Origin of the sequence: Streptomyces sp. NPDC057616, assembly GCF_042800575.1 — a bacterium.
Lineage (GTDB): Bacteria > Actinomycetota > Actinomycetes > Streptomycetales > Streptomycetaceae > Streptomyces.
Genome location: NZ_JBHVGU010000044.1, coordinates 27,058 through 79,455, shown reverse-complemented (window position 1 = coordinate 79,455; position 52,398 = coordinate 27,058). Strand labels below are relative to the sequence as shown.

Genomic DNA, 52,398 nt, shown 5'->3' with positions numbered 1-52,398 from the left:
CCGCACTGGCGGTCTACGGTCGTCGCCGGGATGGTCTCCGGGAAGCCCGCCGACAACACGGCGTAGCGGGTGGTGTTCATGGCCTGCTCGCCGACCTGGTCGACGGTGCCGCCGATGACGTCGTCGATCAGCGCCGGGTCGACGCCGGAGCGCTCCACCAGGGTGCGCAGGGTGTGGGCGAGGAGCTCGACGGGGTGGACGTGCGCGAGGGCGCCGCCTGGCTTGCCCTTGCCTATCGGGGTGCGTACGGCTTCGACGATGACTGCGTCACGCATGTGCGGGCCTCCATGACGAGCGGTGGGCGACTACTGGTGAGTAGGAAATCCGAACTCACCATAGCCCTGTGAGTTGGAAAATCAAACCCTCCCCTAGACTGGTCGCCATGGCCGCCCCGAAAGATCCGCGCCCCTGCTCCATCGCCGACACCCTGGCGCTCGTCGGCGAGAAGTACTCGCTGCTGGTGCTGCGCGAGGTGTGCCTGGGCAACGGCCGCTTCGACCAGCTGGTGCGCAACATCGGCGCCCCGCGCGACATCCTGGCCACCCGCCTGCGCCGCCTCGTCGACGCCGGCGTCCTGACCAAGCGCGTCTACAGCGAGCGGCCGCAGCGCTTCGAGTACCGGCCGACCCAGGCGGGGCTCGACCTGGAGCCGGTCCTGATGACGCTCATGGAGTGGGGGGACAAGCACCTTCGCGCGGAGGACGGCCGCCCCATGGTGATCGAGCACGTCTGCGGGCACGAACTCGTCCCCGTCGTCACCTGCCGCGCCTGCGGCGAGGCGGTGCGGCACGAGGACCTGACGGCGCATCCGCAGGCCGAGGGCTGGACGGTCGCGGGCCCGAGCGCGGCCTGAGCCGCCGAACCCCTGTGACGGGCGCGTCATTTGAGGACGTTACGCTGCCGGTGATCACCCCGCCCGGTGGTGCGGTGCGCCCGGCACCCTGCCACGCCCAGCACTTGGACTCCGAAACCTCATGTCTTGGTTTGAATCCCTCGTCCTCGGACTCGTCCAGGGGCTGACCGAGTTCCTTCCCGTCTCCTCCAGCGCGCATCTGCGGCTGACCGCCGCCTTCTCCGGCTGGAAGGACCCGGGTGCGGCCTTCACCGCGATCACCCAGATCGGCACCGAGTCGGCCGTGCTGATCTACTTCCGCAAGGACATCGGGCGGATCGTCTCGGCGTGGGCGCGCTCGCTGGCGAGCAAGGAGATGCGCAAGGACCACGACGCCCAGATGGGCTGGCTGGTGATCGTCGGCTCGATCCCGATCGGCGTGCTCGGGCTGCTGTTCAAGGACCAGATCGAGGGGCCGTTCCGCGATCTGCGGATCACCGCGACCATGCTGATCGTCGTCGGTCTGGTCATCGGTGTCGCCGACCGGCTGGCGGCCCGCGACGAGACGGGCGGCCGGCACCGTGCGCCCAAGCAGCGCAAGGCACTTGAGGACCTCGGCGTGAAGGACGGCCTGATCTACGGCCTGTGCCAGTCGGCCGCCCTGATCCCCGGCGTCTCCCGCTCCGGCGCGACCATCAGCGGCGGCCTGTTCATGGGCTACAGGCGGGAGTCCGCGGCCCGTTACTCCTTCCTGCTCGCCATTCCCGCGGTGCTGGCCTCCGGCCTGTTCGAGCTGAAGGACGCCATGGAGAGCGACCATGTCTCCTGGGGCCCGACGCTGTTCGCGACGGTGATCGCCTTCGCGTCCGGCTACGCCGTCATCGCCTGGTTCATGAAGTGGATCTCGACCAGGAGCTTCATGCCGTTCGTCTGGTACCGCGTCGCCCTCGGCGTCGTCATCATCGCGCTCGTCACGGCGGGCGTACTGAGCCCGCACGCGGCGGAGTCGGCGGACTGAGCGCTCAACACCCCTGCGGCGAGGGCTCGTTCAAGATCCCGGCCGCCGCACAGGGGGATTCCGTGACCCATCTAATACGGCCTCGGTAGCCGTCCGGTAGCGCACTGTCAGTCCTTCCCCCTAGGCTTGTGCACATGTCCCCCGACTCCAATACCCCTGGTTCCGTACGCTTACGGTCCGCCGCCGAGGTGAACGAGCAGATCCGCGCACTGTGGATGCGCGCGGGCGGCACGCTGTCGGAGCAGGAGCGCGCCGAGTACGAGCTGCTGGTGGTCGAGTGGGCGGCCGCGATCCGCGGAGACGTCATCGAGGCGGCATGACGGCGTACTCCCGCACGAGTTCGTACGAGCGCAGGCGGTCGGCCAGCGCGTAGACCGGCGTCGCCAGCATGAGTTCGTCCGCCGCGGTCGCAGCCGCGAGCTCCGCCAGACGCTCGGCCACGGTGCCGGGCGCACCGTAGGCCTGCTGGGCGCGGAAGGCCGCCAGCGCCTGCTTCTCCTCCGCCGTGAACGGATGGGTGGCCGCCTCCTCCGGAGTGGGGAAGGGAAGGTCGGCACGGCCCTTCAGCAGCCCGGACTTGACGACGTCCATCGGGCCCGCGAGCCAGTCCGCCTCCTTCTGCGTCTCGGCGCACACCGTCTCCACGCAGACCAGCACGCGCGGGCGCGCGCACCAGCGGGACGGCGCGAAGTGCTCGCGGTAATGCGCCAGCGCGGCCCGCGTGTTGTCGGGACGGATGTGATGCGCGAAGGCGATCGGCAGCCCGAGCTCGGCGGCGAGCGCCGCACCGGCCGTGCTCGACGCCAGCAGCCACGGCTCCGGCAGCGGCCGCAGGCCGACCTCGTCCACCAGCAGACGCAGCGTCTCGGCCACGTCGGCGCGGTACTCCTCGTCCGTCGCCGGCCCGGCACCCCGCCGCAGCGCCTGCGCCGTCGGCTCGTCGAAGGTGCCGGGGCCGCGGCCGATGCCCAGGTCGATCCGGCCGGAGTGCAGCGCGGCGAGCGTGCCGAACTGCTCGGCCAGCATGATCGGGGCGTGGTTGGGGGCGAGGACACCCCCGGAGCCGAGGCGGAGCGTGGACGTCACGGCCGCCGCGTGCGCCCCCAGGACCACCGGCGGGAACGCCCCGATGGCCGGGGAGTGGTGGTGCTCGGCGTACCACAGGCGCCGCAGGCCGAGCTCCTCGAGGCGCCGGGCGAAGGCGGTGGTGTCCCGGAGCGTGTCCTCGGGCCGGGCGCCCGACTGGACCATGGCCACTTCGAGCGCGCCGAGCGCAGCGGTGATCATCCGGTCAGTATAGGAAGCCGCACCCGGCGTCCGGGGCCGTGAACGGCCCGCTCGGACGCGGAACTTGTGTTGGTGGCGCGCAGCCCCTTGGCCCGGCCCGCCCCATGCCCAACACTGAGCCGATGACCCAGCGCGTGGAGCTCGCGACCGTGATGGACCGGCTGGCCGTCGACGAAGTCGTCACCGACTACGCGGCGGCCGTGGACGACGGCGACTGGGAGGCGTACCGGAGGCTGTTCACGCCCGAGGGGCGGGCCGACTACCGCTCGGCCGGCGGCATCGAGGGAAGCGCCGGGAACGTGGCCTCCTGGCTCGCCGAGAGCCTCCAGCTGTTCCCGATGCGGCAGCATCTGATCGTCAACCGCCGGGTGCGGTTCGACATCCTGGAGCAGGACACCGGCGACATCGCGCGCGTGCGGGCCGACTACGTCAACCCGATGCGGTTCACGGCGGACGGCGCCGGCCCGGCCACCCCCGACTTCGTGTGCGGCGGCCGCTACGCCTTCGCCCTGCTGCGCACCCACGACGGCTGGCGGCTGACCGAGGTCGTCGTGCAGGAGAAATGGCGCAGCCTCCCGGCCCCGCAGGGGGCGGGCGCGGCGGGCTGAGGCCGGGTCCTCTGTCCACGATCAGCGAAACCACGCACACTGGAGCCACCTGGCGGGTAGGGAGGCTCCGTATGAAGTCCTTCGGTCACTGGCTCGCCTCCCCGTGGCGCCGCTCCGCGGTCGCGGCGATGGCGGGCGCCCTGCCCGTGTTCGCCTTTCCCGCCCCGTCGCTGTGGTGGTTCGCCTACGTCGCCCTGGTCCCGCTGATCGTCCTGATCCGCTCGGCGCCGACCGGTAAACGGGCGGCCTACGACGGCTGGTGCGGCGGCTTCGGCTATCTGCTGGCGGTGCACCACTGGCTGCTGCCGAGCCTGCACGTGTTCATCTTCCTGATCGCGGTGCTGCTGGGCGCGCTGTGGGCCCCGTGGGGCTGGCTGGTGCGGCGCTTCCTGGGCGGGTCGCCGGGGCCGGGCCAGGGCCTGGCCGCCCTCGTCGTGCTGCCCTCGGGGTGGCTGGCGGTGGAGCTCGTCCGCTCCTGGCAGGGCCTGGGCGGCCCCTGGGGCATGCTCGGTTCCAGCCAGTGGCAGGTGGGGCCCGCGCTGCGGCTCGCCTCGGTCGGCGGGGTATGGCTGCTCAGCTTCCTGGTGGTGGCCGTCAACGTCTCCGTGGCCGTGCTGGTGTCGGTGCGCGAGGCGCGGATGCCGGCCGTGGCGGGCCTGGTCGCGACGGCCGCCGCGACCTCGGCGGCCTGGGTGTGGTCCCCGCGCCCGGACGTGAACGGCCGGGTGCGGATCGCCGTGGTGCAGCCCGGCATAGTGGACGGCTCCGCCAGCGGCGACAAGCGCTTCGCCCGCGAGGAGCAGCTGACCCGGCGGCTCGCCGGACGCGACCTCGACCTGATCGTCTGGGGCGAGAGCAGCGTCGGTTTCGACCTCGGCGACCGGCCCGACCTGGCCCGGCGGATCGCGGCGCTCTCCCGCGCGACGGGGGCCGACATCCTGGTCAACGTGGACGCGCGGCGCTCCGACAAGCCGGGCATCTACAAGAGCTCGGTGCTGGTCGGCCCGGACGGCCCGACCGGCGACCGCTACGACAAGATGCGGCTGGTGCCGTTCGGCGAGTACATCCCTCTCCGCTCGGTGCTGGGCTGGGCGACCTCGGTCGGCAAGGCGGCGGGCGAGGACCGCAGGCGCGGCACGGAACAGGTCGTGATGAACGTCGGGCACGGGCTGCGGGTCGGGCCGATGGTCTGCTTCGAGTCGGCGTTCCCCGACATGAGCCGGCATCTGGCCCAGGACGGCGCGGAGGTGCTGATAGCTCAGTCGGCCACCTCGACCTTCCAGCACAGCTGGGCCCCGGAGCAGCATGCGTCGATCGCCGCGCTGCGCGCCGCGGAGACCGGCCGCCCCATGGTGCACGCGACGCTGACCGGGGTCTCGGCGGTGTACGGGCCCGGCGGGCAGCGGATCGGCTCGTGGCTGGGCACGGACGCGAGCAGCGCGGAGGTGTTCGACATCCCGCTGGCCCACGGGGTCACGCCGTACGTCCGCTACGGTGACTGGCCGGTGGACGTCGCGCTGCTCGTGCTCGCCGTCTGGTGCGCGAGCGAGGGCGCTCGGGCCGTCCGGCTCAGGCGGCCCGGTCCTGAACCGCACGTACCACCCGCTCGCACAGTTCGTGAGTCGCCAGCGCGTCCCGGGCGCTGAGCACCTTGCCCGCGCGCACGGCGTCGAGGAAGGCCAGCACCGCCTGCTCGATGCCGCGCTGCCGGGCCACGGGCACCCAGTCGCCGCGCCGCCGCACCGTCGGCTGGCCCTTGTGGTCGACGACCTCGGCGAGGTTGAGCACCTGCCGCTTGGTGTCCTGCCCGGACACCTCCAGGATCTCCTCGGCCGAACCGCTGAGCCGGTTCATCACGCCCAGCGCGGTGAACCCGTCGCCGGAGAGCTGGAGCACCACGTGGTGCAGCAGCCCGTCCTCGACGCGGGCGCGCACGGTCACGTCGTCGACCGGCCCGGGCACCAGGAAGCGCAGCGTGTCCACGACGTGGATGAAGTCGTCGAGGATCATCGCGCGCGGCTCCTCCGGCAGCCCGATCCGGTTCTTCTGCATGAGGATCAGCTCGCGCGGGTGGTCGGCGCACTGCGCGTACCCGGGCGCGTGGCGCCGGTTGAAGCCGACGGCGAGTGAGACCCCGCGCTCCTCGGCGAGCCGCACCAGCCGCTCGGAGTCGGCGAGTTCGTAGGCGAGCGGCTTGTCGACGTAGGTCGGCACGCCCGCCTCCAGGAGCCGCGCCACGATCTCCGGGTGCACGGCGGTCGGGGCGTGCACGAACGCGGCGTCCAGGTTCTGGGCGAGCAGCGCGTCCAGGGTGGCGTGCCGGTGGTCCGCCGGCAGATGGAGGCCGTCGCCGACGCGGTCGAGCGTGGCCGGCGTCCGGGTCTGCAGATGCAGTTCGATGCCGGCCAGGGCGCCGAGCACCGGAAGGTAGGCCTTCTGCGCGATGTCACCGAGTCCGATGCAGCCGACCTTCACGGGGTGGTCTCCTCTGGCGCTTGCCTGCCGGTGTGCTGCCGGAAGCATACGGCTGCTGCGGCGGCCGCCAGCCGGCTACCGAGTCGAAGCCGTGCAGGAGGAGCCCGGGCACCGCCCGGGACAGGGCGGCGATCGCGGTGTCGCGCAGGGCGATCGCCGTGGGACTGGTCATCAGGTTGAGGCGGGCGGCCCTGACCGACTGCCGTACGACGGCGGTCGTACGGGGCAGCCGGTCCGCCGTGTAGGCGGCGAGGTCGCCGTCGTGGTGGGCGAGCACGATCGCGTCCTCGACGGCCTGGTTGCCGCCCTGTCCGAGCATGGGCGGCATGGCGTGCGCGGCGTCGCCGAGCAGGGCGACCCGGCCGCGGTGGAAGGCGGGCAGCGGCTCGGCGAGGTGGTGGACGTCGTGGCGCAGGACGCCCTCGGGGCGGGTGGCGGCGAGGACGGCGGGGATCGGGTCGTGCCAGTCGCCGAAGCGGCGCAGCAGTTCGGCCTTCTCGTCGTCCGGGGCGTGTGCTCCGGCCGGGACGAGGGCGGCCGCGTAGGCGTAGACCCGGCCGTCCTTGAGGGGCTGGGTGCCCCACAGGCGGCCCCTCCCCCAGGTCTCGTGCGGGGCGAACTCGGCGTCCGGCACCCGGACGACGACCCGCCAGGTGGTGAAGCCGGAGTACACGGGTCCGGGGTGCTTGGGGAAGAGCGTGCGGCGTACGGCGGAGTGGATGCCGTCCGCCGCCACCACGAGGTCGGCCTCCCACTCGCCGTCGGGCGTGCGCACGCGGGCCGGGCGGCCGGCGTCACCGGCGTCGACGAGGGTCGCTCCGGCCGCCGTGCGGACGGCGTCGTCCGGGAGGCGGGCGGCGAGGGCGGCCACGAGCGTGGCCCGGTGGAGCAGGACGAGCGGGCCCCCGAAGCGCTCGGCCGCCGCGTCCGCGCCGGAGCGGGAGAGCCAGCGTCCGCCCGGGGTGCGCAGTCCCCCGTCGCCCTGCCAGGCGGCGAGTTCGCGGATCTCGTCGCCGAGGCCGATCACGTCGAGGGCACGCAGGGCGTTGGGGGCCAGCGAGATGCCGGCGCCGACCGGTTCCAGCGAGTCGGCCCGCTCCAGCACGGTGACCCGCCGGCCGCGCCGGTGCAGCGCCACCGCCGCGGTCAGGCCGCCTATGCCGCCGCCGATCACGACGACCCGCCCGGACTGTGCCATGGCTCCTCCTCGTGTCCCGTCCCCGGGTTACTACAGCTGTAGTGTTCCGCCGCCTCGACCGTACTACAGACGTAGTGCGGCGGGTAGGTTGGCCTCCATGCCGACCTCCGCCCCCGCGGGCACCCCGGGTGCCTCCCGCGCCGACCTCGTCGCCGACGCCGCGCTCGCGCTGCTCGCCGAGCGCGGCATGCGGGGGCTCACCCACCGGGCGGTCGACGAGACGGCGGCGCTCCCGCAGGGCTCCACGTCGAACGTGGCCCGGACCCGGCAGGCGCTGCTGGAGCTCGCGGTGCGCCGGCTGGCCGAACGCGAGGCGCGGGTGCTGGCGCTGCACGAGATGCCGGACCCGGCGGCCGGGTCCGCCGGACTGGTGGACGCGCTGGCCCTGGCGACGCACCGCGCCCTGACCCGCAACCGCGACCTGACGCTGGCCCGCTACGAACTGGCCCTGGAGGCCACCCGCCGCCCCGAGCTGCGCACGTACTTCGACGCGGCCGGGGCCCGCTTCCGCGATCAGCTCACCGGCCTGGTCACCGCGATGGGCTCGGCCGATCCCGCCCGGCACGCCCTCTCCCTGGTGGCCTGGGCGGACGGGCTGATGTTCTCCTGTGTGGCCGGGTCGTTCAGCGCCGAGGCGCCGGGCCTCGCCGAGGTCCGGGCGGGCCTTCAGGAGCTGCTGGACGGGATGCTCGGCCGGTGAAAACCGCTGGTGCGTCAGGGGCGGGCGGGACAGGATGCGCTCATGACCACCGAGCGCCGTGAACCCGCCACCACCGCCGACGAACGCAGCATGCTGGAGGGCTGGCTGGACTACCACCGGCAGACCCTGGCCTGGAAGTGCCAGGGCCTGACCGACGAACAGCTGCGGACCGCGTCGGTGGAGCCCTCCACCCTGTCGCTGATGGGGCTGGTGCGGCACATGGCGGAGGTGGAGCGCAGCTGGTTCCGCCGCGTCCTGGCGAACGAGACGGACGAGCAGGCCGGGGCGATCTACTACAGCGACGCCGATCCCGACGGCGACTTCCGTCTCACCCCGGCCGACACCTGGGCGGAGGCGTCCGCCACCTGGCAGGCCGAGATCGAGGCCGCGCGGCGCCATGCCGCCCGCTTCGGCCTGGACGACCTGTCCGTGGGCCGGCACCGGCGCACCGGCGAGCAGTTCAACCTGCGCTGGATCTACACCCACATGATCGAGGAGTACGCGCGCCACAACGGCCATGCCGACCTGCTGCGCGAGCGCATCGACGGCGCCACCGGCGACTGACGAGCGGCACGGAAGACCGACGTCACCCGGGCCGCGCACACGGCCTCCGTACGGGGCCTGAGATCACCCGTGCGGGGCATCCTCCGGCCGTCCGGCGTCCTCCGGGGCGCCGGAACCGACATCCTTGCGCGGGTGCATCGATCGACGACCACAGCAACACTCCTGGTCACCGTGGCCGTCTCGGCCCTCACCGGCTGTGTGACCGTGCCCCGCGCGCCCGCGCCCGGTCCGACGCCGGGACCGCCCCGGCCGTCCGCCCCGCACCCGGACGGCGCGGCCGGGCCGCGGGTCGTGCAGGCGCCGGCCCGCGAGGCGCTGGAGATGGTCGGCCCGACCCGGTCCGCCGCACCGGCGGCACCCACGGCACCGGAGCGGCACGAACCGCCGCGGGCCACGGCACCGGCCCAGCCACCGGCGGTGCCCCGCCCGCACCGGCAGCCGTCCAGCCCGCGAGCGGCTCATCCGACGGCGGGCAGCGGCCGGCAGCCCCACGTCGACCTTCCGGACCTGCGGGGCGGCACGGACGTGTGCGCCCTCGGCAGGCAGTACGGCGGCTGGCGCGAGGACAGCCCCGAGTCGGTCATCTGCGAGCAGACGTACGGCAGTTGAGTTCTCAGGGGCGCTGGCGCGGCGGCCCCCAGCGTCCGGCCCCGTCCGGGTCCTCCTCCGCCAGCCGCAGTTCCAGCTGCGCGATGGCCGCCCGTACGCCCTTTCCGTAACCGTCGTCGCGCAGCGAGCCGGCCGCGCCGCGGGCTCGGCGCACATGGGTGCGGGCGGCGCCGTTGCGGCCCAGCTTGAGGTAGTCGGCCGCCAGGTTCACATGCAGCGAGGGGTAGAGCGCACGGGCCGCGGGCGCGCCCTCGTGCGCCGCGGCGCGGTCGCCGGTGAGCTCCTCGGCGGCCGTCAACGCCCGTAGGTCCCAGGCGAGTTCGTCGGCCGGGTCGTCCTGGGTGTCGGCCATGTAGTGGGCCAGGGTGCAGCGGTGCAGCGGGGCGCCGTCCGCGCCGATCTCCGCCCACAGCTGAAGGAACCGGTGGCGGGCCTCCTCGCGGTCGCCGGCGTGGTGCAGGATGACGACCTGCCCGATCCGTGTCATCACGGCATCCGGTGCCGTCTGCTCCTGTCCCTGGGCCACCGCGTCCTCCGCACCCTCGCCGGCTGGTCGGCTGTCGCGACCGACGCTAACCGCAGCCTGCGGCGATCCTGGTCAGGCGGCACCGGGCCGGTTCACGGGTGAACCGGCCGGCGGCGGTCGGCTTGCGGTCCGCGGGGATCTGGTGTCGCGGCCTCAGCCCAGGTTCGGGATCGTCCAGTCGATCGGCCGGTGGCCCTGGCGCGCCACCGCCTCGTTGATCTGCGTGAACGGGCGGGAGCCGAAGAACTTCTTCGCGGACAGCGGCGAGGGGTGCGCGCCCTTGACCACCACGTGCCGGGACTCGTCGATCAGCGGGAGCTTCTTCTGCGCGTAGTTGCCCCACAGCACGAAGACCGCCGGGTCGGGACGGTCGGCGACCGCGCGGATCACCGCGTCGGTGAACTTCTCCCAGCCGCGGCCCTTGTGCGAGTTGGCCTCGCCGCCGCGCACCGTGAGCACCGCGTTGAGCAGCAGCACGCCCTGCTGGGCCCACGGCATCAGATAGCCGTTGTCCGGGACGGGCAGGCCGAGCTCCTCCTTCATCTCCTTGTAGATGTTGCGCAGGGAGGGCGGCGTCTTCACGCCGGGACGGACCGAGAAGCACAGACCGTGCCCCTGTCCCTCGCCGTGGTACGGGTCCTGGCCGAGGATCAGGACCTTCACCTGCTCGTACGGAGTGGCGTCCAGCGCGGCGAAGACCTCCTCGCGCGGAGGGTGGACGGGACCTCGCGCCCGCTCCTCCTCGACGAACTCCGTCAGCTCCTTGAAGTAGGGCTGCTGCAGTTCGTCGCCCAGAACACCGCGCCAGGACTCGGGCAGCATGGCGATGTCGGTCACGTCAACGTCCTTATGTCGTGCGGTCGCTTCAGGTCTCAGAACCTACAGGCGGCCACTGACAACGGGCCCGGATGCGCGAACTGCGCCCACTACCAGCTGGTCTTGCGGTGCAGCTCCCACATCAGCATGATCGTCGACGGGTCAAGTGCCTGCTCCGAGCCGGAGATGTCGTCGCTGGCGGCCACGTACTGCTTGCCCTGCCACAACGGCAGCAGCCGGGCGTCGTTCACCAGGATCTGCTGGGCCTGTTCGAAGTCCGAGACCACGTTGGCGCGGTCGCTCTCGCTGCGGGAGCGCGGCAGCAGCACACCGGTGATCTCCGGCGCCGGGTACGGCGTGCCCAGCGCGTTCTGGTTGCCGACGAACGGCGCGATGAAGTTGTCGGGGTCCGGGAAGTCGGGGAACCAGCCGCGCCCGAACACCGGGTACTCGCCCTTCTGGTAGCCCGTCACATACGTCTTCCAGGGGCGGCTCTTGAGCGTGATCGTGAACAGCCCGGAGGCCTCCAGCTGGCGCTTGATCTCCGCGAACTCCAGCTTGGTGGAGGAGCCGTAGCGGTCGGTGGTGAACCAGAGGGTGAGCGGGACGCGCTCGGTGATGCCCGCCTCGGTGAGGATCTTGCGGGCCTTGGCGACGCTCGGGCTGCCGAAGTCGTCGAAGAAGTCGGTGGTGTGCGCGGTCAGGCCCTTCGGGACCATGGAGTACAGCGGCTCCACGGTGTCCTTGTAGACCTTGTGCGCGATCGCCCCGCGGTCGACGACCTGGGCGACCGCCTTGCGGACCGCGGGCTTGGCGGCCCAGGAGTCCTTCGGGTTGAACACCAGGTAGTTGATCTCGACGCCGGCGCCCTCGTTGATCTGCAGGCTGCCGTCGGAGTTGTGCTTCTGGAGGTTGACGATGTCGTCGGCGTTCAGCCCGCGGAAGGCGACGTCGATGCTCTTGTCCTTCAGCGCGGCGACCATGGTGGCCGAGTCCTGGTAGTAGCGGATGGTCACCGCGTTGTTCTCGCGCTGCGCGTAGCCCTTGTAGTTGCCGTTCTTGGTGAGCTCGGCCTTCTTGCCGTCCTCGTAGGCCTGGAGCGTGTACGGCCCGGAGCCGTAGACCTTGTCGTCCTTGCGCAGGGAGCCGGCCGGGTACTCCTCGGGGTCCACGATCGACATGGCCGGTGTCGCCAGCACGAACGGGAAGGTGGCGTCGGGCTTGTTGAGGTGGAAGACGACCTTCAGGTCACCGGTCACCTGCACCCGGTCGAGGCTGCCGAGCAGGCCGGCGGGGCCGCCGTTGACGTTGATCTTCCGTATGCGGTCGATCGAGTACTTGACCGCCCGTGCGTCGAGCGTGTGGCCGTCGGAGAAGCGCAGGCCCGCGCGCAGCTCGCACTCGTAGACGCGGTTCGAGCTGTCGGAGAAGCGGCAGCTCTCGGCCGCGTCCGGCTGGGGCGTGGTCGCCCCGGAGGGGTAGCTGAGGAGCGTCTGGTAGATGTTGCGGAACAGCTCCCAGGACTGGTCCCACGAAGCGGCGGGGTCCAGCGTGCTGGGTGCGCTGGTCGTCCCGACGACGATGGGGCCCTTGTCGCCGGAGGAGTCCGACGAGAGGATGCCGCATCCGGCCACCAGTGACGACATGGACGCGATGGCCGCCACGTTCCGCAGGCCTCGGTTCCGGTTGAACACGCGCTCGCTCCTCGATCTGCCGTACCAAGGGTCGGCAGACCATACCGCAGCGCAACGGTGGTTGAACCCGCTTTGTACAAGGCCCTTGATCAGGTTGTTTATGACGACGTTGTCATGGGGCTGTGCTCTCCATGTGCCATGACAAGGGCGCCGTTTCCGTCAAGGAAACGGCGCCCAAGGGTGCCTGATCGTTACGGTCGCAACGGGTTGCTCAGGCGACGCCGGCGTTCAGGAAGATGCCGCCGTCGACGACGAGCGTCTGGCCGGTGATCCAGTCGGACTGCCCGGAGGTGAGGAACGCGGCGGCGCCGCCGATGTCGGACGGCACGCCGAGCCGCGCGAGCGGGTAGGCGGCGGCCGCCTCCTCCTCGCGGCCCTCGTACAGGGCCTGCGCGAACTTGGTCTTCACGACGGCCGGGGCGATCGCGTTGACCCGCACCTTGGGCGCGAACTCGTGCGCCAGCTGCTGGGTGAGGTTGATCAGCGCGGCCTTGCTGACGCCGTAGGCGGCGATGAACGGCGAGGGCGCGAGACCGGCGACGGAGGCGATGTTGACGATGGAGCCGCCGTTGTCCTTCTGCCAGGCGTGCCAGGTCTTCTGGGCGAAGCCGAGCGCGGAGATCACGTTGGTCTCGAAGACCTTGCGGGCGACGTTCAGGTCGAGGTCCGCGATCGGGCCGAACACCGGGTTGGTCCCGGCGTTGTTGACGAGGTGGTCGACGCGGCCGAAGGCCTCCATCGTCCGCTCGACGGCCTCGGCCTGGTGGTCGAGGTCGTGCGCCTTGCCGGCGATGCCGATGACGCGCTCGGCGCCGAGCTTGTCGACGGCCTCCTTCAGCGCGTCCTCGTTGCGGCCGGTGATGGCGACACGGTCGCCGCGGGCGACGAGCGCCTCGGCTACGCCGTAGCCGATGCCGCGGCTGGCGCCCGTGACGAGGGCGACCTTGCCGGAGAGTGCGGGCAGTTCAGTCATGGCTGGGAGTTCTCCTAGTCGAGCGGTCCGCCGGCGACGTACAGCACCTGGCCGGAGACGAAGCCGGCCGCCTCGCCGGTGAAGAAGGCGATGGCGTTGGCGATGTCGTCCGGCTCGCCGACGCGGGCGACCGGGATCTGGGTGGCGGCGGCGGCCTTGAAGTCCTCGAAGCCCATGCCCACACGGTCGGCGGTGGCCTTGGTCATCTCGGTGGCGATGAAGCCGGGGGCGACGGCGTTGGCGGTGACGCCGAACTTGCCGAGCTCCTTGGCGAGGGTCTTGGTGAAGCCCTGCAGACCGGCCTTGGCGGCCGAGTAGTTGACCTGGCCGCGGTTGCCGAGCGCCGAGGACGAGGACAGGTTGACGATCCGGCCGAAGCCCGCGTCGACCATGTGCTTCTGGCAGGCCTTGGACATCAGGAAGGCGCCGCGCAGGTGCACGTTCATGACGGTGTCCCAGTCGGAGACGCTCATCTTGAACAGCAGGTTGTCGCGCAGCACGCCCGCGTTGTTGACCAGGATCGTCGGTGCGCCGAGCTCCTCGACGACGCGTGCGATGGCGGCCTCGACCTGCGCCTCGTCGGAGACGTCGGCGCCGACCGCGAGGGCCTTGCCGCCGGCCGCGGTGATCTTCTCCACGGTCTCCTTGCAGGCGGCCTCGTCGAGGTCGATCACGGCGACCGCGCGGCCCTCGGCGGCCAGCCGTACGGCGGTGGCCGCGCCGATGCCGCGCGCTCCGCCGGTGACTACCGCGACCCGCTGCTCAGTGGTGGACATTGCTGCTTCTCCTCGCCCTCGAGAAAGTACGCCCGCTTGAAAGTACGTCCCTGACGAACCGCGCCCGCTGGGTGAGCGACCGCTTAGTACCTTCGGCAGACGTGACGCTAGAAGGCCTGGCACTCGGTGTCAACGGCACACGGCTCGGGTGTGATCCATTACCTCACCAGCAGGTCGAGCAACCGCTCCGTCTCGGCCGCCGGATCGGCGGTGAGCCCAGTGTGCACCGGTCCGGGCTGCACCACCGTGGAGCGCGGCGCAATCAGCCAGCGGAAGCGCCGTCCGGCGTCCTCCCCGGCGGCCTGCCCGGCCGCCCCTCCTCCGCCGCAGACCCGCTCCACGGCACCGAGCGCGGCCCGGATGCCGGCCACGTCGGCGGCCGGGTCGAGGGCGAGCAGCCGTGCCTCGTCGAGGTGGGTGCGGGCCCCGACATAGGCCTGGGCGCGGCAGTAGACGAGCACACCGGCGTTGATGCACTCGCCGCGCTCCACGCGCGGGACGACCCGCAGCAGCGCGTACTCGAAGACGTCACGGTCGCCGCCCTGGCCGCCGCGGATGATGTGCCGCTCGACCACCGAGCCGGCCATGTGGATGTGGCGCTCGCTCACTTGCCCTCCTCGATTCCGGTGACGCGCTCGTGGACGGCGGCGGCCCGGGCGAGCAGCGGCCGCGCGTACGCCCGTCTGAGGTCGTCCGGTGTGTCGAAGCCGGGCTCGCCGGTCAGCCAGGCGTCCGGGACCTGCGCCGTGACCTCGGCCAGCAGCTCCTCGGTGACGCGGGGCGCGAGCTCGGCGGCGGCGCCCGCGAGATCGGGGCGGAAGCGGGCGAGGGCATGGTCGGAGGCGTCGTAGGAACGGGCCGCGGAGGCGTCGGCGCCGGGCCAGTTGTGGTGCCAGATCATGGTGGCGCCGTGGTCGATGAGCCACAGGTCGCCCCGCCGCATCAGCAGGTTGGGGTTGCGCCAGGACCGGTCGACGTTGTTCACCAGCGCGTCGAACCAGACGATCCGGCCGGCCTCCTCGGGGCTCACCCCGAAGGCGAGCGGGTCGAAGCCGAGGGCGCCGGAGAGGAAGTCCATGCCCAGGTTGGTGCCCCCGCTGGAGCGCAGCAGATCCTGCACCTGCTGCTCGGGCTCGCCCAGTCCCAGCACCGCGTCCAGGGCGACGGTCACCAGGCCCGGCACCCGCAGTCCGAGCCGGCGGGCGAGCTCGCCGCAGACCACCTCGGCGACCAGCGTCTTGCGGCCCTGTCCCGCGCCGGTGAACTTCAGGACGTAGGTCCCGAAGTCGTCGGCCTCGACGAGACCGGGCAGCGATCCGCCCTCCCGCAGAGGCGTGATGTAGCGGGTCGCGATGACTTCCTTGAGCATCGCCCCAGGTTACTGGGGCGGCGGCGGGCGCCGGACGAGCGGTGGGCCGACATCGACAGCAAAGCGACAGCTCGGCTTTACCCACCTCGGGACACGACCTTGCCAAGCTCGGCATCGGCTGAACAACCCACGGCGACCGGCCGTACCCCTGTACAGATCCACGACGCTTGCATGGAAGGGAACGTCAGCATGACCAGCGAATCAACTCCCCCCGCCCAGGCACCCGCCCGCCGGACCGTCATGGCGGCGGCAGGCGCGGCGGGACTCGCCGTCGCGCTGACCGCGTGCGGATCGTCCGACGACAGCTCCTCCGTCAGCTCGGACACCCAGGCCGGGGCGAACGCCTCGGGCGGCGACTCGGGCAACGGCTCCGGCGGATCGGCGCTGGCCAAGACCTCCGACATCCCCGAGGGCGGGGGCAAGATCTTCAAGGACCAGAGCGTGGTGGTCACGCAGCCCGCCGCCGGGACCTTCAAGGCGTTCTCCACCAAGTGCCCCCACCAGGGCTGTGCCGTGAGCAGCATCGCCAACGGCATCATCCACTGCCCCTGCCACGGCAGCGAGTTCTCGGTCGAGGACGGCAGCGTGAAGAAGGGCCCGGCGACGTCCGGACTCAGCGCCCAGAAGGTCACCGTCACCGGGGACTCGATCACGCTCTCCTGACGCGCGGCCTCCTGAGGCAGCCGAGCACCTCGTCCGTGGTCGCGACCGTGGCGACCAACGCGAGGGTGTTGCGGATCATCGCCGGGGTGTAGTCGGACGGCACCCCCGCGATGGCGTCGGACGGCACCACGGCGGTGTAGCCGCGGTTCACCGCGTCGAAGACGGCGTTCGGGATCGCCACGTTGGCCGAGACCCCGGCGACGACCAGGGTGCGGCAGCCGAGGTTGCGCAGCAGCGCGTCCACGTCGGTGCCCTGGATCGGGGACAGCCCGTGCAGCCGCCGTACGACGAAGTCCTCCTCGGCGACCTCGATCGGGGCGGCGACGCGTACCGCCGTGGTGCCGGACAGCTGCTGGACGGGCAGGCGTTCGGCGGCGCGGAAGAGCCGGGCGTTGCGGTTCGCGCCGCGGCCGTCCGGGCGGCGCTCGGCGATCGCGTGCACCACCTGGACCCCGCTCTCGTGCGCGGCCGCGACCAGCCGGGCGACGTTGGCGAGGGCACCGGACGAGCGTGCCTCGCGGGCGAGTTCGGGCAGGGCGCTCTCCGGACCCACGACGCCCTGCTGGCATTCGACGGTCAGCAGCACCGTGGAATCGGGTGCGAGGAGTGCGCGGAGCTGTTCCTGCGACGGCACGGTTCCCCCTCGTCGGCGGCGGTCCGGGGCGGGCGAGCGTAGCGGTCATTGCGCGGGGACGGAAGACGACCCATCCTTTTCTGACGTGATGTCAGAGGATCTCTCCTCTGACACGACGTGAGAGAAGAGGGGGCCGCATGACCGTCACTCAGCGCCGGGGCCGGAAGATCATGATGACGGCTGGTGAGCTGGACGAATTCCTGACCACCCAGCGCACCTGCCGGGTCGCCACCGTCTCGGCGAGCGGTGCGCCGCACGTGAGCACGCTGTGGTTCGCCTGGGACGGAACGTCGCTGTGGCTGTACTCCGTGGTGCGCAGCAAGCGCTGGACGGACCTGCGCCGCGACCAGCGGGTCGCGATCGTCATCGACACCGGTGAGGAGTACGACGAGCTGCGCGGCGTCGAGCTGTCCGGAACCGTCGAGTTCGTGGGCGAGGCGCCGCGCACCGGGGAGCTGTGCGCCGAACTCGACGTCCCGGAGACCCTGTTCGCGCGCAAGAACTTCAACCTGGAGGAGATGCCGCACGACGGCCGGCACGCCTGGGTGCGGCTGACCCCGGAGAAGACCGTGTCCTGGGACTTCCGCAAGCTGGGCGGCGCCTGAGTCAGCCCACCTTGCGGGCCGCGTCCTGCAGCGCCCGCACCGCCGCCCGGATCGAGGGGCGGCGGTCGGCGTCCGCGCGCCAGACGACGTAGACATGCCGGCGCACGCGCTGGCGGAGCGGGACGGTGACGACGCCCGCGGGCATCGGGTGGCGGCCGAGCAGCGGGGCGATGCACACCCCGAGTCCGGCCGCGACCAGGCCCATCTGGGTGTGGGTCTCGGCGGCGCGGTGGCCGACGATGGGCTCGACGCCGCGCGAGCGGAGCGTGAACATCAGCCACTCGTGGCAGAACTCGCCCTCGCCCCAGGTGATCCACTCGTCCTCGGCGAACTCCGCGAGGTCCACCTCGTCGCGCCCGGCGAGCCGGTGCCGGGCCGGCATCGCCACGTCCGCGGGGTCGTCCAGGAGCGGAGCCTTGACCAGGCCGTCGGGCAGCGGCATCGGCTTGTTGTACCAGTCGAGCACCACCGCGAGATCGAGGTCGCCGCGGACCACCCCGGCGATGCCGGCCTCCGGCTCCAGCTCGCTGGAGCGCACCCGCAGCGCGGGATGCTCGGTGCGCAGGGCGGCGAGCGCGGTGGGGAACAGGCCGCGCGCGGCCGTCGGGAACGCCGAGAGCCTGAGCTCGCCGACCACCTGACCGCGGTGCGCCTCCAGGTCGGACCGGGCGAGCTCGACCTGCGACAGGATGCGGGACGCGTGCTCGGCGAGCAGCCGGCCCGCGTCCGTCAGCCGCACGCCCCGGCCGTTCTTGGCCAGCATCTGCTGGCCGACCTCCCGCTCCAGCTTGGCCATCTGCTGGGAGACGGCCGACGTCGTGACGTGCAGGGCGTCGGCGGCACCGCTGACCGAGCCGTGCCGGGCGAGGGCGTCGAGGGTCCGGAGGCGCTCCAGATTCAACATGTAAGTGATGCTACGAGATACCTCGCGAGAAGTCTCGATTGTGCTACGAGATGCTGTGCTGCATCGTTGCGAGCATGACCATCGCCACCGCGCCGCGGACCCCCGTCCGCGCCCCCGCCCGCCGTCCCGCCCTCGACTGGCGTCTGCGCTTCGGCGCCCTGTCCCTGATCTGGGGCTTCAGCTTCCTGCTCATCAAGGTCGGCACGGAGGGGTACGCGCCCTTCCAGGTCACCCTGGGACGGCTGGCGTTCGGCACGGCCGTGCTCGCGGCGGCGATGGCGGTGAAGCGGGAGCGCCTGCCGCGGGGGCTGCGGACCTGGGGGCATCTCGCGGTCGCCGCGTTCCTGCTGAACGCACTGCCGTTCTCGCTGTTCGCGTACTCCGAGCTGACGATTCCGTCGACGCTGGCGGGGATCTGCAACGCGACGTCGCCGCTGTGGGGGATGGCGCTGTCCGTGGTCGCGCTGTCGGAGGACCGGCCCACGCGGGTGCGGGTCGCCGGGCTGGGGATCGGATTCCTCGGGGTGCTGACGGTGCTCGGCGCGTGGGAGGGTTTCAGCGGGCTGGACGCCGGGGGGACGGCGATGGCACTGCTGGCGTCGTTGAGTTATCCGGTGGGGTGGATCTACGTGCGGCGGACCCTGGCGGGTACCGGGAACTCCCATCTGTCCATGACGGGTGCGCAGTTGCTGCTGGCGACGGTGCAACTGGCCTTTGTGACGCCGTTGTTCACGTCCGTGCCGACGCGGTTCCCGCTCGTGCCGTTGCTTGCGGTCGCCGCGCTGGGGGCGCTGGGGACCGGGGTCGCCGTGCTTCTTCAGTACGGGCTGGTGGCCGAAGTCGGGCCTACGACGGCGCAGATGGTCACGTACTTCATTCCGGTCATCGCCACGGCGGCGGGGGTTGCGGTGCTCGGGGAGTCGTTGCGGTGGTCGACCCCGGTGGGGGCGGTGGTTGTTCTGGCCGGGGCCGCGCTCACCCAGGTTCGGCGGCGTGCCTGAACGCGTGCGGGGGCGGGTGCGGGCCCGTTGTGGCGTGTCGCGCAGTTCCCCGCGCCCCTGAGGGGGGTTGCAGGACGCCTACACGTATGTGCGGGTAGGGGTGCGGTCCAAGGCCCTGGCTGTCGCCTCGGCCAGGGGGGTTGCCTCCTGGGCGGTCAGGGTGGCGACGGTGATACGGATGCCGGGGGGTGAGGCGAGGCGGAAGCGGGCGCCCGGGGCCACCGCCCAGCCGGCGTGCAGGAGGCGGGACACGGCGGCCGTCTCGTCGGGGACCGGGATCCAGACGTTGAGGCCGGAGCGGCCGTGCGCCTCGATGCCGCGGTGTGCGAGGGCCTCGATCAGGAGGTCGCGGCGCCGGCCGTAGGCGGTCGCCACCGCCCGGGTGTCCAGGGCCTCGTCCGCCCAGAGGCGGACCACCGCCCGCTGGATGATGCGGCTGACCCAGCCGGGGCCCAGCCGGTGCCGGCCCGTGACGCGGTCGACCGTGGTCGCGTCGCCGGTGAGGACGGCGAGACGCAGGTCGGGGCCGTAGGCCTTGGCGACCGAGCGCACGAAGGCCCATTGCCGGGTGACGCCGGCCAGGGGGTGCACGGGGAGGTCGACGATGCCGTGGCCGTGGTCGTCCTCGATCAGGAGGGTCTCCGGATGCTCGCGCAGCACGGCGCGCAGGGCACGCGCGCGGGGGGCGGTGACGGCGGCGCCCGTGGGGTTCTGGGCGCGGTCGGTGACGATCAGGGCGCGGGCGCCGGACTCCAGGGCCCGTCGCACGCCCTCGGGGCGCGGGCCCTCGTCGTCCAGGCCCACCGGGGCCGTGCGCAGCCCGAGCGCCGGGACGAGGTCGAGCAGGCTGCCCCAGCCGGGGTCCTCCACGGCGACGGTGTCCCCCGGCTTCAGGTGGGTGGTGAGCACCCGCTCGATGGCGTCCAGCGAGCCGGAGGCGACGCTGAGCGGACCGTCGGGCACCCCGTCGGCGTCCAGGGCCGCACGTGCGATCCGCGCAAGGTCCGGTTCCACCAGGGCGTCGCCGTAGAGCACGGGCTCGCGGTCGCCCTGTTCGGCCGCCGCCGCGAACGCCCTCGCCAGGGACGGCAGCAGCGCCGGGTCGGGGTTGCCGTTGGCCACGTCGCGCGCGCCTTCCGGCACGTCCATGCGGGCGTACTCACGCCCTGTGGTGGCGGGCTTGGGGCGCACCCGGCTGCCCCGGCGTCCGGACGTCTCGATGACCCCGCGCTCGCGCAGGATCCGGTACGCGGACGCGACCGTGTTCGGGTTCACGCCCAGCTCGACCGCCAACTCCCGCATGGGCGGCAGCAGTTGGCCCGGCTCAAGCTCGCCGGACCCCACCGCGCGCTCGACGCTCGCCGCGATGTCCGCTGCGCGCCGTCCTTCGATCCGGTATTCTCCTAGCACAAAGCAGATTATGCACTAGTGCAATGCCTGGTGCAAGACGAGCAGCCAGCGCAGGACGAGCAGCCTTGGAGACAGTCATGCAGGGGACCGCCCAGCCGACGTCGCAGCCCACCGCCTACACGCCGACCGACCGCACCGTCCCCACCCGTTCCGCGGAGCGGGCGTCGTACGACAAGGAGCTGGTGCACGCGATACTCGACGAGGCCTATGTGTGCCACCTCGGCTTCGTCCGGGACGGGCGGCCGGTGGTGCTGCCCACGCTGTTCGCCCGGGTCGGCGAGCGGCTGTACGTGCACGGCTCGACCGGCTCGCGCCCGCTGCGGATGACCGGCAGGCAGGCCCCGGGGCTCCCGGTGTGCCTGACGGTCACGCACGTCGACGCGCTGATCCTGGCCCGCTCGGCCTTCCACCACTCGATCAACTACCGGTCCGTGGTGGTCCACGGCACCGCCCATGACGTGACGGACCCCGACGAGAAGCGGGCCGCCCTGGACGCGCTGGTCGACCACGTGGTGGCGGGCCGGTCGGCCGACTCCCGGCCCGCGAACAAGAAGGAGCTGGCCGCCACCGCCGTCATCCGTCTCGACCTCGACGAGGTCTCCGCGAAGCTCCGCACCGGCGGCGTCAACGACGACCCCGAGGACCTGGACCTGCCGCACTGGGCGGGTGTCGTCCCGCTGCGCAAGGGGTACGAACTCCCGGTCGCCGACGCCGACTTGACGCCCGGGATCGAGCTTCCCGACTACCTGGCCGCACGCTGATGCTGATCCACCCCTGGGACGCGCCGCGCGACGACGCCGAGTGGCAGCGGTGGCTCGGCACGCACGACTTCGGGCAGCTCGCCGTCAACGGCCTGCCCGGCGAGCCGCCCTACGTCCAGCCGCTCCACTTCGCCTACGACGCCGGACGCGCCGAGGCCGTCACGCACCTCGCGCGGCCCAACCCCCTGTGGCCCGCGCTGGAGGCCGACCCGGACGTGCTGCTGAGCGTGGTCGACGACTACGTGTACGTCCCGGGCCCCTGGCAGGCGCCGCCCGGCCTTCCGCCCGAGCACGGCACTCCTACGAGCTTCTACGCCGCGGTCCAACTCCGTTGCACGGCCCATGTCGTGGACGATCCGGCCGAGAAGGCCGAGCTGCTCAACCGCCAGGTCGGCCACTTCCAGCCGGAGGGCGGCTCCGCCCCGGCGGCGGTGGACGAGGAACCGTTCGGCAGGCTCCTGGCGGGCATTCGCGGGCTGCGGCTCGAAGTGGTCGGCGTCCGGGCCAAGTTCAAGTACGCGAGCCACAAGCCGCAGGAGGTGCAGGACCGCGTGGTGACGGGCCTCGCATCCCGCGAAGGCCCACGCGACACCGCGGCCCGGGAGCACCAGGTGCGCCGGCGCGGGGTGTGGTCGGCGGGGCGGTGAGCTGCGCCGCCCCGCCTCCCCGGGGTCCTACGCCGGTGCCGGTTCCGCGCCCGCTCCGCGGGCCTCCGCGAGGGCCAGGCCTGCTACCGAGGCGAGCATCAGCACCGTGCCCACCAGGGTCGCCGTGGTGAGGTGCTCGCCGAGGAGGGCGACCGCGAGCACCGCGGCGGCCACCGGTTCGAGGAGCATGATCACGGACACCGTGGCCGAGCGGACGACGGCCGCTCCCGCGAAGTAGAGGCCGTAGGCGAGGGCCGTGGGGACCGTGGCGATGTAGAGCAGCAGCCACAGCGTGCGGGCCGGGTGGTCGGCGTGCGGGACGATCCCCTCGATCAGGGCGAACGGCAGCAGGCAGAGGCCTGCGACCGCGAAGGCCCCCACGGAGGTGCTGGACGCGTCCGTCTCGCCGTACCGGCCCCACCAGCGGGTGAGCAGGGTCATCGCGCAGTATCCGGCCGCGGCCAGCAGCGCGAACAGCACCCCGGCCGGGCGGACGGTCGCGCCGCCCCCGCCGAGCACGAGCACCGCCAGGCCCGCGAGCGCCCCGGCGACGGCGGCCACGCCGCCGCGGCCGAGCCGCTCCCCCATGGTGAGCCGGGCGCCCAGCGCGATGAGCACGGGTCCGGCGCCCAGTGTGACGACGGTGCCGACCGCGAGCCCGGTGGCGGACACGGCGGCGAAGTAGGCCGTCTGGAACACGGCGAGCCCCACGCCGGTGGCGCCGGCCCGCAGCGCCCGGCGGCGCAGCGGCTCCCGCGCGGCGGTCCGGACGCGCGGCCGCAGCAGGCGGGCGGCGAGCAGCAGGACGAGACCGGCCGCGCAGCGCCAGAAGGAGAGGGCGGCGTAGCCCATGTCACTGGCCTGGTAGACCAGGGAGGCTGCCGCGCCCGCGGTGCCCCAGGCGACACCGGCGACGATCAGGAAGAACAGGCCACGCCCGACGGGCAGGCCGAAAGCAGGATGCGACACGAAGGGTCTCCGCAAGGTGCAGAAGGTCGGAAGGGGACCGGTCCGGGCCGGGTCCCATGGACTTCTTCTGCGGGCAGCACCGTTCGGCCCGACACCGTCGGGCGTGGATTCCGGAGGGCCCGCCTCAGGCGGCCGGGGGCGGAAGAACGCGTGCGTCCGTATGCATGATCCACACCTTAGGCCGCGGTTTCACGGGAGGGCAACGCCGTTTCCGGGCCGCCGCTCGCCACCGGCTCCGGGGAGCCCTTGGCGGGCGCCGACGACTGGGCGATGAACGCGCCGACCAGGACGACGGCACCGCCGACGATCTGCGGCGCCGACAGGTGCTCGCCGAGCAGCACCCACGCGAGGACCGTCGCGACGACCGCCTCCAGGCAGGCCACGACGCCCGCGACCTGCGGCGACAGCCGGCGCACCGACACGACGCCGGTGACGTAGGCGAGGACGGTGGCGACGAGCACGATCCAGGCCAGCAGGTAGAGGGCGGTGACGGGAGTGCCGTTCAGCTGCGCCGTGCCGGTCAGCACGGAGAAGTCCATGGTCCAGGGGCGGGCCACCACGGTGAGCACGACGGCGCCGATCAGCAGGCCGTACGCGATGACGCCGAGCGGGTCGGGCGCCTCGTCACCGGCGTCGCTGCCCTGGTCGGACAGGACGAAATAGCCGACCTGGCAGCAGGCGGCGCCGAGCGCGAGCAGCAGCCCGAGGGCGTCGAAGCTGAGCCCGGACCAGACCTCCACCACGCAGGCGAGGCCGCCGACCGCGAGGACGACGCCGAGCGCCGCGGCGCGCGTGACCGGCCGCCGCTGCACGAACCGGACCCAGCCCAGCACGAGGGCGGGCGCGAGGTACTCGACGAGCAGGGCGACCCCGACCGGGATGCGGGAGATCGCGGCGAAGTAGCAGGCCTGCACGCCGGCCACGGCGAGCAGGCCGAACCCGGTGAGCAGGGCCGGGCGGCGCACCAGCAGGGCGCGGTGGCGCACCGCGACCGGCAGCATCACCAGGGCGGCGCCCGCAACCCGCAGCCAGACCACGTGGAGCGGGTCGAGTCCCGCCTCGATCAGCGGCTTGGCCGCGACCCCGGATCCACCGAAGGCGAGCGCGGACCCGAGGGCGAGCCCGAGCCCCATGCCCTTGCCGCCGGCGTGACGGCTCCCAGACGTATGCACCGGCACATGATGACAGGCGACGACAGGAGCGTCACCCCCGATGACACCTGTCTCAGCGGCTGGACCACCGCGACCACGTCAGCCGGTCCTCGATGCCCTTGACCAGGGCCCCGGCGTCGACGCCCGCGCGGTGGAGCACCTCGACCGCGCGTGCCTCGGGATCGGCGGCGATCGCCGCCAGGAGGTCGATACCGCGGGCCGGTCCGGCCCCGCGGGCGGCGGCGCGCTCGCAGGCGTGCTCCATCGCGCCCGCGGCCAGCGGCGAGAAGCCGTCGGACTCCGCCACCACGGGCACGGCGCCGGAGTCCTCCACGGAGCCCTGCCAGCGCAGGCCGTATCCGATGCTGCGCTGCACGAGATAGCCGAGCAGCCGGGCGATCGCGGGCCCTTCGCCGAAGACGGCCCGCACCTCCGGATCGTGCTCCAGGAGCGAGTGCAGCAGGTGGGCCGAGTCGATCTGCCGGTCCCCGTCGCGCACCGCCCGGCGGCGGGCAGCGGAGACCACCGCTGCCAGCTCGTCGGTGAGCCTGGCATCGTTGTCCGCGCGAGGTGCCACGACCTGCTCGTCGGCCGACTGCCGGGGGATACGGGGTTGCACATCCCCTACCCCATCAGCCCCTTCGCCTGCGGTCATCCCCGAGGGGAAGCATCTTCGCGTCCCACACAGAGTGGACCCCGTGCGCCGGAATCTCCTCCTTACGGATGAGATCAGGCCGTTTTACCCGCAGGGGCGCGCGCCTCCTTGCCGTCCGCCACACGCGCAACCACGGCACTCCGTCGCACGTCCCACCAGGTGCATGGAGCGCAGGTACTGGCTGGTGTCCCTGCCGGCCGTCGACGGCAAGCAGTACGTGTACCGGGTGGAAGCCCCGGAGGACGCACTGCCCGCCGACCTGTTCTGGGACGCCTGGCACTGCCACGACGAGAGCACCTTCCCCCGGGCCTGGGACCTCTTCGACGCCGCGCTGATACGGCACGTGGGCTGAGCCCCGCCGGACGACGCCCACATTTTCTGACGGTTCATCAGTATTGAATGTTCCAGGCCGTGCGGCTACTTTCCGCGACACCGGAGCCCGACAGAAGAGGTGGTCGCATGGCCGAAGTCAGCGCGGAGGCCCGTATCGAGGCACCCGCCGAGAAGGTGTGGGCGCAGCTCACCGACTGGTCCGCGTACGGCGAGTGGAACGCGACCCACACCAGCTTCCCCAAGGGCGGTCCCCAGGCCCTCGAAGTGGGCGGGACCTACGAGGAGAACATGAAGCTGATGGGCTTCCCGGCCGAGGTCGAGTGGACCATCGACGAGCTGGAGCCGGCCCGGGTGTTCGCCACCCGCGGCAAGGGCCCGATGGCGGTGAGCCTGGTCAACCGCTACACGCTGGTCCCCGACGGCGACGCCACGACGGTCCGCATCGACAGCGAGTTCACCGGCGCGGCGGTCTCCCTGATGGCGGGCAAGCTCAAGGACTCGGCGACGGCGGCGCTGAACGAGTCGCTGCGGAAGCTGGCCGGACTGGTGACCTGAGGACGCGGGCACACGAAGGCGCCCCGTGGAGTTCCACGGGGCGCCTTGCCTACGGCGGGGAGGCCGTCGTCCGCGCCGAGCTCGGTCAGTCCTCGTCGGCGAGGATCAGGTACAGCTTCTTGCGGGCTTCGTTGATGACGGCCAGCGCCTTCTCGCGCTGCTCCTTGCTGCCGGTCTTCCAGACCTGACCGAAGGCCTCCATCAGACCGAAGCCGGCCTGCCGGATCTCACCGAGCGCCTCGAAGTCGATGCCGCGGGAGGCCTCCTCCCAGGGCGCGTCCGGGCCCTCGTCGGCCGCCGCGCGGCCCGTCCCGGTGAGGGAGAACAGCTTCTTGCCGCCCTCGCTCGCGCTGGTGATCAGGCCCTCGTCCTCCAGCAGCTGGAGGGTCGGGTACACCGAACCCGGGCTGGGCTTCCACGCCCCGCCACTGCGCTCGGCGATCTCCTGGATCATCTCGTAACCGTGCATGGGCCGGTCCTTGAGCAGGGCCAGGATCGACGCCCTCACGTCGCCCCTCCGTGCCCTGCCGCGAGGTCCGCCCCGCCCTCGTGGGCCCCAGGGGCCCGGGCCGAAGCCGGGGCCGCCGAAACCGAAGCCGGGGCCTGGGCCGCCGCCCGGGCCGCCCGGGCCGAAGGGACCGAAGGCGCCGCGCCGGCCCTCGAAACCACCCCGGCCGCGAGAGCCGGGTCCACCGTGTCCACGTTCGAATCCATGGGAACGCATCGCAATCACTTCCATTCCATCGTTGATCTGTCGCGATGCGTCAACGATATATCGGAACAGTTCGGCTGACAAGACCTGGCGGAAAAACGACAGCGGAAGGGCCCGGCCCCAGGTCAGGGCCGGGCCCGCAGGGCTCCAGGCGGCCTCAGTGGCCTCGGAACGCCTCCTCCAGCCACCAGGAGCCGTGGTCGCGGGTCACCTTGGCGTCGATCAGCAGCGGCGCCGAACGCGGTCCGGCGACCCAGTCCCCTACGGCCTTCAGGTCGGCCGGGGTGCGGACGGTCACGGCCTCGAAGCCGTAGCCGCGGGCGACGGCGGCGATGTCCGTCTCCGGGAACGTGACGGTGTCCAGCGCGAACCCGTCCGGGCCGAAGTGGTGGACCTCCGCGCCGTAGGCCTCGTCGTTGTAGACGACGACCACCATCGGCAGGCCGAGCCGGCGCACGGTGTCCAGCTCCACGGCGCTCATCAGCGCACCGCCGTCGCCGAGCGCGGCCACGGGGAGGCGGTCCGGCCGCGCGAGGGCCGCACCGATCGTGGTCGCGAGGCCCAGGCCGATCGACTGGAACGCCTGGGTGAAGCAGAACCCGTTGTGGTCCGGCACCGAGAGGTACGTGCTCGGGTAGCCCATGAAGTTGCCCGAGTCGACGCCGACCACCCGCTCGGCGGGCAGGATGTCGTCGAGCCCGATGCTGAGCGTGCGCGGGTCGATGCGCTCACGGGTGCCCTCGTCCTCGTACGGCACGTCGCGCCACCGGCCGCGTGCGGCGAGCGCGGCGGCGGTCTCCGGGGTCCGGTACCCCTCGCGGGGCCCGCCCTGCGCCGCCAGGGCCAGCCGTGCGGTGCGTTCCACGTCGCCGGTGACGCCGAGGTCGATCGCGCGGTGCGCGCCGAGTGCCTCCGGGTCGTCGTCGACCTGGACGACGGTCGCCCGGGGGCCGATGAGACGGCCGTGCCGCATGGTCCACATGTTCAGGGCGCAGCCCCAGCCGACGATCAGGTCGGCGCCCTGGAGGAGCTCGGCCACCAGCGGCGGGGCGAAGCCGCCGGAGACGTCGAGCGAGAAGGGGTCGTCGTGGAAGAGACCGCGGGCGACGGCCGAGGTGGCGAGCAGGGCGCCGTGCCGGGCGGCGAGGGCGGCGAGGGCGTCGCGGCCGCCGGCGGTGCGGGCGCCGCGCCCGGCCACGAAGACGGGACGCCGGGCGGCCTCCAGCGCCTCGGTCAGCTCCGCCACCGCAGTGCGGGACGGCTCGACCGGTTCCGGTTCGGGAATCCGGACGCCCTCGACGGACACGCCGTCGGGCACGTCGAGGGCCTGGACCTCCAGCGGGAGGTTGAGCAGGACGGTACGGCGCTCGTGCCGGGCCCGGCGCAGGGCGGCGAGGGCCTGCTCGACGGCGTCGTGCGCGGTCGTGACGCGCGCGGAGACGGCGCCCACGGCGTGCACCGCGAGTCCTTGGTCGATACGGAAGTTGGAGCGCTGGGCGGTCGCCTCGGCGGCCAGTACGAGCAGCGGCGTACGACTCTTGGCGGCCTCGGTGATGCCGGTGAGGGCGTTGGTCAGGCCGGGGCCCTGGTGGACGCTGAGCGCTGCCGGTGCCCCGCTGGTGCGGGCGTAGGCGTCCGCCATGGTCGCCGCGCCGCCCTCGTGGCGTGCGGCGACGAACCGGGCGCCCGCGGCCACCATGGCGTTGGTCAGATGGAAGTTGCCCGAGCCGACCCCGCCGAAGACGTGGTCGATCCCGGACGCCGTGAGGGCCCGCCCGACGGCTTCGGCGACCTTCACGACCGCTCCACCAGGGCGAGGACACGGGCGGGGGCGCCGGAGCCGGAGACGATGGGCAGCGGTCCCGCGACGACGACGGCGCCGGTCGGCGGCAGCGACCCCAGGTTCTGCAGCTGGGTGAGGCCGTACTTGCCGCTGCCGAGCAGGTACGAGTGGCAGGGGAAGGCCGGTTCGAAGGAGTGGGCGCGGCCCGCGTCCGTGCCGACCGTCTCCACGCCGAGCCCGATCACGGGGGCCTCCTCGGCGACCCAGCGGGCGCACTCCGGGGACAGGCCGGGGGTGTGCGGGCCGTTCTCGTCGGCGTTCAGGAACTCCTCCTGCGTCCGGGAGCGGGCGTCCCAGCCGGTGCGCAGCATCAGCCAGCCGTCTTCGGGCAGGGGCCCGTTGTCGGCCTCCCAGGCCTTGATGTGGTCGACCTCGACCAGGAAGTCGGGGTCCTTCGCGGCAGCCGCCGAGAAGTCCAGTACGGCCGCGGGTGCGATCAGCCGGCCGGCCGGCACCGACGCAACGTCGCCGAGGTCCTTGCCGGTGACCCAGTGCACCGGCGCGTCGAAGTGGGTGCCGGTGTGCTCACCGCTGCGGAAGTTGTTCCAGTACCAGGCCGGCCCCCGGTCGTCGTACCGGCTGATCTCCTCCAGCTCGAAGGTCCGCGTCTGCCCGAAGGGGGGCGGCAGCTGGATCACCGGTGTCGTCGACGACAGCGGCGACGTCAGGTCGACGACTTCGATCGACCCACCCCGCAACCCGGACAGCAGAGCGGCGAGCACGGACGGCTGGGACATGACGGCCTCCAGGGACGGTGCTGAACTGCCAACGCCTTTCTGTACAGCGTGTCAGCCTTCCCCGGATCGTCCAGACGCGCAGCACGAAACGGACGACGACGACTGCCGTGAGCATGTCTGGAGCGGGCTGCTCATGCGCAGCCCGGACCCCGCGCTCGTGCTGACCACGCCGGACTCCTCGGTCGCGATGGCAGCGCTGGTGGAGCTGCTGGGCGAGGAGAGGCAGCCGGCTTCGGCGCGGGGGGCAGGGAAAATCAGTCCAGCGACCGGGAATTGGCCTTGGTGGGTCGGTGCCGGGGCGGCCTAGCGTCGGGGTATGCGGATTCGGATTGTCGATGCCTTCACCGATCGTCCCTTCGGGGGAAACCCCGCCGGTGTGCTGCTGCTCGAGGAGTTTCCCGACGACGAGCGGCTGCAGCGGATCGCGCAGGAGGTGAACCACGCCGAGACGGCGTTCGCGCGTCGGCTGCCCGCGGGAGGGGAGGCCGACTGGGCGTTGCGGTGGTTCACGCCGGTGGCCGAGGTGCGGATGTGCGGCCATGCCACGCTGGCGACGGCGCACGTCCTGCGGACCGGCGGTGCGCACGAGGGGCCGGTGCGGTTCGCCACCCTCAGCGGCGTGCTCGTGGCGACGCCCGGGGACGACGGCTCGATCACGCTGGACTTCCCGACCGCGCCGCTCACCGAGGTCGACGTCCCCGCCGGGGTCGCCGAGGCACTCGGCGCCGAGCCGCGCTGCGCCTTCGACACCGGTCCGGACGTCGGCGACCTGGTCGTGGAGCTGGCCGACGAGAAGACGGTCCACGCGCTCGCCCCCGACCACCGCGCCCTCGGCACCTTCTCCGAGCGCGGCATCATCGCCACCGCCCGCGCCGAGGACCCGTCCCGGGGCTACGACTACGTCTCCCGCTGCTTCTTCCCGAACTACGGCATCGACGAGGACCCGGTCACCGGCAGCGCCCACACGGCCCTCGCCCCCTTCTGGTCCCCGCGCCTCGGCAGCGCCGTCCTCACCGGCCTCCAGGCCTCGCCCCGCTCCGGCCGCGTCCGCACCGAGCTGCGCGGCGACCGCACCCTGCTGAGCGGCCGCGCGGTCACCACGATCGAGGGCGAACTGCTGGTGTAGCCCGCCTCATGCCGTCGGCAGCCAGCCCACCTTGCCGGCCAGCAGCGCGTAGCCCACGAACGCCCCGATGTCGAGCAGGGAATGCGCCACCACCAGGGGGCCCACCCGCCCCCACCGGCGGTACAGGAACACGAACACCACGCCCATGACCATGTTGCCGAGGAACCCGCCGACGCCCTGGTAGAGGTGGTAGCTGCCGCGCAGTACGGAACTGGCCATCAGGGCGGACCCGGGCGTCCACCCCAACTGCCCCAGCCGCCGCAGCAGATACCCCACCACGACGACCTCTTCCAGGATCGCGTTCTGCATCGCCGACAGCACCAGCACCGGGTACTTCCACCACACGTCGGGCAGCGCCTCCGGCACCACCGTGAGGTTGAAGCCCAGCCCGCGCGCGGCCAGGTAGAAGGCGATCCCGGTGCTGCCGATCACCGCCGCGATCCCGGCACCGCGGCCGAGGTCCGGCCAGGGCCGGGTGCGGTCGAACCCGATCGTCCGCATGCTCCGGCCCTCGCGCATCAGCAGATGCGCGACGAGGGCGACCGGCACCAGCGCCGACGCGATCCCGAACAGCTGCCAGGCGAGATCGAGCCAGGGACGCCCCGGCGCCGCGGACGCGTTGAGGGTCGCCGCCTGATCCTTCAGGCCGCCCGGTTTCGTGACCGACCCGACAAAGCTGATCAGGGCGGACACACCGCTCGCACCGAGCGAAAGCCCCAGAACGAGCAGCGTCTCGTCACGGAGAATCCGCCGCGAGGGCCGTTCCGGCGGAACGGAATCGGCCACCGGCTCCGCCTCTGCCTGCACACCTGCCTCCAGTTGGGTAATCCCGCCCCATGCCCATCGTCGCCCCGCTAGTGTCTCGAAAGCACTGACGAAGACCGTGCGCGCCAGGCTGTCGGGGGGACAGGGAGGGGCACCACCGTCATGGGACGTCACAGCTTGCCCGATCAGTATGGGGCGGGCCGCAGCGACCCCCGCCCACGTGCACGCCGCCGTCCGGTGGCCGTCGCCACGGCACTCGTCCTCACCGTGGCCGGCGGCACGGCGGCCGCCGCGAGAAGCGGGCTGCTGTCGTTCGGCCCCTCATGCCGGGACGATCCGCTGCGCCTGACCCTCGCCGCCTCGCCGGACATCGCCCCGGCCCTCACGACCGCGGCGCAGCAGGCCCGCTCCGACGAGATCACCTCCGACGGCCGCTGCCTCGCGGTCACCGTGACGGCGCGCGACTCCTACAAGGTCGCGGACACGCTCGCCGCGGGCCGCCGGACCGACGCCCAGCTGTGGGTGCCGGACTCGGACGTCTGGGTCGACCGGATCACCGCCAACAACAGCGCGGTCGAGGCCACCCCGGCCGGGACCATCGCCTCGACGCCGATCGGCGTCGCCATGGTGCCGCGGGCCGCGAAGTCGCTGGGCTGGCCGCGGAAGACGTACAGCTGGACCGAGTTGGCCGGCGCCGCCATGCAGGGCGACTCGCTCAAGCTGGGCGCGGCCGACCCCGCGCGCAGCGCCACCGGACTGCTCGCCCTCACCCAGCTCAGCGCGGCCGCCGCGGGGACGAAGGACGGCGACACCCAGGCCGCGGCCATGATGAAGGCGCTGTCGCAGCGCACCTCGGACACCGACGGCCAGGTCGTGGACACGCTCCCCCGCGACTCCTCGGGCACCGAGCTGGGCAATCCGAAGCGGAACCAGGCGCTGGTGCTCTCGGAGCAGGCGGCGTACGCCCACAACTCCTCGGCCGACAGCGGCACCGGCCTCGACATGTTCTACCCGAAGGACGGCTCGCCGCGGCTCGACTACCCGTTCACGATGGTCGGCGAGCTCACCACCGACCAGAGCCGGGCCGCGCTGCGGTTCATGAACTACCTGCGGCAGCCCGCGCAGCTCCGGCTCCTGCACCAGCACGGCTTCCGCGCCTCCGAGGACGAGACGCCGACGGCGGTGGTCGCCAAGGCCGGCGGCAGCAGCCCGCAGCCGTACGCGGACGACCCGCCGAAGCCGGCGCCGGCCGTCGCGCTGCAGGAGGCCCTCGGCATGTGGACGATCACCGTGCAGAGCGCCCGGATCACCACGGTCGTGGACGCCTCCTCGTCCATGTCGGAGCAGGTGCCGGGGACCGGCCAGTCGCGCATGGACGTCACCAAGGGCTCGCTGCTGCAGGCTCTCGCCACGTTCACACCCGAGGACGAGATCGGCCTGTGGGAGTTCTCCACGAAGCTGGACGGTGACAAGGACTACCGCGTCCTCGTGCCGACCGAGCGGCTCGGCGACCGCACGGGCGGCGGCACCCAGCGCGACCGGCTCTCGACGGCGTTCGGCCGCCTCAAGCCGGTGCCGGACGGGGCCACCGGGCTCTACGACACCACGCTCGCGGCGTACCGGGCGGCGACCTCGTCCTACGCCAGGGGGAAGTTCAACGCGCTGGTCGTGCTGACCGACGGCGTCAACCAGGACCCGGGCAGCATTTCCCGTGCCGACCTCGTGAGCAGGCTGCAGAAACTCACCGACCCGGAGCGGCCGGTGCCGCTCATCATGATCGCCGTGGGCCCGGACGCCGACCGGGCGGAGGCTCAGGAGATCGCCAAGGCCACCGGCGGTACCGGCGAGTTGGTGAGCAGCCCCTCGCAGATCCAGTCGGTGATCCTGAAGGCGATCGTGACGGCGGGCTCGCAGGGCGACAACTGACGCCGCCCTGCCCCGGGCCGGCCGCCGCTCACCCCGTCGGCACCGGCTCCGGCAGCCCCACCGGCCAGGTGTGCACCGGGTCCCCCACGTGCATCAACTGGCTGTACCTGCGCGTCGTGGCGGCCAGCGCGGCATCCCGCGACAGCCCCGACTCCAGGGCCTTGTGGAAGGTCGCCGCCTGCCAGGAGGCGCCGTTGGCCCGGCGCCGGCAGCGCTCCTCGATGACCCCGAGGTACAGATCCCGGTCGGCGCGCTCGACGCCCCACGCGTCCAGGCCCGTCTCGGCGAGCGGCAGCAGTTCGTCGCGTACGAGGCTGACCGCGTCGACCTGGGTGAGGCCGCCGTACCGGCCGCGCCGCGGCCACTCGAGGCGGGCGGCGATCCCGTCCTTGCAGGCGGCGTCGAAGTTGGCCGCCGCGGCCTCGAAGGGCAGCCGCGTCCACACGGGCCGGGACTCCTCGGCGAGGGCGCGCACCAGGCCGTAGTAGAAGGCCGCGTTGGCGATGACGTCGGTGATGGTGGGTCCGGCGGGCAGCACGCGGTTCTCCACGCGCAGGTGCGGGACGCCGTCGGCGATGCCGTAGACCGGGCGGTTCCAGCGGTACACCGTGCCGTTGTGCAGGACGAGTTCGTGCAGCTTGGGTACGCCGCCCTCGTCGATGACCTGCAGCGGGTCCTCGTCGTCGCAGATCGGCAGAAGGGCGGGGAAGTAGCGCAGGTTCTCCTCGAAGAGGTCGTGGGCCGAGGAGATCCACCGCTCGCCGAACCAGGTGCGCGGGCGCACCCCTTGGGCCTGGAGCTCGGGCGGGCGGGTGTCCGTGGACTGCTGGAACAGCGGCGGCCTGGACTCGCGCCACAGCTCACGCCCGAACAGGAAGGGCGAGTTGGCGCCGACGGCGATCTGGGCGGCGGCCACGGCCTGCGCGGCGTTCCAGACGTCGGCGAAACGGTCCGGGGTGACCTGGAGGTGCAGCTGCACCGAGGTGCACGCGGCTTCCGGCGCGATCGACTTCGAGGTGCAGTTGAGGCGTTCCACGCCGTCGATGTCGAGGACGAAGTCCTCGCCGCGGGCCGCGACGATCTGCTCGTTCAGCAGCGCGTAGCGGTCGACGGCGGAAAGATTGGACGAGATCAGATCGTCCCGGTCGAGGGTCGGCAGAATGCCGATCATCACGATTCCCGCGTCGAGCTCACCCGCTTTTCGATCGGCATATGCCAGTGACGTCCGCAGTTCCTCCGCAAGCCGGTCGAATACCCTCCCACCCAATCGATGGGGGGCTATGTTGACTTCCAGATTGAACATGGCGAGTTCTGTTTGGAAATCACGGCTCGCGATCCGTTCCAGGACCTGAGCATTGAGCATTTTCGGCATGCCGTCGCCGCCGGTCAGATTCAGCTCGATCTCCAACCCCATGAGGTTCTGCGGACGGTCGAACCGCTTCTGGGCCAGGAGCCGCTCCAGTCCCGTCAGGCACGTGCGGAGCTTGTCGCGGTAGAGCTGCCGATCGGACAGGTCGAACCGCCCTGCCACGACCTTCTCCCCCATCGAAGCGTCCCTCCTCGGATGTGCGGCCCAAGATCCCGGCCGTCGGTGTCGGGGTCACGTGCAATGATGCCCAGCCTCGGCGATCGATAACGTCCCCACGTCCGCCCGTCGGGCGCTACGCTGATGGACGTGACCGGGGGCACATTCACCGGGCATGGACATGCCGCAGTTTCTGGGCCACCGCGAACTCGTGAAAAACGCCGACGAGAATTGGCCGACCCCTCCCAGGCCGTTTTCCGAGGTCATCGTCGCACGGTCGGAACAGAATCGGGAGGATCCCCGCGAATCGCCGACCGTATACAGCCTTGTCGAGTGCACCGGAAACGACTAGCCGAAACATTGTGTGAACACAGGTCGTATAAACTCCGCGAACAAGACAGAGTGTCGGGCACCAACGGTCATGGAAACCTGCCGTCGAGTACGTGCGGCAGGCCTCACCCACGTTCTCCGTGCCCGGGCCCGGCCACCCGGCCCTCTGCCTCCGTGAGCAGACAGCGCCGTCCGCCCCCGCCCCGCCCTCGCGCCACCGTGCCTGTCGAATGAGAGGCGACCCACCATGCCGCTGCATGTCCCCCCGGCTCCCGCGCCTGCCCTCCGCACCGTTCTCACCGCGCTCGGTTCCCCCACCGCGGTACGCGAGGCCCGAACCCCCTCACTGCTCCACGCCCAGGCCCCGGCCACGCCCGAACTGCCGCTGCCCGTCCATGTACTGGACCGGTTGACCCCCGCGGGCGCGACCGCCACCCGGCTGGCCGGGTGGCGCTTCCTGATCCGCTGCGGCGAACGCTCGGTGGCCGCGGCGGACACCATGCTGACCCCCGACGGCTGGGCGTTCTCACGCTTCTTCGAGGGCCCGTACATCACCTCCACCGAACGCGCGCTGCGCCAGGCGGAGTCGATGCCGCAGCCGTACCAGCCCCGCCTGCTGTCGGTACCCGGTCTCTACATGCTCACGCTGTGGCTGCACGGGGACTGCACCGCGGACGGAGCCACCGGCCACCCCGCCGCGACGGATCTGCTCGTCCCGCTGGCGCCGGCCCCGCCCGGCATCGCGGCCCATCGCCCGCACCGCGTCGCCGAACTGCTGCCGGTGCTGACCCATCGGGTGACTCCTGCCCCGTTGCTGGGCTCGCCCGCCTGATCCATCCCGCGCGGACGCCTCTCGTACCCCGCCCCGGAATTCCGGACGGCGGGGTACGTCCTTTTCCCGTCCACTTATGCGCTCGTACGAGCTTTCGGACGCTCGTACGAGCCGATAAGGCTCTCTGACCAGTACGGACTAGCCCCATCCGGCCAGCAAGAACCACCCGAAGTGACAGTGCAGTTGGACTGAACCGTCCGCGCGGGTGACGCGTCCTCAACCTGTGAGAAGCGGTGCGGCTAAATCCCTGCGGAACGACGCCCGTGGGGCAACACTGGGACTGGACCGAATTATCGCCACGGGGGGCGGCCATGAACGGAGCTTCAAGCCGCGGAACAGACAAGACAGCCATCTCACACATCACGCCAGAGCGAAAGATCCCATCAATGTGCCAGCACCAGCCACCGTGTCCGACAGCCGACTCAGCCGACCGGGAATCCGCCCGACTCGTGGCGCACCACCCGGAGCAGGGCTGGAGCCTGCTGTGCAACGGCGTTCTGCTCTTCGAGGACACCGGTGAGCTCCTGCCCGACGGCCAGATCATCGCGCCGCACCGCCCGCCGGGCGCCAGCCAGGTGATGACGGCCGCCTGAGTGCGGACGGGCGGTGCGCCTCGCCGCCCGGAGATCTGAGGGGCCGGTCGCAGAGACATCCTGCGAGCCGGCCCCGACGCATGTCCGGCGGCCATCACTCCGCGTAGTCCTCCGTGCGTGCCGCGGTCATCGCCGCTCCTCGTGCGTGATCTCCCTTCCCCTCCACGGCCGCTTCCCGCAGGACTTCCGCAAGGTCACGATCACGGAGATCGCCCGGCAGGCGGGAGTGCCGGCGCCGACCGTGTCCCGCGTGGTCAACGGCCGTTCCGACGTCTCGCCGAGCACCCGCGCCGCTGCTCGACCTCGTCTTCGACGACCTCGGCCGCCCCTGACCGGTGGAGATCATCCGCGGTGTCGAGGAGGTGGCGCACGCGGCCGGGGTCGGCACGGTGGTGCCGGCCGTCCACGGCCGCTCGGGCGCCGCCCGCGAGTGGATGCGCAACCTCGCGGCCCGCGCCTCGGACGGGGTGATCCTCGTGACCTCGGCTCTGGAGCCGCTCCTGCACGAGGAGTTGCGGGCCCTGGGCGTCCCGCTGGTCGTCGTCGGCCCGGCCGACTCCCCCCGGACGTCCCGACGATCGGTGCCGCCAACTGGTCGGGCGGTCTGGCGGCCACCGGGCACCTGCTGTCGCTCGGGCACCGCAGGATCGGCCTGATCGCGGGCCCGCCCCGGCTGCTGTGCTCCCGCGCCCGCCCCGACGGCCACCGCGCGGCCCTGGAGGGCGCCGGTGCGGCACCCGACGCGAGCCTCGTCGTCCCCGGCGACTTCCACCCCGAGTCCGGCTTCACCGGCTGCAACGCCCTGCCGGATCTGCCCGAACCGCCGACCGCCGTCTTCGCGGCCGGTGACCGGATGGCCCTCGGCGCGATCGAGGCGCTGCGCCGGCGGGGCCTGAGGGTGCCGCAGGACATGAGCGTGGTCGGCTTCGACGACCTTCCGGAGGTCCGCTGGTCGGCTCCCCCCGCTCACCAGCGTGCGCCGGCCGCTCGCGGACACGGGCAAGCCGGCGGTCCGTGCTGCGCTGGGCCCGGCCCGCGGCGAGCAGCCGGACTCCCCGCGCGTGGAGCTGGGCACGGGCTGGTGGTGCGGTCGAGTACGGCACCCCCGGCGCCCTGACCGGGGGTGCCGGGACCCCGGCGGTGCTCCCCACTGCACCCCCGGGGCGTTCCGGAATTCCGCCGCGTGATCCGCTACTTGCCTCCGAGTGCCTGGCGGATCGCGAAGTATGCGGGCTTCGGGCGGAATTGCTCGTCCCACGGCAGGGCCGCGCCCTCCCCGGGGAAGAACCCCGGGATCCACGAGTACTTGTCGGTGTAGTCCCACACCGTGATGCCGACGCACCGCCGTACCGCGAGACACGCCTTGGTCAGGTCCCCGTACCACTGGGCCTGCGTGGCCAGCTTCGCGCCGTCCGCGGGCAGCAGCATGCGCACGTCGACCTCGGTCAGCGCGGTGTCGAGGCCGAGCCGGGAGAAGCGGCGGAGGTTGTCCTCCAGGGTGGCGGGATAGCCGTACTGCAGGGCGAGATGGGCCTGCAGGCCGATGCCGTCGAGCGGGACGTGCCGGGCCTTGAGGTCCTGGGCCAGCCGGTAGTAGGCGTCGGACTTCGGGCCCACGGCCTCGATGTTGTAGTCGTTGAGGTACAGCTTGGCGTGCGGGTCGGCCTGGTGGGCCCAGCGCAGGGCGTCGGCGATGTAGCCGGGGCCGAGCGTCTTGTACCAGAGGGTCTCGCGGTAGGTGCCGTCCTCGTTGAACGCCTCGTTGACGACGTCCCAGGAGTAGACCTTGCCGCGGTAGTGCCGTACCTCCGTCCGGATGTGGTTCTTCAGCACGGCCCGCAGCTCGTCGGCGGTCCACTCGCGGCTCGTGAGCCAGTCCGGCAGCTGGCTGTGCCAGACGAGGGTGTGGGCGCGCACCCGCTGGTGGTTCCTGCGGGCGAGGTTCACGATCTCGTCGCCGTTGGTCCAGTCGAAGACACCCTGCTGGGGCTCGGTGGCGTACCACTTCATGCCGTTGCCGGGCGTGATCATGTCGAACTCGCGGCCCAGCAGGGAGGTGTAGGCGCCGTCGGTGAGTTCGGGATTGTCGGTGGCGCTGCCGAAGTAGCGGCCGTGGCGCTGGGCCAGCTCCGCGAGCGTGGGCTGCTTCGGACTCGCCTGGGCGGCGGGGCCCGCCGCGAGACCGGCCGCCATCACGGTGGCGGCGAGCGCGCCGGCGAGTCTGAGACGGGTGGTGGTGCGCATGGTGCGACTCCTCACGGTATGGGGCGCGGCGTCGTACGGCCGCCGGCGGACGTCATCCCTTGGTGGCGCCGGCGGTGAGGCCGCCGACGAGCTGGCGCTCGGCGACCGAGTAGAAGGCGAGGGCGGGGACCATCGCGAGCACGAGGTAGGCGAAGACCCGGGCGTAGTCCGCCGAGTACTGGCCCTGGAACTGCTGCACGCCGATGGGCAGCGTCCACCACTTGGCGTCGGTGAACACCAGCAGCGGCAGGAAGAAGTTGTTCCAGCTGGTGACCACCGCCAGCACGGAGACCGTGCCGAGCGCGGGCCGCGCCATGGGCAGCAGCACCCGCCAGAAGAATCCGAACGCCGTACAGCCGTCGAGGGTGGCCGCCTCCTCCAGCTCGCCGGGGATCTGCCGGAAGAACCCCCGCAGGATGATGATGGTCATCGGCAGCCCGAAGGCGGCCTGCGGGAGGATCACGCCCAGCGGGTTGTCCAGCAGGCCCAGCGAGCGCAGGAGCAGGAACAGCGGCAGGGCGGCCACCGCGAAGGGAAACATCAGGCCCATCGTGAAGAAGGTGAACAGCACCTCCCGCCCGCGGAAGGCGAAGCGCGCGAAGGAGAAGGCCGCGAGCGCGGACACGGCGACCACGAGCACGGTCGTCGCCACCGCGACCAGCGTGCTGTTGCCCAGCAGCCGCCAGAAGTCGCCCGAGCCGAGGATGCCGGTGTAGTTGCCGCTCAGCCAGTGCTCGGGCAGCCCGAAGGGGTTGCGGGAGAGCTCGTCGGTCGACTTGAAGCCGGACAGCGCGGCGTACAGCAGGGGTACGAGCATCACCGCGCCGACCACGACGAGCGCCGCGTGCAGGGGCAGTTTGCGCAGTGTCCTCATGTGCCGTTCCCCCTCATCGTCGTGGTGGCGCCCTCGAGGTCGCGGCGGAGCACGAACCGCTGGTAGGCGAGGGCGAAGACGAGGCAGATGCCGAACATGACCACGCTGATCGCGCTGGCGTAGCCGACCTGGTAGCGCTTGAAGCCGAACTGGAACATGGTCACCGCCATCGTCTCCGAGTGGTGGTCGGGCCCGCCCTGGGTGATCACCCACACCAGGTCGAACAGCTGGATCGACCCGATGACCGAGAGGAAGACGCTGATGCGCAGGGTGGGCGCGAGCAGCGGCAGGGTGACGTTGCGGAAGCGCTGCCAGGGGTTGGCGCCGTCGATCAGCGCCGCCTCCTTCAACTCGGCCGGGATGGACTGGAGTCCGGCCAGGTAGAGCATCATGTGGAAGCCGAAGTACTTCCAGGTCATGACGAGGAAGAGGCTCGCCATGACCCAGGAGGGGTCGGCGAACCACTCACCGCCGAGGCCGTCCAGGCCGATGGCGCCGAGGACGTGGTCGGCGAGGCCGTCGCCCGGGGCGAAGACCATGCTGAACAGCACGCCGGTGATGGCCTCGGACAGGACGTACGGTGCGAAGAACAGCATCCGGTAGACGGCCCGGCCGCGCAGCCGCTGGTTGAGGGCGACGGCCATGGCGAGCGCGAACGGCAGCTGCAGCGCGAGCGAGAGCAGCACCAGCAGCAGACAGCGCCACAGGTCGCCGAGGAAGACGTCGTCCTGGAAGAGGCGCGTGAAGTTGTCGCCGCCGATGTACTCGGAGGGCATGCCGAAGCCGCCCCAGCGGAAGAAGGCCGCGTAGAGGGCGAACAGCATCGGCAGCAGCACCAGCCCGATGAACAGCACCAGCGCGGGCACCTGGAAGCCCACCGCGGTCAGCCAGTTCACCAGGCGCCGGCGCGCCCGTCCCCGGGCCGACCCGGCGGCCGGGGACGGGACGGCGACACCGGGACCCGTCCGCTTGTCCGGAAGGAAGGTCGAGGTCATCGCAGGTGACTACGCTTCCTTCGCGGTCTTGGTGATCGACTGCGTGACCTGCTCGGGGGACTTGGACCCGGCGATGAGCGCGGCGACGCTGTCGTTGACCTCCTGGCCGACCGCGGGATCGTAGGCCTGGTCGAGGTAGAGCTGGAAGCCGGTGGCGCCCTTCAACTGCGCCTGTACGGCCTTGGTGTTGGGGTCGGACAGGGCCTTCTCCGCGCCGGGCACCACCGGGAGGGTGTTGGTCTTCTTGACCAGCTCCAGGTCGGTGGCCTCGGAGGCGAAGAACTTAAGGAAGTCGACGGCCGCCTGCGGGGCGCCCTTGCGCAGGGCGTGCCCGCCGCCACCACCGAACACCTCGGTGAGCGCGCCCTTTCCGCCCTCGACGGCCGGGAAGGGGAAGAAGCCGAGGTCGGAGCCGAGGCCCTTGCCCGAGTCGGCCTCGACGACCGGCGCCCACTGGCCCATGAGCTCCATGGCCGCCTTGCCGTTGCCCATCGTGGCGGCCTGTCCGGTGGGCGTGGAGTAGGCGGCCCCGAGGAACCCCTTCTGGAACGGCTGGAGTTTGACCAGGTCCTCGAGATGCTGTCCGGCCTGGACCAGGCCCGGGGCGGTGAAGTCCTTGTTGTCGTTGGCCTTCTTGAGCTCCTCGATGCCGGCGGTGCGCATGGCGAGGTACGCCCAGTAGTACATGCCCGGCCACTTCTCCTTTCCGGCCAGGGCGATGGGCGTGATGTTCTTCGCCTTCAGCTTCCTCACGGCGTCGAGGAAGCCGCTCCAGGTGGTGGGCGGCTCGCCGATGCCGGCCTGCGTGAAGAGCGCCTTGTTGTACCAGAACCCGATCATGCCGATGTCGAACGGGATGCCGTACGTCTTGTCGTCGATGAGATACGGCTGCTTCGCGACCGACAGCAGGCCGTCGGCCCACGGCTTGGTCCGGTCGGTCAGGTCTTCGACGAGCCCGGCGTCCACCTGCTGCTGCAGTACGCCGCCGCCCCAGGTGTGGAAGATGTCCGGGAGCTTCCCGGAGGCGGTCAGCGCCGTCATCTTCGACTTGTAGGCGTCGTTCTCCAGCTGGGTGATCTTCAGCTTCACCTTGGGGTTCTGCGCCTCGAACTTCTTGGCGAGGCCGGCCCATACGGTCTTGGTGGGTTCCGTGGTGGAGATGTTCCACCACTCGATCGTGGTCGTCCCGTTCGACGATCCTCCGTCCGAGTCGCCGCCGCAGCCGCTCAGTGCCGTCATGCCCAGGCCGGCCGCGGCGGAGGCCGCCAGAAAGCCGCGGCGGGACAGTGCTCGGTCGCCCATCTCGTACTCCTCGGGGTAGGGACGGCGCGTCCACGACCGCCCCGCGGGACCGAAAGTTTCGAAGGAGATCCAGAAAGATGCGTTGTTGCCGCACCCTAGAGATAGCTCCCAAACGGCGGCAACCCCCTGTGCACGGTAAATCTGGAGGGGCCGGACAGCAGTCCACCCCGACTCGGCAGAAGCACAGTCGGGGTGGACATCTTCGATGACGGTCCGTCGGACACCCTTCCGGAAGGTTCGCCGACGACTTCGAAATTTTTCGGGACTCCGCCCGAAGGCGCGGCTAGATCCCTACGTCACGGCTGCGGATGTCCTCCAGGGACTCGCGCCGTACCAGGAGCCGGGCCTGGCCCGCGTGCACGGCGGCGACCGGCGGCCGGCCGACGAGGTTGTACGTCGAGGCCATGGACAGGTGGTAGGCCCCGGCGACCGGGACCGCGATCAGGTCTCCGGGCCGGACGTCGGCGGGCAGTTCGCACTCGGCCAGGACGTCGCCGGCCTCGCAGTGCCGGCCGACCACGGTCACCGCCGCCAGGGGTGCCGTGCCGGGCCGGCCGATCAGCCGGGGCGCGTACCGCACGCCGTAGAGCGCGGGCCGCGGGTTGTCGCTCATGCCGCCGTCGACGGCTACGAACGTGCGCTCGCCGGTGCGCTTGACGGCGAGGACGTGGTAGACGGCGACGCCGGCCGGTCCCACGACGGCCCGGCCGGGTTCGATGATCAGGCGCGGCACGGGCAGCCCGGCCGAGGCGCAGGCTTCGGCGAGCTCGGTGCGGACCTTGCGGGCGAGGGTCGTCAGGTCCAGGGCCTCGTCGCCGGGGCGGTAGGCGATGCCGTGGCCGCCGCCGAGGTCGAGTTCGGGCAGCACCAGTCCGTGCTGCTCGTGCAGCCGCGCCATCAGGCCCACCATGCGCCGTACGGCGGCGAGATAGGGCTTGACCGTGCTGATCTGCGAGCCCAGGTGGCAGTGCAGACCGGTCAGTTCGAGCTGCGGCTGGTCCAGGATCCGGGCGATGGCGTGCTGGGCGTAGCCGTCGGAGATCGACAGGCCGAACTTCTGGTCCTCGGTGCCGGTGCGGATCTTCTCGTGGCCGCCGGCGCCGATGCCGGGCACCACCCGGACCATGACCTTCTGGTGGCCGCCTGGGCCGACCGCGGCCGCCAGACGCGCGATCTCGGAGGGGCTGTCGATGACGACCCGGCCCACGCCGAGGCGCAGCGCGGTCTCCAGGTCGCGCGGGGACTTGGCGTTGCCGTGCAGGACGACGCGCTCGGGCGGGAAGCCGGTGGCGACCGCGAGTTCGAGCTCGCCGGCCGAGCAGACGTCGAGCCCGAGGCCCTCCTCGTCCATCCAGTGGACCATGGCCCGGCACAGGAACGCCTTTGCCGCGTAAAGGACTTCGGCCTCGGGGAACGCCTGCCGGTAGGTGCGGCAGCGCTCGCGGACCTCGTCCTCGTCGAGGACGTAGACCGGCGTGCCGAAGCGGTCGGCGACCTCGGTGAGCGGCACACCGCCCACGGCCAGGGCGCCCGCGTGCGGCTCGGTGGTGGAGGCGGGCCACAGCGGCAGGGCGCCGGGGGCGGGAGTGCCGGCGGGGCTGACGGCGGGTTCGTGGAGGGTGGTCATCGTGTGCTCTCCCCTCAGCCGATCCGCAGTGCGAGCGCGGGTGCGGGTACTTTCGCGGGTGCGGTCTTCTTTACGGGTGCGGGTTCCCTTGCGGGTGCCGGTTCCGGTGCGGGTGCGTCCGGTGCGGGTGCCGGCGCCGAGAACTGGGGGTCCAGCGTGAGCCGGGTGACGCCTAGCGGCGCGGTCAGCGCACGCAGCGCGGGCTCGGCCAGCCTGATCCACCCCTGGTCGGGGCCGAGGATCGCGGTCAGATGGCGTACGGAGGTGAAGGCGACGGCCGTGCGCTCGCCGAGGGGCGTGCGGAAGAGCCGGGCCGTGCAGCCCGAGGGCCCCGGCCGGACCGGAACGAACAGCGGCCCGGCCGGGGTTCGTTCGGCGGGCTCGGGGTCTTCGCCGCACAGGATGTCTGTCATGGGTTCTCCCGGAGGATGCGGGTGAGGGGGGCTCGAACGCCCCGGCCGCGGGGAGGCGGGCCGGGGCTCGCCCTCGACGCTATGCCCGGTCACCGGGGGTTCCGGCCGTCCCATGACGCGATGCTGACGGCGATCGGGCGGACGCTGACGCGATGCTGACGCGGCGGCCGACCGAGGCGCAGACGTGCCGTCAGAAGGGTGCCAAGAAACGGCGCGGGGGGTGGCTGCGGGTCGTGGACCAGGAGTGGGATGGACGGCGGAGCCCGTGCGAGTCCGTCCGCGGGCGTGAGCCGAGGAACGTGCGGCGAACGTACGGAGAACGGTGGAGCCATGTCCGATTCCGGCCCCCTGCCCGCCCGGGTCGTGGTGGGTGTGAGCGGTTCCCTGGGCAGTCTCACCGCGCTGTGCCATGCCGCACGGGAGGCCCGGCACCGAGGCGCCTGGCTGTGGCCCGTACTGGCCTGGGAGCCGCCGGGCGGGGAACTCGCCGCACGCCGGTCGCCCGCCTCGGCGCTGATGACGAACGAGTGGCAACGCCTCGCCCGGGAGCGGCTGTTGACCGCGCTCGACGAGGTTTTCGGCGACGCCGGTCCAGGTGTTCCGATGAGCGCGCTCGTCGTCCGGGGCACCCCGGGCCGCGCCCTGGTCGAGACCGCGGACCGCGCGAGTGACCTGCTGGTCGTCGGCGCAGGGCGCCGCGGCCTGCTGCACCGCGCCTTCGCCCCGTCGGTGGTGCGCCACTGCCTGGCCCACGCCTGCTGCCCGGTCCTCGCGGTGCCGCCGTCCCCGCTGGAGTCCGCGTGGACGGCCGTGCACCGGCGCAACGCCTGGCGGCTGCGGCTGGACGTCCGGCACGTGCTCAGGGAGAAGGAGCCGCTGGGACCGGACGCGTGACCGTCCGGTGCCCGCGCCGCCGCGTGCCCTGTTCACCCTTCGAAGCGGTACCCCATGCCGGGTTCGGTGATGAGGTGGCGGGGGTGCGAGGGGTCCGTCTCCAACTTGCGGCGCAGCTGGGCCATGTAGACACGGAGATAGTTGGTCTTGTTGCTCTGGGAGACCCCCCAGACCTCCTGGAGCAGGTACTTCTGGGTGACGAGCCGGCCGGGGTTGGTGATCAGGATCTCCAGCAGGTGCCATTCCGTCGGGGTGAGCCGTACGTCGTGCCCGCCGCGCACCACCTTCTTGGCCGGCAGGTCGACGGTGAACTCCGCTGTCTCCACGAGCGTCACCTCGGGGGCGAGCGGCGTGTTCTCGACGCGGCGGACGGCGGCGCGCAGCCGGGCCATCAGCTCGTCCATGCTGAAGGGCTTGGTGATGTAGTCGTCGGCGCCCGCGTCGAGCGCCGCCACCTTCTCGTCGGAGGCCTGGCGTGCGGACAGCACCAGCACCGGGACCCGGCTCCAGCCGCGCAGGGCCCTGAGGACGTCGACGCCGTCCATGTCGGGCAGTCCGAGGTCGAGTATCACCACGTCCGGCCGGCGTGCGGCGGCCAGCCGGAGGGCCGTGGCTCCGTCGGGGGCGGCGTCCACCCCGTACCGGCGCACCTGCATGTTGATCACGAGGGCCCGCACCAGCTGCGGGTCGTCCTCCACCACCAGCACCCTCGTCATGGGTGAACGCCCTTCTTCACGGCTGCGTGAGCCGGCCGATCCGGACGGATCCGGTGGCCGGCTCACGCTCGGTTCACGTAACGCCATCAGCTCTTGGCCATGAGGGCCTTGAGCGCGATGTTGAGCTCCAGGACGTTGACCCGGGGTTCGCCGATGAAGCCGAGGGTGCGGCTGTCGGTATGGTCCCTGACAAGCCGCGCCACCTGGGCGACGGACAGGCCGTTGCGCTCGGCCACCCGGTGCACCTGCAGCTCGGCGTACTGGGGGGAGATGTCCGGGTCCAGGCCGGAGCCCGAGGAGGTGACCGCGTCGGCGGGGACCTGGGAGGCCTTGACCGTGTAGCCGGGCACGGAGTTGTCCTTGACGACCTTCGCCTTCGCCTCCTTCACCCACTTGAGAAGGTCCGGGTTGTCGCCGGAGCGGTTCGTGGCGCCGGAAAGGATCAGCTTGTACTGGGTGTTGACCGAGTTCTCACCGAGCCCGTTGGCCGGGCGCGGCTGGAAGTACCGGAGGCTGTAGCCCTGTTGGCCGATCAGCGAGGAGCCGACGACCTTGCCCTCGTACTTGATCTCGGAGCCGTTCGCCCTGCCGTGGAACAGCCCCTGCGCGATGCCGGTGACGACCAGCGGGTAGATGACGCCGGTCACCAGGGTCAGCACGAGGAGGGCGCGCAGGCCCGCCCCGAGCAACCGGGCGGTGTTGGTCACGGAGTTGTTCATGGCGATCAGCCGATTCCGGGGATGAGGGAGATGAGCAGGTCGATGAGCTTGATACCGAGGAACGGCGCGACCAGGCCGCCGATGCCGTAGATCGTGAGGTTGCGCCGCAGCATCTTGTCCGCGCTCACCGGCCGGTACTGCACGCCCTTCAGGGACAGCGGCACCAGTGCGATGATGATCAGCGCGTTGAAGACGACCGCCGAGAGGATCGCGGAGTCCGGCGAGGACAGGCCCATGATGTTGAGCTTGTCCAGACCCGGGTAGACCGCCGCGAACAGCGCCGGGATGATCGCGAAGTACTTCGCGACGTCGTTGGCGATGGAGAACGTCGTCAACGCGCCCCGGGTGATCAGGAGTTGCTTGCCGATCTCGACGATCTCGATGAGCTTGGTCGGGTTGGAGTCGAGGTCGACCATGTTGCCGGCCTCCTTGGCGGCCGACGTGCCGGTGTTCATCGCGACGCCGACGTCCGCCTGGGCCAGCGCGGGCGCGTCGTTGGTGCCGTCACCGGTCATCGCGACGAGCTTGCCGCCCGCCTGCTCCCGCTTGATCAGCGCCATCTTGTCCTCGGGAGTGGCCTCCGCGAGGAAGTCGTCGACGCCCGCCTCCTCGGCGATCGCCTTGGCCGTCAGCGGGTTGTCACCCGTGATCATGACGGTCTTGATGCCCATGCGGCGCAGCTCGTCGAACCGCTCGCGCATGCCGTCCTTGACGACGTCCTTGAGGTGGATGACACCCAGCACCCGGGCGCCCCGGTCGTCCTTGACGGCGACCAGGAGCGGCGTACCGCCCGCCTCGGAGATGCGGTTGGCTATGCCGTCCGCGTCCTCGGCGACCGTGCCGTCCTCCTCCTGGACCCAGGCGACGACCGAACCGGCCGCGCCCTTACGGATCCTGCGGCCGTCGACGTCCACGCCCGACATGCGGGTCTGGGCGGTGAAGGCGATCCACTCGGCGCCCCCGAGCTCGCCCTGGTGGCGCTCGCGCAGGCCGTACCTCTCCTTCGCCAGGACGACGACGGAGCGCCCCTCGGGCGTCTCGTCGGCGAGCGACGACAGCTGGGCGGCGTCCGCGACCTCGGCCTCGGTGGTGCCGCGCACCGGCAGGAACTCGGCGGCCTGACGGTTGCCGAGGGTGATGGTGCCCGTCTTGTCGAGCAGCAGGGTCGACACGTCACCGGCGGCTTCGACCGCCCTGCCGGACATGGCGAGGACGTTGCGCTGGACGAGACGGTCCATGCCCGCGATGCCGATGGCGGAGAGCAGCGCGCCGATCGTCGTCGGGATCAGGCAGACCAGCAGCGCCACCAGCACGACCATCGTCAGGTGCGTGCCCGCGTAGTCCGCGAAGGGCGGCAGGGTGGCCACCGCGAGCAGGAACACGATCGTCAGCGAGGCGAGCAGGATGTTCAGCGCGATCTCGTTGGGCGTCTTCTGCCGGGCCGCGCCCTCGACCAGGTTGATCATCCGGTCGATGAAGGTCTCGCCGGGCTTCGTCGTGATCTTGATGACGATGCGGTCGGAGAGGACCTTGGTACCGCCGGTGACGGCCGACCGGTCGCCGCCGGACTCCCGGATGACGGGGGCCGACTCGCCGGTGATCGCCGACTCGTCCACCGAGGCGACCCCCTCGACGACGTCGCCGTCCCCGGGGATGACGTCGCCGGCCTCGCAGACGACCAGGTCGCCGATCTTCAGGTCGGTGCCCGGCACCTGCTCCTCACGCTCACCGACGAGCCGCCGGGCCACCGTGTCGGTCTTGGCCTTGCGCAGCGTGTCGGCCTGCGCCTTGCCGCGGCCCTCGGCGACGGCCTCGGCGAGGTTGGCGAAGACCACCGTCAGCCACAGCCAGGCGCTGATCGTCCAGCCGAACCAGTCGCCCGGGTCCTTGAAGGAGAACACGGTGGTCAGCACCGAGCCGATCCACACCACGAACATCACGGGCGACTTGACCATCACCCGTGGGTCGAGCTTGCGGAAGGCGTCCGGCAGCGACCTGAGGAGCTGCTTGGGGTCGAACAGGCCCGCGCCGACGCGTCCTTCGGCGGGCTTGTGCCCGGTGGGTACGTCGCTGTGCGGCGCCCGGGTCGGAGTGGCAGTGGACATCGAGTCCTCTTGGTTTTCTGTACGAGTGGTCATGACGCCAGCCCCTCGGCCAGCGGGCCCAGCGCGAGCGCCGGGAAGTACGTCAGACCGGTGATGATCAGGATCGCGCCCACCAGCAGGCCGGTGAACAGCGGTTTCTCGGTGCGCAGCGTGCCCGCCGTGGCCGGGACCGGCTTCTGCTCGCCGAGCGAGCCGGCCAGCGCCAGCACGAACACCATGGGCAGGAAGCGGCCGAACAGCATCGCCAGACCGATCGTGCTGTTGAACCACTGCGTGTCGGCGTTCAGGCCGGCGAACGCCGAGCCGTTGTTGTTGGCGCCGGACGTGTAGGCGTAGAGGATCTCGGAGAAGCCGTGCGCCCCGGAGTTCGTCATCGAGTGGGCCGGAGTCGGCAGCGCCATGGCGAAGGCCGTGAAGACCAGGACCAGCGCCGGTGTGATCAGGATGTAGCAGGCCGCCAGCTTGATCTCGCGGGACCCGATCTTCTTGCCCAGGTACTCGGGCGTACGGCCGACCATCAGGCCGGCGATGAACACCGCGATGATCGCCATGATCAGCATGCCGTAGAGGCCGGAGCCGGTACCGCCGGGCGCGATCTCGCCCAGCATCATGCCGAGCATGGTGATGCCGCCGCCGAGGCCGGTGAACGAGGAGTGGAAGGAGTCCACCGCACCGGTGGAGGTGAGGGTGGTCGACACCGCGAAGATCGACGAGGAGCCGACGCCGAAACGGACCTCCTTGCCCTCCATCGCGCCACGGGCGAGCTCGAACGCCGGTCCGTGGTGGGCGAATTCGGTCCACATCATCAGGGAGACGAAGCCGACCCAGATGGTGGCCATGGTCGCGAGGATCGCGTAGCCCTGCTTGACCGAGCCCACCATGACGCCGAACGTGCGGGTCAGGGAGAACGGGACGACCAGCAGCAGGAAGATCTCGAAGAGGTTCGTGAACGGCGTGGGGTTCTCGAAGGGGTGGGCGCTGTTGGCGTTGAAGTAGCCGCCGCCGTTGGTGCCCAGCTCCTTGATGGCTTCCTGGGAGGCGACCGCGCCGCCGTTCCACTGCTGGGAGCCGCCCATGAACTGGCCGACCTCGTGGATGCCGGAGAAGTTCTGAATGGCGCCGCAGGCGACCAGGACGACCGCGGCGATCGCGGCGCCCGGGACCAGGATGCGGATCACACCGCGCACCAGGTCGGCCCAGAAGTTGCCCAGCTCACCGGTGCGCGAGCGCGCGAAGCCGCGCACCAGCGCCACCGCGACGGCGATGCCGACGGCCGCCGAGACGAAGTTCTGGACGGCCAGACCGGCGGTCTGCACGACGTGGCCCATGGCCTGCTCGCCGTAGTACGACTGCCAGTTGGTGTTGGTCACGAAGGACGCGGCGGTGTTGAACGCCTGGTCCGGGTCGATGGCCTTGAAGCCGAGCGAGAGGGGCAGCACGCCCTGGACGCGCTGCAGCAGGTAGAGGAAGAGGACGCTGACGGCCGAGAAGGCGAGGACGCCGCGCAGGTACGCGGGCCAGCGCATCTCGGTGTCGGGGTTGGCGCCGATGCCCTTGTAGACCCACTTCTCGACCCGCCAGTGCTTGTCGGAGGAGTAGACCCCGGCCATGTAGTTGCCGAGCGGAACGTGGACGAGAGCCAGCGCGCCCATGAGGGCGAGCAGCTGGAGGACGCCTGCGAGTACGGGACCCATGTCGTGACTCAGAACCTCTCCGGGAAGATCAGGGCGAGGACGAGATAGCCCAGCAGGGCGACGGCCACGACGAGGCCGACGATGTTCTCGGCGGTCACAGCTTGGTCACCCCCTTGGCGACGAGGGCCACCAGAACGAAACACACGATCGTGGTGACGACGAAGGCCAGATCGGCCATCGTGAACTCCTGGAGTGAGGTTCGGTTGGACGGGGACGGTTAGAGGAAACAGCCTTCGTGGCCGGAATCGAGCACCGTTGACGGGTCCCATACGGCGCACGGCGCGCCTTTGACGTAACTCTTACGGTGGCACGATCGCCGCAGGTCACAAGCGGTCCGGGTCAGGAGAGGCGGAACCGCAGCCGGCAGATCACCGCATCCGTCTCCTTGCGCACGGCGTGCGCGACGACGGCACCTGGCTCGATGCTCGGAACGGACTGCCGTCGCTGACCCGTCCTTGACGTGGTGGGACCCGGGTCCGGCCGCTGCGTCGGCGTCAAGAAGGGACGCGGGGCCGTATGGGGCGCGTCAAGGTCCGCGGCTCCCCGTCCCGCGGTCTCTAGCGTCTGCACGTATGGCACAACACGAGGGCTCCGCGGCGGACTTCGGGCGAACGGTTCAGGACCGCCACTGGGCGGGTGACCTGTTGAGCGCGATCCGCTGCGCGGCCGTTCTCCTCGGCCTGCTGCTCCTGATCGACTGGGGAGCGGGCACCCTGACCCTCGCGCGCGGCGCCCTGTGGTCGACACTCGCGCTGCTGCTCTTCCTCGTGCTCTGCCCCGAGCGCATCCGTGCCGGCGAGGGCTGGCTGACCTCGCGGCGCCTGCTGCGCACCCGCAGGGTCCGCACCGATCTGCTGGTCTCGGTACGGACGCTCGACGGCGTCGCCCAGCGGCTGGTGCTCAAGGACGCCCTCGGGGAGCGCGTCGAACTCGATCCCCGGCTCCTCGTGGACAATCCCGCCCTCTGGCACCGCGTGCACGAGGACGCCCGTACGTCGCTGGAACTGGGCTCGCTGCTGTGCGGGGCCACCGCGCTGGAGCAGCTCTCGGCGCGGGTCGAGCGGGAAACGGCGCTGACGGTATTCAGGCTCTCGGGCCTGGACTGACGTGCAGTCCCGGCGCACCGGAACCGCCGTCAGCCGACGGGTGGTGCCGTCCATCGGTGCGGGAGTCGTGTTCCGCGTGGTCGGCCAGGGGCAGCGACACCACCATCGTCAGTCCGCCGCCCGGCGTGTCCTCGGGGGTGATCGTGCCGTCCATGGCCTCGGTCAGGCCGCGGGCCAGTGCCAGCCCCAGGCCGAGGCCGGCCGAGTTGTCGGTGTCGCCGAGCCGCTGGAAGGGCTCGAAGAGGCGCTCCCGGCCCGTCCGCGGAAGCCCCGGACCCCGGTCCACGACGCGCAGTTCGGCCCGTCCGGCGAGCACGCTGGCGGTCACCAGCACCTTGGACCCGGGCGGCGTGTGGCGGGCGGCGTTCCCCGCCAGGTTGGCGATCACCCGCTCCAGCAGCGGCGGGTCGGCCAGGATCTCGGGGATCTCCTCCATGCTCCTGACCTCGACGTCGGGGGTGTCGGCCAGTGCGGCCGGCAGCACCTCCTCGAGCGCGGTGGCCCGTAGGTTGAGCTTCAGCACGCCCGCCTCCAGACGGCTGAGGTCGAGGAGGTTCTCGACCAGGCGGTTGAGCCGGGCCATCGACTCGTCGGCGGTGGCGAGGAGTTCGTCGCGGTCCTCGGCGGAGAACTCGACGTCACGGCTGCGCAGCGAGGTGACGGCCGCCCAGCCCGCGGCGAGCGGCGTGCGCAGGTCGTGGCCGACGGCCCGCAGCAGCGCCGTACGCATACGGTCGGCGGCGCGTACCGGCTCTATCTCGGCGGCGGCCTCGGCGAGCCGCGCCCGCTCCACCGCGGAGCCCATGTGCGCGGCGAAGGCGGCCAGGACGCGCCGCTCGGAGGACGACAGGCCGCGGCCGCGCAGGACCAGGTGGCCGCCGGGGCCGGCCGGGACCACCGTCGCCCCGTCGGCGTCGGGCGGCGCGTCGGCCAGCTCCGCGCACTCCATGCCGAAGGTCTCCCGGGTCCGCTCCAGCAGCGCCGGGATGGTCTGGCCGCCGCGCACGATGCTGCCCGCGAGCGAGGACATGGTCTCGGCCTCGGCGGTGGCGCGGGCGGCGCGGCGCGACAGGCGCAGGGAACGGTCGACGACGGCGGCCACCGTCGCGGCCACCACGGCGAAGACGCCCACCGCGATCAGCTCGTTGGGATCGTTCAGGGTGAAGTGGCCGATCGGCGGGATGAACCAGTAGTTCAGCAGCAGGGACGCCATGACGGAGGCGATCACCGCGGAGGTCACGCCGCCGATGCAGGCCACGCCCACCACCGCGAGCAGGAACAGCAGGGCCTCGCTGGTGAGGTTCAGGGTCCCGCGCACCTGGGCCAGGACGACGGTCAGCAGGCACGGCAGCACCAGTCCGGCGACCGGCCCCGCGATCCGCCGGGACGTGGAGAGGGTACGGCGCCGGGAGGGCAGCAGGGTGCCGCGGCCGGCCTGCTCGTGCGTGACCCGGTGGACGTCGATGTCGCCGGAGAGGGCCACGACGGTCTCCCCCGTGCCGAGGCCGGTCAGGAACCGCTCCAGGCGTCCGCGCCGGCTCGCGCCGAGGACGAGCTGGGTGGCGTTCTCGGCGCGGGCGAACTCCA

General features: G+C 71.8%; 54 protein-coding genes and 2 pseudogenes. 22 read left to right on the top strand and 34 right to left on the bottom strand.

The annotated features are described in order from the left end of the window. Positions 1 to 275: pseudogene (locus ACFU97_RS38830) on the bottom strand (steroid 3-ketoacyl-CoA thiolase); the annotation flags it as partial. A 107-nt stretch (positions 276 to 382) separates the two neighbouring features. On the opposite strand from ACFU97_RS38830, the gene ACFU97_RS38825 reads away from it, so the two are divergent. The 3 genes from ACFU97_RS38825 to ACFU97_RS38815 all read left to right on the top strand — a co-directional run bounded on the left by ACFU97_RS38825 (position 383) and on the right by ACFU97_RS38815 (position 2,170). After that, on the top strand, positions 383 to 853 hold the full coding sequence (locus ACFU97_RS38825) for a winged helix-turn-helix transcriptional regulator (protein WP_384266039.1): 471 nt from the start codon (positions 383 to 385) through the stop codon (positions 851 to 853). Between the two features lie 121 nt (positions 854 to 974). Further along, complete coding sequence (locus ACFU97_RS38820) at positions 975 to 1,850, top strand: undecaprenyl-diphosphate phosphatase (RefSeq protein WP_384266036.1); 876 nt, start codon at positions 975 to 977, stop codon at positions 1,848 to 1,850. A 134-nt stretch (positions 1,851 to 1,984) separates the two neighbouring features. After that, positions 1,985 to 2,170, top strand: a complete 186-nt coding sequence (locus tag ACFU97_RS38815) for a hypothetical protein (protein WP_384266033.1) — start codon at positions 1,985 to 1,987, stop codon at positions 2,168 to 2,170. Here the strand turns inward: ACFU97_RS38815 and ACFU97_RS38810 are convergent. Continuing rightward, positions 2,154 to 3,137: an MsnO8 family LLM class oxidoreductase gene (locus tag ACFU97_RS38810; RefSeq protein WP_384266031.1), complete on the bottom strand. Its 984-nt coding sequence runs from the start codon at positions 3,135 to 3,137 to the stop codon at positions 2,154 to 2,156. The genes ACFU97_RS38815 and ACFU97_RS38810 overlap by 17 nt on opposite strands. Positions 3,138 to 3,259: 122 nt before the next feature. Here ACFU97_RS38810 and ACFU97_RS38805 point away from each other — a divergent pair, with 122 nt between their 5' ends. Together ACFU97_RS38805 and lnt are read left to right on the top strand one after the other, a co-directional pair. Beyond that, positions 3,260 to 3,745 (top strand): nuclear transport factor 2 family protein, encoded by a 486-nt coding sequence (locus ACFU97_RS38805; RefSeq protein ID WP_384266028.1) that lies wholly within the window; start codon positions 3,260 to 3,262, stop codon positions 3,743 to 3,745. A gap of 71 nt (positions 3,746 to 3,816) precedes the next feature. After that, complete coding sequence (gene lnt, locus ACFU97_RS38800; RefSeq protein ID WP_384266026.1) at positions 3,817 to 5,391, top strand: apolipoprotein N-acyltransferase; 1,575 nt, start codon at positions 3,817 to 3,819, stop codon at positions 5,389 to 5,391. Here the strand turns inward: lnt and ACFU97_RS38795 are convergent. Beyond that, positions 5,315 to 6,220, bottom strand: coding sequence for a Gfo/Idh/MocA family protein (locus ACFU97_RS38795; protein WP_384266024.1), 906 nt, complete (start codon positions 6,218 to 6,220; stop codon positions 5,315 to 5,317). The two genes, lnt and ACFU97_RS38795, sit on opposite strands and share 77 nt — an antisense overlap. Next, positions 6,192 to 7,418, bottom strand: coding sequence for an FAD-dependent monooxygenase (locus ACFU97_RS38790; protein ID WP_384266022.1), 1,227 nt, complete (start codon positions 7,416 to 7,418; stop codon positions 6,192 to 6,194). The genes ACFU97_RS38795 and ACFU97_RS38790 overlap by 29 nt, the downstream gene beginning before the upstream one ends. Positions 7,419 to 7,515: 97 nt before the next feature. Between ACFU97_RS38790 and ACFU97_RS38785 the strand changes: the two genes are divergently transcribed. The 3 genes from ACFU97_RS38785 to ACFU97_RS38775 all read left to right on the top strand — a co-directional run bounded on the left by ACFU97_RS38785 (position 7,516) and on the right by ACFU97_RS38775 (position 9,291). Then, positions 7,516 to 8,118, top strand: coding sequence for a TetR/AcrR family transcriptional regulator (locus tag ACFU97_RS38785; protein WP_384266019.1), 603 nt, complete (start codon positions 7,516 to 7,518; stop codon positions 8,116 to 8,118). Between the two features lie 42 nt (positions 8,119 to 8,160). Beyond that, positions 8,161 to 8,682, top strand: a complete 522-nt coding sequence (locus tag ACFU97_RS38780; protein ID WP_384266017.1) for a DinB family protein — start codon at positions 8,161 to 8,163, stop codon at positions 8,680 to 8,682. Positions 8,683 to 8,814: 132 nt separating this feature from the next. Then, complete coding sequence (locus ACFU97_RS38775; protein WP_384266014.1) at positions 8,815 to 9,291, top strand: hypothetical protein; 477 nt, start codon at positions 8,815 to 8,817, stop codon at positions 9,289 to 9,291. Positions 9,292 to 9,295: 4 nt separating this feature from the next. Here the strand turns inward: ACFU97_RS38775 and ACFU97_RS38770 are convergent, their stop codons facing one another. From ACFU97_RS38770 to ACFU97_RS38740, 7 genes are all read right to left on the bottom strand, one after another. Beyond that, a complete protein-coding gene (locus ACFU97_RS38770) occupies positions 9,296 to 9,817 on the bottom strand; it encodes a hypothetical protein (RefSeq protein ID WP_384266011.1) in 522 nt (173 codons plus the stop codon). Positions 9,818 to 9,970: 153 nt separating this feature from the next. Beyond that, positions 9,971 to 10,654 carry a uracil-DNA glycosylase gene (locus ACFU97_RS38765; RefSeq protein ID WP_384266009.1) on the bottom strand — a complete coding sequence of 228 codons (684 nt, stop codon included), beginning with the start codon at positions 10,652 to 10,654 and terminating at the stop codon, positions 9,971 to 9,973. 89 nt (positions 10,655 to 10,743) lie between these two features. Beyond that, the gene (locus tag ACFU97_RS38760; RefSeq protein WP_384266006.1) at positions 10,744 to 12,327 is read right to left on the bottom strand and encodes an ABC transporter substrate-binding protein; all 1,584 of its coding nucleotides are present in this window, start codon (positions 12,325 to 12,327) and stop codon (positions 10,744 to 10,746) included. A gap of 211 nt (positions 12,328 to 12,538) precedes the next feature. Further along, positions 12,539 to 13,300, bottom strand: a complete 762-nt coding sequence (locus tag ACFU97_RS38755) for an SDR family oxidoreductase (protein ID WP_384266003.1) — start codon at positions 13,298 to 13,300, stop codon at positions 12,539 to 12,541. 14 nt (positions 13,301 to 13,314) lie between these two features. Then, positions 13,315 to 14,076, bottom strand: coding sequence for a 3-oxoacyl-ACP reductase FabG (fabG, locus tag ACFU97_RS38750; protein WP_384266001.1), 762 nt, complete (start codon positions 14,074 to 14,076; stop codon positions 13,315 to 13,317). 158 nt (positions 14,077 to 14,234) lie between these two features. Then, on the bottom strand, positions 14,235 to 14,684 hold the full coding sequence (locus ACFU97_RS38745) for a DUF3037 domain-containing protein (RefSeq protein WP_384265998.1): 450 nt from the start codon (positions 14,682 to 14,684) through the stop codon (positions 14,235 to 14,237). After that, on the bottom strand, positions 14,681 to 15,445 hold the full coding sequence (locus tag ACFU97_RS38740; RefSeq protein ID WP_384265995.1) for a HipA family kinase: 765 nt from the start codon (positions 15,443 to 15,445) through the stop codon (positions 14,681 to 14,683). Before ACFU97_RS38740 ends, ACFU97_RS38745 begins: the two co-directional genes overlap by 4 nt. A gap of 189 nt (positions 15,446 to 15,634) precedes the next feature. On the opposite strand from ACFU97_RS38740, the gene ACFU97_RS38735 reads away from it, so the two are divergent. Beyond that, the gene (locus ACFU97_RS38735) at positions 15,635 to 16,108 is read left to right on the top strand and encodes a Rieske (2Fe-2S) protein (RefSeq protein ID WP_384265992.1); all 474 of its coding nucleotides are present in this window, start codon (positions 15,635 to 15,637) and stop codon (positions 16,106 to 16,108) included. Here the strand turns inward: ACFU97_RS38735 and ACFU97_RS38730 are convergent. Further along, positions 16,095 to 16,742 carry a cysteine hydrolase gene (locus ACFU97_RS38730; protein ID WP_384265990.1) on the bottom strand — a complete coding sequence of 216 codons (648 nt, stop codon included), beginning with the start codon at positions 16,740 to 16,742 and terminating at the stop codon, positions 16,095 to 16,097. The two genes, ACFU97_RS38735 and ACFU97_RS38730, sit on opposite strands and share 14 nt — an antisense overlap. A gap of 137 nt (positions 16,743 to 16,879) precedes the next feature. Between ACFU97_RS38730 and ACFU97_RS38725 the strand changes: the two genes are divergently transcribed. After that, positions 16,880 to 17,347, top strand: coding sequence for a pyridoxamine 5'-phosphate oxidase family protein (locus tag ACFU97_RS38725; RefSeq protein ID WP_384265988.1), 468 nt, complete (start codon positions 16,880 to 16,882; stop codon positions 17,345 to 17,347). A 1-nt stretch (position 17,348) separates the two neighbouring features. Here the strand turns inward: ACFU97_RS38725 and ACFU97_RS38720 are convergent, their stop codons facing one another. Beyond that, entirely contained in the window at positions 17,349 to 18,251 is a 903-nt protein-coding gene (locus tag ACFU97_RS38720; RefSeq protein ID WP_384265985.1) for a LysR family transcriptional regulator, read from the bottom strand. A 74-nt stretch (positions 18,252 to 18,325) separates the two neighbouring features. On the opposite strand from ACFU97_RS38720, the gene ACFU97_RS38715 reads away from it, so the two are divergent. After that, a complete protein-coding gene (locus tag ACFU97_RS38715) occupies positions 18,326 to 19,252 on the top strand; it encodes a DMT family transporter (protein ID WP_384265982.1) in 927 nt (308 codons plus the stop codon). A 78-nt stretch (positions 19,253 to 19,330) separates the two neighbouring features. Here the strand turns inward: ACFU97_RS38715 and ACFU97_RS38710 are convergent, their stop codons facing one another. Continuing rightward, positions 19,331 to 20,662, bottom strand: a complete 1,332-nt coding sequence (locus tag ACFU97_RS38710) for an aminotransferase class I/II-fold pyridoxal phosphate-dependent enzyme (RefSeq protein ID WP_384265979.1) — start codon at positions 20,660 to 20,662, stop codon at positions 19,331 to 19,333. Positions 20,663 to 20,739: 77 nt separating this feature from the next. Between ACFU97_RS38710 and ACFU97_RS38705 the strand changes: the two genes are divergently transcribed. Together ACFU97_RS38705 and ACFU97_RS38700 are read left to right on the top strand one after the other, a co-directional pair. Next, entirely contained in the window at positions 20,740 to 21,423 is a 684-nt protein-coding gene (locus tag ACFU97_RS38705) for a pyridoxamine 5'-phosphate oxidase family protein (protein ID WP_384265976.1), read from the top strand. Beyond that, positions 21,423 to 22,070, top strand: a complete 648-nt coding sequence (locus ACFU97_RS38700) for an FMN-binding negative transcriptional regulator (RefSeq protein WP_384265973.1) — start codon at positions 21,423 to 21,425, stop codon at positions 22,068 to 22,070. Before ACFU97_RS38705 ends, ACFU97_RS38700 begins: the two co-directional genes overlap by 1 nt. A gap of 27 nt (positions 22,071 to 22,097) precedes the next feature. Here ACFU97_RS38700 and ACFU97_RS38695 read toward each other — a convergent pair whose 3' ends face one another. The 3 genes from ACFU97_RS38695 to ACFU97_RS38685 all read right to left on the bottom strand — a co-directional run bounded on the left by ACFU97_RS38695 (position 22,098) and on the right by ACFU97_RS38685 (position 24,809). Beyond that, a complete protein-coding gene (locus ACFU97_RS38695; RefSeq protein WP_384265971.1) occupies positions 22,098 to 23,039 on the bottom strand; it encodes a DMT family transporter in 942 nt (313 codons plus the stop codon). A 176-nt stretch (positions 23,040 to 23,215) separates the two neighbouring features. Continuing rightward, positions 23,216 to 24,217, bottom strand: coding sequence for a DMT family transporter (locus ACFU97_RS38690; protein ID WP_384265968.1), 1,002 nt, complete (start codon positions 24,215 to 24,217; stop codon positions 23,216 to 23,218). A 46-nt stretch (positions 24,218 to 24,263) separates the two neighbouring features. After that, positions 24,264 to 24,809 (bottom strand): Clp protease N-terminal domain-containing protein, encoded by a 546-nt coding sequence (locus ACFU97_RS38685; RefSeq protein WP_384265967.1) that lies wholly within the window; start codon positions 24,807 to 24,809, stop codon positions 24,264 to 24,266. Between the two features lie 199 nt (positions 24,810 to 25,008). Here ACFU97_RS38685 and ACFU97_RS38680 point away from each other — a divergent pair, with 199 nt between their 5' ends. Next, complete coding sequence (locus ACFU97_RS38680; protein WP_384265964.1) at positions 25,009 to 25,197, top strand: hypothetical protein; 189 nt, start codon at positions 25,009 to 25,011, stop codon at positions 25,195 to 25,197. Positions 25,198 to 25,304: 107 nt separating this feature from the next. After that, positions 25,305 to 25,733 (top strand): SRPBCC family protein, encoded by a 429-nt coding sequence (locus ACFU97_RS38675; protein WP_384265962.1) that lies wholly within the window; start codon positions 25,305 to 25,307, stop codon positions 25,731 to 25,733. An 85-nt stretch (positions 25,734 to 25,818) separates the two neighbouring features. Here the strand turns inward: ACFU97_RS38675 and ACFU97_RS38670 are convergent, their stop codons facing one another. The 3 genes from ACFU97_RS38670 to ACFU97_RS38660 form a co-directional block, all read right to left on the bottom strand. Then, complete coding sequence (locus ACFU97_RS38670) at positions 25,819 to 26,457, bottom strand: PadR family transcriptional regulator (protein ID WP_384265959.1); 639 nt, start codon at positions 26,455 to 26,457, stop codon at positions 25,819 to 25,821. A 145-nt stretch (positions 26,458 to 26,602) separates the two neighbouring features. Further along, positions 26,603 to 28,243 (bottom strand): thiamine pyrophosphate-binding protein, encoded by a 1,641-nt coding sequence (locus ACFU97_RS38665; protein ID WP_384265957.1) that lies wholly within the window; start codon positions 28,241 to 28,243, stop codon positions 26,603 to 26,605. Then, entirely contained in the window at positions 28,240 to 29,025 is a 786-nt protein-coding gene (locus ACFU97_RS38660; RefSeq protein ID WP_384265954.1) for a cyclase family protein, read from the bottom strand. Before ACFU97_RS38660 ends, ACFU97_RS38665 begins: the two co-directional genes overlap by 4 nt. A 316-nt stretch (positions 29,026 to 29,341) precedes the next feature. On the opposite strand from ACFU97_RS38660, the gene ACFU97_RS38655 reads away from it, so the two are divergent. Beyond that, positions 29,342 to 30,151: a PhzF family phenazine biosynthesis protein gene (locus ACFU97_RS38655; protein ID WP_384265952.1), complete on the top strand. Its 810-nt coding sequence runs from the start codon at positions 29,342 to 29,344 to the stop codon at positions 30,149 to 30,151. A 6-nt stretch (positions 30,152 to 30,157) separates the two neighbouring features. On the opposite strand, the gene ACFU97_RS38650 is transcribed toward ACFU97_RS38655, so the two are convergent. Then, on the bottom strand, positions 30,158 to 30,958 hold the full coding sequence (locus ACFU97_RS38650) for a CPBP family intramembrane glutamic endopeptidase (protein WP_384265950.1): 801 nt from the start codon (positions 30,956 to 30,958) through the stop codon (positions 30,158 to 30,160). A 120-nt stretch (positions 30,959 to 31,078) separates the two neighbouring features. Between ACFU97_RS38650 and ACFU97_RS38645 the strand changes: the two genes are divergently transcribed. Further along, positions 31,079 to 32,842 (top strand): substrate-binding and VWA domain-containing protein, encoded by a 1,764-nt coding sequence (locus ACFU97_RS38645; protein ID WP_384265947.1) that lies wholly within the window; start codon positions 31,079 to 31,081, stop codon positions 32,840 to 32,842. Positions 32,843 to 32,870: 28 nt separating this feature from the next. Here ACFU97_RS38645 and ACFU97_RS38640 read toward each other — a convergent pair whose 3' ends face one another. Continuing rightward, the gene (locus tag ACFU97_RS38640; protein WP_384265946.1) at positions 32,871 to 34,388 is read right to left on the bottom strand and encodes a glutamate-cysteine ligase family protein; all 1,518 of its coding nucleotides are present in this window, start codon (positions 34,386 to 34,388) and stop codon (positions 32,871 to 32,873) included. 556 nt (positions 34,389 to 34,944) lie between these two features. On the opposite strand from ACFU97_RS38640, the gene ACFU97_RS38635 reads away from it, so the two are divergent. The 3 genes and pseudogenes from ACFU97_RS38635 (at position 34,945) to ACFU97_RS38625 (ending at position 37,239) form a co-directional block, all read left to right on the top strand. Beyond that, entirely contained in the window at positions 34,945 to 35,529 is a 585-nt protein-coding gene (locus ACFU97_RS38635) for a hypothetical protein (protein WP_384265944.1), read from the top strand. A gap of 386 nt (positions 35,530 to 35,915) precedes the next feature. Continuing rightward, complete coding sequence (locus ACFU97_RS38630) at positions 35,916 to 36,122, top strand: DUF5999 family protein (RefSeq protein ID WP_108010071.1); 207 nt, start codon at positions 35,916 to 35,918, stop codon at positions 36,120 to 36,122. 148 nt (positions 36,123 to 36,270) lie between these two features. Beyond that, a pseudogene (locus ACFU97_RS38625) lies at positions 36,271 to 37,239 on the top strand (LacI family DNA-binding transcriptional regulator). Positions 37,240 to 37,313: 74 nt separating this feature from the next. On the opposite strand, the gene ACFU97_RS38620 reads toward ACFU97_RS38625, so the two are convergent. From ACFU97_RS38620 to ACFU97_RS38595, 6 genes are all read right to left on the bottom strand, one after another. Then, positions 37,314 to 38,366 (bottom strand): endo-1,4-beta-xylanase, encoded by a 1,053-nt coding sequence (locus ACFU97_RS38620; protein WP_384265942.1) that lies wholly within the window; start codon positions 38,364 to 38,366, stop codon positions 37,314 to 37,316. 52 nt (positions 38,367 to 38,418) lie between these two features. Next, positions 38,419 to 39,240, bottom strand: a complete 822-nt coding sequence (locus tag ACFU97_RS38615; RefSeq protein ID WP_384265939.1) for a carbohydrate ABC transporter permease — start codon at positions 39,238 to 39,240, stop codon at positions 38,419 to 38,421. Then, entirely contained in the window at positions 39,237 to 40,235 is a 999-nt protein-coding gene (locus ACFU97_RS38610) for a carbohydrate ABC transporter permease (RefSeq protein WP_384265936.1), read from the bottom strand. The genes ACFU97_RS38615 and ACFU97_RS38610 overlap by 4 nt, the downstream gene beginning before the upstream one ends. A 9-nt stretch (positions 40,236 to 40,244) precedes the next feature. Then, on the bottom strand, positions 40,245 to 41,537 hold the full coding sequence (locus tag ACFU97_RS38605; protein ID WP_384265934.1) for an extracellular solute-binding protein: 1,293 nt from the start codon (positions 41,535 to 41,537) through the stop codon (positions 40,245 to 40,247). Positions 41,538 to 41,820: 283 nt separating this feature from the next. After that, complete coding sequence (gene lysA, locus ACFU97_RS38600) at positions 41,821 to 43,164, bottom strand: diaminopimelate decarboxylase (RefSeq protein WP_384265932.1); 1,344 nt, start codon at positions 43,162 to 43,164, stop codon at positions 41,821 to 41,823. Between the two features lie 14 nt (positions 43,165 to 43,178). Continuing rightward, positions 43,179 to 43,577: an SAV_915 family protein gene (locus ACFU97_RS38595; RefSeq protein WP_384265929.1), complete on the bottom strand. Its 399-nt coding sequence runs from the start codon at positions 43,575 to 43,577 to the stop codon at positions 43,179 to 43,181. Positions 43,578 to 43,907: 330 nt separating this feature from the next. Here ACFU97_RS38595 and ACFU97_RS38590 point away from each other — a divergent pair, with 330 nt between their 5' ends. Next, positions 43,908 to 44,471 carry a universal stress protein gene (locus tag ACFU97_RS38590; RefSeq protein WP_384265927.1) on the top strand — a complete coding sequence of 188 codons (564 nt, stop codon included), beginning with the start codon at positions 43,908 to 43,910 and terminating at the stop codon, positions 44,469 to 44,471. A gap of 32 nt (positions 44,472 to 44,503) precedes the next feature. Here ACFU97_RS38590 and ACFU97_RS38585 read toward each other — a convergent pair whose 3' ends face one another. The 5 genes from ACFU97_RS38585 to kdpF form a co-directional block, all read right to left on the bottom strand. Then, positions 44,504 to 45,187 (bottom strand): response regulator, encoded by a 684-nt coding sequence (locus ACFU97_RS38585; protein ID WP_384265924.1) that lies wholly within the window; start codon positions 45,185 to 45,187, stop codon positions 44,504 to 44,506. 86 nt (positions 45,188 to 45,273) lie between these two features. Next, entirely contained in the window at positions 45,274 to 45,906 is a 633-nt protein-coding gene (locus ACFU97_RS38580) for a potassium-transporting ATPase subunit C (RefSeq protein ID WP_384265922.1), read from the bottom strand. Positions 45,907 to 45,911: 5 nt separating this feature from the next. Next, positions 45,912 to 48,044, bottom strand: a complete 2,133-nt coding sequence (kdpB, locus tag ACFU97_RS38575) for a potassium-transporting ATPase subunit KdpB (RefSeq protein WP_384265919.1) — start codon at positions 48,042 to 48,044, stop codon at positions 45,912 to 45,914. Continuing rightward, positions 48,041 to 49,705 (bottom strand): potassium-transporting ATPase subunit KdpA, encoded by a 1,665-nt coding sequence (kdpA, locus tag ACFU97_RS38570; protein ID WP_384265917.1) that lies wholly within the window; start codon positions 49,703 to 49,705, stop codon positions 48,041 to 48,043. The genes kdpB and kdpA overlap by 4 nt, the downstream gene beginning before the upstream one ends. 8 nt (positions 49,706 to 49,713) lie before the next feature. Continuing rightward, positions 49,714 to 49,803 (bottom strand): K(+)-transporting ATPase subunit F, encoded by a 90-nt coding sequence (kdpF, locus tag ACFU97_RS38565; RefSeq protein ID WP_016434100.1) that lies wholly within the window; start codon positions 49,801 to 49,803, stop codon positions 49,714 to 49,716. Between the two features lie 474 nt (positions 49,804 to 50,277). Between kdpF and ACFU97_RS38560 the strand changes: the two genes are divergently transcribed. Further along, the gene (locus tag ACFU97_RS38560) at positions 50,278 to 50,811 is read left to right on the top strand and encodes a hypothetical protein (RefSeq protein ID WP_384265915.1); all 534 of its coding nucleotides are present in this window, start codon (positions 50,278 to 50,280) and stop codon (positions 50,809 to 50,811) included. Here ACFU97_RS38560 and ACFU97_RS38555 read toward each other — a convergent pair. After that, the coding region (locus ACFU97_RS38555) for an ATP-binding protein (RefSeq protein WP_384265913.1) at positions 50,789 to 52,398 on the bottom strand (1,610 nt) is incomplete at its 5' end. The two genes, ACFU97_RS38560 and ACFU97_RS38555, sit on opposite strands and share 23 nt — an antisense overlap.

What these genes read in the sequence shown, in the direction of transcription:
- ACFU97_RS38825 (WP_384266039.1), top strand. Translation starts at nt 383, where the DNA reads ATGGCCGCCCCGAAAGATCCGCGCCCCTGCTCCATCGCCGACACCCTG.
- ACFU97_RS38820 (WP_384266036.1), top strand. Translation starts at nt 975, where the DNA reads ATGTCTTGGTTTGAATCCCTCGTCCTCGGACTCGTCCAGGGGCTGACC.
- ACFU97_RS38815 (WP_384266033.1), top strand. Translation starts at nt 1,985, where the DNA reads ATGTCCCCCGACTCCAATACCCCTGGTTCCGTACGCTTACGGTCCGCC.
- ACFU97_RS38810 (WP_384266031.1), bottom strand. Translation starts at nt 3,137, where the DNA reads ATGATCACCGCTGCGCTCGGCGCGCTCGAAGTGGCCATGGTCCAGTCG.
- ACFU97_RS38805 (WP_384266028.1), top strand. Translation starts at nt 3,260, where the DNA reads ATGACCCAGCGCGTGGAGCTCGCGACCGTGATGGACCGGCTGGCCGTC.
- lnt (WP_384266026.1), top strand. Translation starts at nt 3,817, where the DNA reads ATGAAGTCCTTCGGTCACTGGCTCGCCTCCCCGTGGCGCCGCTCCGCG.
- ACFU97_RS38790 (WP_384266022.1), bottom strand. Translation starts at nt 7,418, where the DNA reads ATGGCACAGTCCGGGCGGGTCGTCGTGATCGGCGGCGGCATAGGCGGC.
- ACFU97_RS38785 (WP_384266019.1), top strand. Translation starts at nt 7,516, where the DNA reads ATGCCGACCTCCGCCCCCGCGGGCACCCCGGGTGCCTCCCGCGCCGAC.
- ACFU97_RS38780 (WP_384266017.1), top strand. Translation starts at nt 8,161, where the DNA reads ATGACCACCGAGCGCCGTGAACCCGCCACCACCGCCGACGAACGCAGC.
- ACFU97_RS38755 (WP_384266003.1), bottom strand. Translation starts at nt 13,300, where the DNA reads ATGACTGAACTGCCCGCACTCTCCGGCAAGGTCGCCCTCGTCACGGGC.
- fabG (WP_384266001.1), bottom strand. Translation starts at nt 14,076, where the DNA reads ATGTCCACCACTGAGCAGCGGGTCGCGGTAGTCACCGGCGGAGCGCGC.
- ACFU97_RS38740 (WP_384265995.1), bottom strand. Translation starts at nt 15,445, where the DNA reads ATGCTCAAGGAAGTCATCGCGACCCGCTACATCACGCCTCTGCGGGAG.
- ACFU97_RS38735 (WP_384265992.1), top strand. Translation starts at nt 15,635, where the DNA reads ATGACCAGCGAATCAACTCCCCCCGCCCAGGCACCCGCCCGCCGGACC.
- ACFU97_RS38725 (WP_384265988.1), top strand. Translation starts at nt 16,880, where the DNA reads ATGACCGTCACTCAGCGCCGGGGCCGGAAGATCATGATGACGGCTGGT.
- ACFU97_RS38720 (WP_384265985.1), bottom strand. Translation starts at nt 18,251, where the DNA reads ATGTTGAATCTGGAGCGCCTCCGGACCCTCGACGCCCTCGCCCGGCAC.
- ACFU97_RS38715 (WP_384265982.1), top strand. Translation starts at nt 18,326, where the DNA reads ATGACCATCGCCACCGCGCCGCGGACCCCCGTCCGCGCCCCCGCCCGC.
- ACFU97_RS38705 (WP_384265976.1), top strand. Translation starts at nt 20,740, where the DNA reads ATGCAGGGGACCGCCCAGCCGACGTCGCAGCCCACCGCCTACACGCCG.
- ACFU97_RS38700 (WP_384265973.1), top strand. Translation starts at nt 21,423, where the DNA reads ATGCTGATCCACCCCTGGGACGCGCCGCGCGACGACGCCGAGTGGCAG.
- ACFU97_RS38680 (WP_384265964.1), top strand. Translation starts at nt 25,009, where the DNA reads ATGGAGCGCAGGTACTGGCTGGTGTCCCTGCCGGCCGTCGACGGCAAG.
- ACFU97_RS38675 (WP_384265962.1), top strand. Translation starts at nt 25,305, where the DNA reads ATGGCCGAAGTCAGCGCGGAGGCCCGTATCGAGGCACCCGCCGAGAAG.
- ACFU97_RS38670 (WP_384265959.1), bottom strand. Translation starts at nt 26,457, where the DNA reads ATGCGTTCCCATGGATTCGAACGTGGACACGGTGGACCCGGCTCTCGC.
- ACFU97_RS38660 (WP_384265954.1), bottom strand. Translation starts at nt 29,025, where the DNA reads ATGTCCCAGCCGTCCGTGCTCGCCGCTCTGCTGTCCGGGTTGCGGGGT.
- ACFU97_RS38655 (WP_384265952.1), top strand. Translation starts at nt 29,342, where the DNA reads ATGCGGATTCGGATTGTCGATGCCTTCACCGATCGTCCCTTCGGGGGA.
- ACFU97_RS38645 (WP_384265947.1), top strand. Translation starts at nt 31,079, where the DNA reads ATGGGACGTCACAGCTTGCCCGATCAGTATGGGGCGGGCCGCAGCGAC.
- ACFU97_RS38640 (WP_384265946.1), bottom strand. Translation starts at nt 34,388, where the DNA reads ATGGGGGAGAAGGTCGTGGCAGGGCGGTTCGACCTGTCCGATCGGCAG.
- ACFU97_RS38635 (WP_384265944.1), top strand. Translation starts at nt 34,945, where the DNA reads ATGCCGCTGCATGTCCCCCCGGCTCCCGCGCCTGCCCTCCGCACCGTT.
- ACFU97_RS38630 (WP_108010071.1), top strand. Translation starts at nt 35,916, where the DNA reads ATGTGCCAGCACCAGCCACCGTGTCCGACAGCCGACTCAGCCGACCGG.
- ACFU97_RS38620 (WP_384265942.1), bottom strand. Translation starts at nt 38,366, where the DNA reads ATGCGCACCACCACCCGTCTCAGACTCGCCGGCGCGCTCGCCGCCACC.
- ACFU97_RS38615 (WP_384265939.1), bottom strand. Translation starts at nt 39,240, where the DNA reads ATGAGGACACTGCGCAAACTGCCCCTGCACGCGGCGCTCGTCGTGGTC.
- ACFU97_RS38610 (WP_384265936.1), bottom strand. Translation starts at nt 40,235, where the DNA reads ATGACCTCGACCTTCCTTCCGGACAAGCGGACGGGTCCCGGTGTCGCC.
- ACFU97_RS38605 (WP_384265934.1), bottom strand. Translation starts at nt 41,537, where the DNA reads ATGGGCGACCGAGCACTGTCCCGCCGCGGCTTTCTGGCGGCCTCCGCC.
- lysA (WP_384265932.1), bottom strand. Translation starts at nt 43,164, where the DNA reads ATGACCACCCTCCACGAACCCGCCGTCAGCCCCGCCGGCACTCCCGCC.
- ACFU97_RS38595 (WP_384265929.1), bottom strand. Translation starts at nt 43,577, where the DNA reads ATGACAGACATCCTGTGCGGCGAAGACCCCGAGCCCGCCGAACGAACC.
- ACFU97_RS38590 (WP_384265927.1), top strand. Translation starts at nt 43,908, where the DNA reads ATGTCCGATTCCGGCCCCCTGCCCGCCCGGGTCGTGGTGGGTGTGAGC.
- ACFU97_RS38585 (WP_384265924.1), bottom strand. Translation starts at nt 45,187, where the DNA reads ATGACGAGGGTGCTGGTGGTGGAGGACGACCCGCAGCTGGTGCGGGCC.
- ACFU97_RS38580 (WP_384265922.1), bottom strand. Translation starts at nt 45,906, where the DNA reads ATGAACAACTCCGTGACCAACACCGCCCGGTTGCTCGGGGCGGGCCTG.
- kdpB (WP_384265919.1), bottom strand. Translation starts at nt 48,044, where the DNA reads ATGACCACTCGTACAGAAAACCAAGAGGACTCGATGTCCACTGCCACT.
- kdpA (WP_384265917.1), bottom strand. Translation starts at nt 49,705, where the DNA reads ATGGGTCCCGTACTCGCAGGCGTCCTCCAGCTGCTCGCCCTCATGGGC.
- ACFU97_RS38560 (WP_384265915.1), top strand. Translation starts at nt 50,278, where the DNA reads ATGGCACAACACGAGGGCTCCGCGGCGGACTTCGGGCGAACGGTTCAG.